Annotated in this window: 65 protein-coding genes and 2 riboswitches (2 of these 67 cut by a window edge); of the genes, 53 read left to right on the top strand and 12 right to left on the bottom strand. The window is 40.1% G+C overall.

The window, feature by feature from the left end; translation table 11 throughout:
• Positions 1-612: the 5' portion of a TrmB family transcriptional regulator gene (locus LCM09_RS01290; RefSeq protein ID WP_224878205.1), read on the bottom strand. 147 nt of this gene lie to the left of the window's left edge; the window shows 612 of its 759 coding nt (coding positions 1-612); its start codon is at positions 610-612; the stop codon falls past the left edge of the window.
• Positions 613-748: 136 nt separating this feature from the next.
• On the opposite strand from LCM09_RS01290, the gene LCM09_RS01285 reads away from it, so the two are divergent.
• From LCM09_RS01285 to LCM09_RS01275, 3 genes are all read left to right on the top strand, one after another.
• Positions 749-1,924 carry an MFS transporter gene (locus tag LCM09_RS01285; RefSeq protein WP_224878204.1) on the top strand — a complete coding sequence of 392 codons (1,176 nt, stop codon included), beginning with the start codon at positions 749-751 and terminating at the stop codon, positions 1,922-1,924.
• A gap of 59 nt (positions 1,925-1,983) precedes the next feature.
• Entirely contained in the window at positions 1,984-2,628 is a 645-nt protein-coding gene (locus LCM09_RS01280; RefSeq protein ID WP_224878202.1) for an SDR family oxidoreductase, read from the top strand.
• 165 nt (positions 2,629-2,793) lie between these two features.
• On the top strand, positions 2,794-3,723 hold the full coding sequence (locus LCM09_RS01275; RefSeq protein WP_224878200.1) for a manganese-dependent inorganic pyrophosphatase: 930 nt from the start codon (positions 2,794-2,796) through the stop codon (positions 3,721-3,723).
• A 101-nt stretch (positions 3,724-3,824) separates the two neighbouring features.
• On the opposite strand, the gene LCM09_RS01270 is transcribed toward LCM09_RS01275, so the two are convergent.
• Positions 3,825-4,379, bottom strand: coding sequence for a hypothetical protein (locus LCM09_RS01270; RefSeq protein WP_224878197.1), 555 nt, complete (start codon positions 4,377-4,379; stop codon positions 3,825-3,827).
• A gap of 57 nt (positions 4,380-4,436) precedes the next feature.
• Here LCM09_RS01270 and LCM09_RS01265 point away from each other — a divergent pair, with 57 nt between their 5' ends.
• Complete coding sequence (locus LCM09_RS01265; protein WP_224880027.1) at positions 4,437-5,351, top strand: phosphatidate cytidylyltransferase; 915 nt, start codon at positions 4,437-4,439, stop codon at positions 5,349-5,351.
• Positions 5,352-5,416: 65 nt separating this feature from the next.
• Here LCM09_RS01265 and fabL read toward each other — a convergent pair whose 3' ends face one another.
• Positions 5,417-6,172: an enoyl-[acyl-carrier-protein] reductase FabL gene (gene fabL / locus LCM09_RS01260; RefSeq protein WP_224878195.1), complete on the bottom strand. Its 756-nt coding sequence runs from the start codon at positions 6,170-6,172 to the stop codon at positions 5,417-5,419.
• Between the two features lie 346 nt (positions 6,173-6,518).
• Here fabL and LCM09_RS01255 point away from each other — a divergent pair, with 346 nt between their 5' ends.
• The 4 genes from LCM09_RS01255 to LCM09_RS01240 all read left to right on the top strand — a co-directional run bounded on the left by LCM09_RS01255 (position 6,519) and on the right by LCM09_RS01240 (position 11,899).
• Positions 6,519-7,085, top strand: coding sequence for an RNA polymerase sigma factor (locus LCM09_RS01255; protein WP_224878193.1), 567 nt, complete (start codon positions 6,519-6,521; stop codon positions 7,083-7,085).
• Positions 7,075-7,827, top strand: coding sequence for an anti-sigma factor (locus LCM09_RS01250; RefSeq protein ID WP_224878191.1), 753 nt, complete (start codon positions 7,075-7,077; stop codon positions 7,825-7,827). Before LCM09_RS01255 ends, LCM09_RS01250 begins: the two co-directional genes overlap by 11 nt.
• A 221-nt stretch (positions 7,828-8,048) precedes the next feature.
• A complete protein-coding gene (locus LCM09_RS01245; RefSeq protein ID WP_224878189.1) occupies positions 8,049-9,581 on the top strand; it encodes a glycine betaine uptake BCCT transporter in 1,533 nt (510 codons plus the stop codon).
• A 134-nt stretch (positions 9,582-9,715) separates the two neighbouring features.
• A complete protein-coding gene (locus tag LCM09_RS01240) occupies positions 9,716-11,899 on the top strand; it encodes an FUSC family protein (protein WP_224878187.1) in 2,184 nt (727 codons plus the stop codon).
• A 19-nt stretch (positions 11,900-11,918) separates the two neighbouring features.
• Here the strand turns inward: LCM09_RS01240 and LCM09_RS01235 are convergent, their stop codons facing one another.
• From LCM09_RS01235 to LCM09_RS01215, 5 genes are all read right to left on the bottom strand, one after another.
• Positions 11,919-12,197, bottom strand: coding sequence for a cytochrome C oxidase subunit IV family protein (locus LCM09_RS01235; protein ID WP_224878186.1), 279 nt, complete (start codon positions 12,195-12,197; stop codon positions 11,919-11,921).
• A 5-nt stretch (positions 12,198-12,202) separates the two neighbouring features.
• Positions 12,203-12,796 (bottom strand): cytochrome c oxidase subunit 3, encoded by a 594-nt coding sequence (locus LCM09_RS01230; RefSeq protein ID WP_224878184.1) that lies wholly within the window; start codon positions 12,794-12,796, stop codon positions 12,203-12,205.
• On the bottom strand, positions 12,796-14,745 hold the full coding sequence (gene ctaD, locus LCM09_RS01225; RefSeq protein ID WP_224878181.1) for a cytochrome c oxidase subunit I: 1,950 nt from the start codon (positions 14,743-14,745) through the stop codon (positions 12,796-12,798). The genes LCM09_RS01230 and ctaD overlap by 1 nt, the downstream gene beginning before the upstream one ends.
• Positions 14,738-15,448, bottom strand: coding sequence for a cytochrome c oxidase subunit II (gene coxB / locus LCM09_RS01220; RefSeq protein WP_224878179.1), 711 nt, complete (start codon positions 15,446-15,448; stop codon positions 14,738-14,740). Before coxB ends, ctaD begins: the two co-directional genes overlap by 8 nt.
• Before the next feature lie 182 nt (positions 15,449-15,630).
• Entirely contained in the window at positions 15,631-16,254 is a 624-nt protein-coding gene (locus tag LCM09_RS01215) for a LysE family translocator (RefSeq protein WP_224878177.1), read from the bottom strand.
• Positions 16,255-16,408: 154 nt separating this feature from the next.
• Here LCM09_RS01215 and LCM09_RS01210 point away from each other — a divergent pair, with 154 nt between their 5' ends.
• From LCM09_RS01210 to LCM09_RS01145, 14 genes are all read left to right on the top strand, one after another.
• Entirely contained in the window at positions 16,409-17,125 is a 717-nt protein-coding gene (locus tag LCM09_RS01210) for a class I SAM-dependent methyltransferase (protein ID WP_224878175.1), read from the top strand.
• Between the two features lie 58 nt (positions 17,126-17,183).
• Complete coding sequence (locus LCM09_RS01205) at positions 17,184-17,747, top strand: GNAT family N-acetyltransferase (protein ID WP_224878173.1); 564 nt, start codon at positions 17,184-17,186, stop codon at positions 17,745-17,747.
• A gap of 87 nt (positions 17,748-17,834) precedes the next feature.
• Complete coding sequence (locus LCM09_RS01200) at positions 17,835-18,266, top strand: GNAT family N-acetyltransferase (RefSeq protein WP_224878171.1); 432 nt, start codon at positions 17,835-17,837, stop codon at positions 18,264-18,266.
• Between the two features lie 246 nt (positions 18,267-18,512).
• Positions 18,513-19,859 (top strand): copper amine oxidase, encoded by a 1,347-nt coding sequence (locus LCM09_RS01195; RefSeq protein ID WP_224880025.1) that lies wholly within the window; start codon positions 18,513-18,515, stop codon positions 19,857-19,859.
• 199 nt (positions 19,860-20,058) lie between these two features.
• Entirely contained in the window at positions 20,059-21,297 is a 1,239-nt protein-coding gene (locus LCM09_RS01190; protein ID WP_224878169.1) for an ABC transporter substrate-binding protein, read from the top strand.
• Positions 21,266-22,150, top strand: coding sequence for an ABC transporter permease (locus LCM09_RS01185; protein ID WP_224878166.1), 885 nt, complete (start codon positions 21,266-21,268; stop codon positions 22,148-22,150). The genes LCM09_RS01190 and LCM09_RS01185 overlap by 32 nt, the downstream gene beginning before the upstream one ends.
• Positions 22,147-22,968: an ABC transporter permease gene (locus LCM09_RS01180; RefSeq protein WP_224878164.1), complete on the top strand. Its 822-nt coding sequence runs from the start codon at positions 22,147-22,149 to the stop codon at positions 22,966-22,968. Before LCM09_RS01185 ends, LCM09_RS01180 begins: the two co-directional genes overlap by 4 nt.
• A 16-nt stretch (positions 22,969-22,984) precedes the next feature.
• Positions 22,985-23,980, top strand: a complete 996-nt coding sequence (locus LCM09_RS01175) for an ABC transporter ATP-binding protein (RefSeq protein WP_224878162.1) — start codon at positions 22,985-22,987, stop codon at positions 23,978-23,980.
• Positions 23,977-24,630, top strand: a complete 654-nt coding sequence (locus LCM09_RS01170; protein WP_224878160.1) for a TVP38/TMEM64 family protein — start codon at positions 23,977-23,979, stop codon at positions 24,628-24,630. Before LCM09_RS01175 ends, LCM09_RS01170 begins: the two co-directional genes overlap by 4 nt.
• A gap of 17 nt (positions 24,631-24,647) precedes the next feature.
• Positions 24,648-25,229: a CDP-alcohol phosphatidyltransferase family protein gene (locus tag LCM09_RS01165; protein WP_224878158.1), complete on the top strand. Its 582-nt coding sequence runs from the start codon at positions 24,648-24,650 to the stop codon at positions 25,227-25,229.
• Between the two features lie 13 nt (positions 25,230-25,242).
• Positions 25,243-26,670 (top strand): dihydrolipoyl dehydrogenase family protein, encoded by a 1,428-nt coding sequence (locus LCM09_RS01160; protein ID WP_224878156.1) that lies wholly within the window; start codon positions 25,243-25,245, stop codon positions 26,668-26,670.
• Positions 26,671-26,688: 18 nt separating this feature from the next.
• Positions 26,689-27,771, top strand: coding sequence for an FAD-dependent oxidoreductase (locus tag LCM09_RS01155; RefSeq protein WP_224878154.1), 1,083 nt, complete (start codon positions 26,689-26,691; stop codon positions 27,769-27,771).
• Positions 27,772-28,043: 272 nt separating this feature from the next.
• Positions 28,044-28,364 (top strand): iron-sulfur cluster biosynthesis family protein, encoded by a 321-nt coding sequence (locus LCM09_RS01150; protein WP_224878153.1) that lies wholly within the window; start codon positions 28,044-28,046, stop codon positions 28,362-28,364.
• 18 nt (positions 28,365-28,382) lie between these two features.
• On the top strand, positions 28,383-28,544 hold the full coding sequence (locus tag LCM09_RS01145; protein WP_224878151.1) for a metal homeostatis BSD2 family protein: 162 nt from the start codon (positions 28,383-28,385) through the stop codon (positions 28,542-28,544).
• 51 nt (positions 28,545-28,595) lie between these two features.
• On the opposite strand, the gene LCM09_RS01140 is transcribed toward LCM09_RS01145, so the two are convergent.
• Positions 28,596-29,543, bottom strand: coding sequence for a hydroxymethylglutaryl-CoA lyase (locus LCM09_RS01140; protein ID WP_224878150.1), 948 nt, complete (start codon positions 29,541-29,543; stop codon positions 28,596-28,598).
• A 124-nt stretch (positions 29,544-29,667) separates the two neighbouring features.
• On the opposite strand from LCM09_RS01140, the gene LCM09_RS01135 reads away from it, so the two are divergent.
• From LCM09_RS01135 to LCM09_RS01125, 3 genes are read left to right on the top strand one after another with little or no spacing between them, the layout of a single operon-like run.
• Positions 29,668-30,852, top strand: a complete 1,185-nt coding sequence (locus LCM09_RS01135) for an acetyl-CoA C-acetyltransferase (RefSeq protein ID WP_224878148.1) — start codon at positions 29,668-29,670, stop codon at positions 30,850-30,852.
• Positions 30,853-30,874: 22 nt separating this feature from the next.
• The gene (locus LCM09_RS01130; RefSeq protein ID WP_224878146.1) at positions 30,875-31,561 is read left to right on the top strand and encodes a CoA transferase subunit A; all 687 of its coding nucleotides are present in this window, start codon (positions 30,875-30,877) and stop codon (positions 31,559-31,561) included.
• Between the two features lie 12 nt (positions 31,562-31,573).
• On the top strand, positions 31,574-32,242 hold the full coding sequence (locus LCM09_RS01125; protein WP_224878144.1) for a CoA transferase subunit B: 669 nt from the start codon (positions 31,574-31,576) through the stop codon (positions 32,240-32,242).
• Positions 32,243-32,280: 38 nt separating this feature from the next.
• On the opposite strand, the gene LCM09_RS01120 is transcribed toward LCM09_RS01125, so the two are convergent.
• Positions 32,281-33,192, bottom strand: coding sequence for an aldo/keto reductase (locus LCM09_RS01120; RefSeq protein ID WP_224878142.1), 912 nt, complete (start codon positions 33,190-33,192; stop codon positions 32,281-32,283).
• Positions 33,193-33,323: 131 nt separating this feature from the next.
• Between LCM09_RS01120 and LCM09_RS01115 the strand changes: the two genes are divergently transcribed.
• Positions 33,324-33,863: a cysteine hydrolase family protein gene (locus LCM09_RS01115; RefSeq protein WP_224878140.1), complete on the top strand. Its 540-nt coding sequence runs from the start codon at positions 33,324-33,326 to the stop codon at positions 33,861-33,863.
• Positions 33,864-33,965: 102 nt separating this feature from the next.
• Here LCM09_RS01115 and mciZ read toward each other — a convergent pair whose 3' ends face one another.
• Positions 33,966-34,124: a Z-ring formation inhibitor MciZ gene (gene mciZ / locus LCM09_RS01110; RefSeq protein WP_224878138.1), complete on the bottom strand. Its 159-nt coding sequence runs from the start codon at positions 34,122-34,124 to the stop codon at positions 33,966-33,968.
• Positions 34,125-34,238: 114 nt separating this feature from the next.
• On the opposite strand from mciZ, the gene LCM09_RS01105 reads away from it, so the two are divergent.
• From LCM09_RS01105 to LCM09_RS00975, 27 genes are all read left to right on the top strand, one after another.
• Positions 34,239-34,778, top strand: a complete 540-nt coding sequence (locus LCM09_RS01105) for an NUDIX hydrolase (RefSeq protein ID WP_224878136.1) — start codon at positions 34,239-34,241, stop codon at positions 34,776-34,778.
• A 4-nt stretch (positions 34,779-34,782) separates the two neighbouring features.
• Positions 34,783-35,943 (top strand): endonuclease Q family protein, encoded by a 1,161-nt coding sequence (locus LCM09_RS01100; RefSeq protein WP_224878134.1) that lies wholly within the window; start codon positions 34,783-34,785, stop codon positions 35,941-35,943.
• A 74-nt stretch (positions 35,944-36,017) separates the two neighbouring features.
• Positions 36,018-36,659: a stage II sporulation protein M gene (gene spoIIM, locus LCM09_RS01095; RefSeq protein ID WP_224878131.1), complete on the top strand. Its 642-nt coding sequence runs from the start codon at positions 36,018-36,020 to the stop codon at positions 36,657-36,659.
• A 111-nt stretch (positions 36,660-36,770) separates the two neighbouring features.
• Positions 36,771-37,253, top strand: a complete 483-nt coding sequence (fur, locus tag LCM09_RS01090; RefSeq protein WP_224878129.1) for a ferric iron uptake transcriptional regulator — start codon at positions 36,771-36,773, stop codon at positions 37,251-37,253.
• 101 nt (positions 37,254-37,354) lie between these two features.
• Positions 37,355-37,582, top strand: a complete 228-nt coding sequence (locus tag LCM09_RS01085; RefSeq protein WP_224878127.1) for a YqzK family protein — start codon at positions 37,355-37,357, stop codon at positions 37,580-37,582.
• 14 nt (positions 37,583-37,596) lie between these two features.
• Positions 37,597-38,487 carry a site-specific tyrosine recombinase XerD gene (gene xerD / locus LCM09_RS01080; RefSeq protein ID WP_224878125.1) on the top strand — a complete coding sequence of 297 codons (891 nt, stop codon included), beginning with the start codon at positions 37,597-37,599 and terminating at the stop codon, positions 38,485-38,487.
• 137 nt (positions 38,488-38,624) lie between these two features.
• A complete protein-coding gene (gene deoB, locus LCM09_RS01075; RefSeq protein ID WP_224878123.1) occupies positions 38,625-39,803 on the top strand; it encodes a phosphopentomutase in 1,179 nt (392 codons plus the stop codon).
• A 21-nt stretch (positions 39,804-39,824) separates the two neighbouring features.
• On the top strand, positions 39,825-40,652 hold the full coding sequence (locus LCM09_RS01070) for a purine-nucleoside phosphorylase (protein WP_224878121.1): 828 nt from the start codon (positions 39,825-39,827) through the stop codon (positions 40,650-40,652).
• Between the two features lie 17 nt (positions 40,653-40,669).
• Complete coding sequence (locus LCM09_RS01065; RefSeq protein ID WP_224878119.1) at positions 40,670-41,971, top strand: pyrimidine-nucleoside phosphorylase; 1,302 nt, start codon at positions 40,670-40,672, stop codon at positions 41,969-41,971.
• Between the two features lie 131 nt (positions 41,972-42,102).
• The gene (locus tag LCM09_RS01060) at positions 42,103-43,281 is read left to right on the top strand and encodes a D-alanyl-D-alanine carboxypeptidase family protein (protein WP_224878118.1); all 1,179 of its coding nucleotides are present in this window, start codon (positions 42,103-42,105) and stop codon (positions 43,279-43,281) included.
• A 101-nt stretch (positions 43,282-43,382) separates the two neighbouring features.
• On the top strand, positions 43,383-43,733 hold the full coding sequence (spoIIAA, locus tag LCM09_RS01055; RefSeq protein ID WP_224878116.1) for an anti-sigma F factor antagonist: 351 nt from the start codon (positions 43,383-43,385) through the stop codon (positions 43,731-43,733).
• Positions 43,733-44,173 (top strand): anti-sigma F factor, encoded by a 441-nt coding sequence (gene spoIIAB / locus LCM09_RS01050; RefSeq protein ID WP_224878113.1) that lies wholly within the window; start codon positions 43,733-43,735, stop codon positions 44,171-44,173. The genes spoIIAA and spoIIAB overlap by 1 nt, the downstream gene beginning before the upstream one ends.
• Before the next feature lie 12 nt (positions 44,174-44,185).
• A complete protein-coding gene (gene sigF, locus LCM09_RS01045; RefSeq protein ID WP_224878111.1) occupies positions 44,186-44,941 on the top strand; it encodes an RNA polymerase sporulation sigma factor SigF in 756 nt (251 codons plus the stop codon).
• Between the two features lie 669 nt (positions 44,942-45,610).
• On the top strand, positions 45,611-46,213 hold the full coding sequence (locus LCM09_RS01040) for a stage V sporulation protein AA (protein WP_224880023.1): 603 nt from the start codon (positions 45,611-45,613) through the stop codon (positions 46,211-46,213).
• Complete coding sequence (locus tag LCM09_RS01035; RefSeq protein WP_224878109.1) at positions 46,210-46,638, top strand: stage V sporulation protein AB; 429 nt, start codon at positions 46,210-46,212, stop codon at positions 46,636-46,638. The genes LCM09_RS01040 and LCM09_RS01035 overlap by 4 nt, the downstream gene beginning before the upstream one ends.
• Positions 46,639-47,091 carry a stage V sporulation protein AC gene (spoVAC, locus tag LCM09_RS01030; RefSeq protein WP_224878107.1) on the top strand — a complete coding sequence of 151 codons (453 nt, stop codon included), beginning with the start codon at positions 46,639-46,641 and terminating at the stop codon, positions 47,089-47,091. It abuts the gene before it with no gap.
• Between the two features lie 12 nt (positions 47,092-47,103).
• Positions 47,104-48,117, top strand: a complete 1,014-nt coding sequence (spoVAD, locus tag LCM09_RS01025) for a stage V sporulation protein AD (RefSeq protein WP_224878104.1) — start codon at positions 47,104-47,106, stop codon at positions 48,115-48,117.
• Entirely contained in the window at positions 48,117-48,467 is a 351-nt protein-coding gene (gene spoVAE, locus LCM09_RS01020) for a stage V sporulation protein AE (protein ID WP_224878103.1), read from the top strand. Before spoVAD ends, spoVAE begins: the two co-directional genes overlap by 1 nt.
• 4 nt (positions 48,468-48,471) lie before the next feature.
• Positions 48,472-49,056, top strand: a complete 585-nt coding sequence (gene spoVAEA, locus LCM09_RS01015; protein WP_224878101.1) for a stage V sporulation protein SpoVABEA — start codon at positions 48,472-48,474, stop codon at positions 49,054-49,056.
• A complete protein-coding gene (locus LCM09_RS01010) occupies positions 49,034-50,527 on the top strand; it encodes a spore germination protein (RefSeq protein ID WP_224878099.1) in 1,494 nt (497 codons plus the stop codon). The genes spoVAEA and LCM09_RS01010 overlap by 23 nt, the downstream gene beginning before the upstream one ends.
• A 46-nt stretch (positions 50,528-50,573) precedes the next feature.
• Positions 50,574-50,757: riboswitch (Lysine riboswitch) on the top strand.
• Between the two features lie 103 nt (positions 50,758-50,860).
• The gene (gene lysA, locus LCM09_RS01005) at positions 50,861-52,183 is read left to right on the top strand and encodes a diaminopimelate decarboxylase (RefSeq protein ID WP_224878097.1); all 1,323 of its coding nucleotides are present in this window, start codon (positions 50,861-50,863) and stop codon (positions 52,181-52,183) included.
• A gap of 91 nt (positions 52,184-52,274) precedes the next feature.
• A complete protein-coding gene (locus tag LCM09_RS01000) occupies positions 52,275-52,712 on the top strand; it encodes a peptidylprolyl isomerase (protein ID WP_224878095.1) in 438 nt (145 codons plus the stop codon).
• Between the two features lie 20 nt (positions 52,713-52,732).
• Positions 52,733-52,881, top strand: a riboswitch (FMN riboswitch).
• Between the two features lie 124 nt (positions 52,882-53,005).
• Complete coding sequence (gene ribD / locus LCM09_RS00995) at positions 53,006-54,118, top strand: bifunctional diaminohydroxyphosphoribosylaminopyrimidine deaminase/5-amino-6-(5-phosphoribosylamino)uracil reductase RibD (protein ID WP_224878093.1); 1,113 nt, start codon at positions 53,006-53,008, stop codon at positions 54,116-54,118.
• Entirely contained in the window at positions 54,100-54,756 is a 657-nt protein-coding gene (ribE, locus tag LCM09_RS00990) for a riboflavin synthase (protein ID WP_224878091.1), read from the top strand. Before ribD ends, ribE begins: the two co-directional genes overlap by 19 nt.
• A gap of 21 nt (positions 54,757-54,777) precedes the next feature.
• A complete protein-coding gene (locus LCM09_RS00985; protein WP_224878089.1) occupies positions 54,778-55,971 on the top strand; it encodes a bifunctional 3,4-dihydroxy-2-butanone-4-phosphate synthase/GTP cyclohydrolase II in 1,194 nt (397 codons plus the stop codon).
• Between the two features lie 30 nt (positions 55,972-56,001).
• Positions 56,002-56,472, top strand: coding sequence for a 6,7-dimethyl-8-ribityllumazine synthase (gene ribH / locus LCM09_RS00980; protein ID WP_224878087.1), 471 nt, complete (start codon positions 56,002-56,004; stop codon positions 56,470-56,472).
• A gap of 225 nt (positions 56,473-56,697) precedes the next feature.
• A complete protein-coding gene (locus tag LCM09_RS00975; RefSeq protein WP_224880020.1) occupies positions 56,698-57,069 on the top strand; it encodes a GNAT family N-acetyltransferase in 372 nt (123 codons plus the stop codon).
• A 482-nt stretch (positions 57,070-57,551) separates the two neighbouring features.
• Here the strand turns inward: LCM09_RS00975 and LCM09_RS00970 are convergent, their stop codons facing one another.
• Positions 57,552-57,671 carry the 3' end of a DUF309 domain-containing protein gene (locus LCM09_RS00970; RefSeq protein WP_224878085.1) on the bottom strand. It continues 408 nt past the right edge of the window, so 120 of the gene's 528 nt are visible here — the last part of the coding sequence; its start codon lies beyond the right edge, outside the window; it ends in the stop codon at positions 57,552-57,554.

Below are 57,671 nucleotides of genomic sequence, written 5' to 3'. Positions count from 1 at the left end.
AGCTTGCCATCCTGACTCTTCGTACCCTGCGAAAAGGAGTTCTTTATTATCGATGATTAGAATTCGGCTTCTTTGTAAGGCTTTATGCTGAACGTCTGGAATCAAAGTGGTTACATTGTCGATGGTAGCTTCTAGTTCTCCAATCGAATGAAGTTCAACGGAGATTCCATTCGCTTGTTTTTCTTCAATTGTTGAGAGGTGCTGGGATAGGTCATCTGACCAACCAGAGAAAACAATCGAACAGGTAGCGTTTTGAAGAAGGTCTGCAACAAGAGAATTGATAGATTGGTTATCTTTTAGACTCCACACACGATCATCTAATGGTTTTTTCCTGGCTTCAAATGATTTTAATTGATCTATATTTCGGTCAAAGTCACGACGTAATTTTTCGATAGCCGAGTTTAGAGGGAGTGGTCTGTACAATCTTTTTTTCTCTACTGTAGATTCCAACACCATACCTTTTTCTCCCATTTTGTATAGAACTTCGTATACTTTGGATCGAGGAACCCCTGATTGCTTAACGATCGCAGAAGCATCTAGTGCTTCATCTGTTGTAATCAAGGCTTCATAAATCTGGCTTTCGTACTGAGTGAACCCAAACTGCTGCAACATGGTATTTGCTCTCCTTGTTAACGTCTCTTTTCTTCATCTTAGCATACCAGAAAAAATTCCTTAAATTCACTGTTGCCTTTTTATTTTCAAAAAGTTACCCTTTTAGTGGTAACCTAATGAAAAGAGGCGGAATAAAATGAATAAAAGAGTGTATTTATTAACGATCGTTTCCTTTGTTGTTGGGATGGTAGAGTTAATAATTGGGGGTATTCTTGACCTTGTCGCAGAAGATTTGAATACGAGTCTTGGAAAGACGGGACTTTTGATCAGCATATTTTCAATCGTATTCGCACTCGCGGCTCCGGTCCTATTATCCTTAACATCCAAAATAGAACGAAAAAAACTGACGATTTTCTCGCTAGTCGTATTTTTACTAGGGAACTTGTTAGCTGTGATGAGTAACACGTTCACTGTCTTAATGATCGCAAGGATTATATCAGCAGCAAGTGGCTCCTTACTCGTTGTACTGTGTGTAACGATTGCATCAAATATAGTAGAAAGTAAATATAGAGCACGTGCGATCGGCGTTGTATTCATGGGCATAAGTGCTTCTTTAGTTCTTGGGGTTCCAATTGGATTAATGCTAGGAAATGCATTTGGTTGGAAGGCGCCTTTCGTTTTAATCATTATCTTAACGCTATTATCGATTGCAGGTGTTTACTTCTTCATGGAAAGTATTCAACCAAAACCTGCTATTCCTATGAGAAAGCAGTTATTAACGTTAAAGAATAGAAGAGTGTTCACTGCACAGTTAACTTCTTTCTTGTTCTTGACAGGCCACCTAACGCTTTATGGATATTTAACACCTTTCTTAAAGACGTCGCTGGGATTAACTGGAACGTGGGTCAGTATCGTATATTTAATATTCGGAATCGCTGCAGTAGCAGGAGGCGGATTAGGTGGCGTTGCGTCAGACAGGTTCGGGACAAAACCTACGATCTTAACCTCTATCGTAATATTCGGGATTTCAATGTTTCTTATTCCGTTTACAACGTTTGCGTTTCCGTTGTTTCTAGTCGTAATGGTAGTCTGGAGTATGCTTAGTTGGGGGATTACACCAGCGCAGCAAAGCTATCTAATTGAAATTGCACCAGAATCATCTGATATCCAGCAGAGTTTAAATAACTCGGCACTTCATCTAGGTATCGCTCTAGGGTCTACAGTAGGAGCGTTTGTGATTGAAAGAAGTACCGTCGATATGAATGCAACAGTTGGGGGAGTTTTCATTATTTTGGCTCTAGTAACTTCTCTTCTCTCAATGAAAGGTAAGAACAAAAGTGTCATGTCCTTTTCTAATCAAAAAGCAGGTTAATTGATGCTGATCGATCAATATGGAATAATAGCCATATTAAATGCGAAAGGAGCATCACAATGAACGTACTCGTTATTGGAGCTAATGGCCAAATCGGTCAAAAAGTTGTTAATCTCCTGCAAAATAGTGAAGAACATACTGTGAAAGCGATGGTTCGGAAAGAAGAACAAGCTAACACTTTTCTTAAGCAAGGTGTTGAATCAGTTGTAGCAAGCTTAGAGGATTCTGTTGACGAGATTGCAGAAGCAATGACTGGAAGCGATGCAGTCATTTTCACGGCTGGATCTGGTGGGAAAACTGGTCCTGATAAAACGCTTTTAGTAGATCTTGATGGAGCTGTGAAAACAGTTGAAGCTTCAGAAAGATTAGGTTTAAAAAGGTACGTTATGGTGAGTGCATTCCAAGCTAATAATAGAGAAAACTGGAACGAAGCTCTTCTTCCTTACTATGCTGCTAAACACTACGCAGATAAAGCATTAGAAGCAAGTTCCCTGTCATATACAATCGTAAGACCAGGTGGTCTTTTAAATGATGAAGGAACGGGAAATGTAGCAGTCGGTGAGAAACTTGATCGAGGATCTGTACCACGTGAAGATGTAGCTCAAGTAGTTGTTGAATCACTAACCACTCAAAATGTGTTTAATCGAGCTTTTGACTTAATTTCAGGAGAAACTCCTGTTGGAGAGGCTCTACGGAGCTTGTAAGGAATCGCCGATCTTCTCTGAAGAGGATCGGTTCTTTTTTTACCTTATGTTTAATAGGAGGGTAATCAAGGTATTCTAGTTAAGTAAATTGATGTTGAGTTTAGGAGTTTACATCTTTACAATATGTAATGAGTACATAAATTCTTTAACTAAAGGAGTCTAACAATGGAAAAAGTATTGATTTTCGGGCATAAAAACCCAGATACAGACACGATTACATCTGCCCTTGTATACGCAGATCTAAAGAGAAAGCTAGGCATGGATGTTGAACCTGTTCGTCTTGGTGCAGTAAATGCTGAAACCCAATATGCATTAGATAAATTTAATGTGGAAGCACCGCGTATGGTTCAAACTGTAGCAAATGAAACGAAGAGCGTAATCCTAGTTGATCATAATGAACGTCAACAAAGTGTTGAGGATATTGATAAAGTCCGCGTGCTTGAAGTCATTGACCATCACCGGATTGCTAATTTTGAAACAGCTGACCCAGTCTATTACAGAGCTGAGCCTGTTGGTTGTACAGCTACAATCTTAAAGAAACTCTACAAAGAGAATAACGTACAAATCGACAAAAACATCGCAGGACTTATGCTGTCTGCTATCATTTCTGATTCTCTTCTGTTTAAATCTCCAACATGCACAGAGGAAGACGTTGCAGCAGCTCAAGAGTTGGCTGAGATCGCAGGCGTACAAGCAGAAGATTATGGGCTTGAAATGCTAAAAGCTGGTGCAGACATGAGCAGTAAAACGCCTTCTGAGCTAATCGGACTAGATGCAAAAGAATTCGGTATGGGTCAAGCAAAGGTAGAGGTAGCACAGGTAAACGTGGTTGATCCTCTAGATGTTCTTTCTCGTCAGGATACGGTTGAAGAAGAAATCAATAAGACGATCGAAGAGAAAGATCTTGATTTATTCTTACTTGTTGTAACGGATATTCTAAATAACAATTCAACCGTATTAGCGCTAGGTAAGCATGCTGAGAATGTTGAAAAAGCATTCGATGTGGAACTAATCAACAGACTTGCGGTTCTTGAAGGTGTCGTGTCTAGAAAGAAACAAATCATTCCAGCTTTAACAGAAACATTTCAATCATAAATAATAGCAAGACCCGAACCGAGTTCATAAAGAAATCGCGTTCGGGTTTTTTTTGTGGCTAATATTGTAAATGTTGTACCATCTAACAAACACGAGTGATATTATTGATTTGTGTTACGCTCCTTGATTGGTGGATATTCCAAAAGTCTTCCTTCATACACGAGGTTTAATCTGTCACTATTTCTAAAGTCCTCGGGAGTAATCAGAGCAGGTAGCTTATTCCATAAGGTAATTCCTGAGCGCTCTAACACTTCAGCAACAAATTGAGAACAGAAGTAGGAGTTGCTAAATTCCACAGGTTCATTAATCGAAACCCCTAATACTCCGAGGATATTGTACAGAAACTTTTGTTTGTTCTTAATAAAAATTTCTAAAACTCGTTTCATTTTTGTAACTTCTCTTTCAGTTACAAGAAGACCGTAGATGACGCATGTTGTTTGAGGGTACTTGCTGTACGTGCCGGTCAGCACGTCTTCTTTGACAAAACCTCCATAAAGTGGATTATTAGGGTTTTTACGACCGAAGCTATACATATCTCTAAGCTCGATATCAAACGCTAGTGAAGCGTGGTTATAGGGAGCTTTCGTGTACTTTTTTATCGATTTAGTAAATAAAGTGCCAGTATCGGATAATAGGATATAGACTGTTTGATCCATAACGTCCTCCCAATCTATCAAAAATATTAATGGCGTTCAGAGAAAGGTTGATTCTACCTGCAAAGCACAATTTGGACATTATCTATTATACTAGTAATTCTTTCCATAGCCCACGGGCTGTTTCTAATTACAAAAAGAAATTATCCTCACAAAGATTTTTCTGTGTTGCAAGCTAGGATCAAAACATGGTGGGGCATGTTTGTGGTGTTTTGTTTTGCAACCTTATTTAACCCAATCGTGTCTTTACTATCGCTAATGTTCTTATGTTTTTTTGCGCTAAAAGAATATTTTTCCATGATGAGAACAAGAAAGGCAGATCGAAGGATCTTCTTGTGGGCTTACATCGTTATACCGGTACAATTCTACTGGATATTAATCGAGTGGTATGGCATGTTTATTGTATTTATTCCAGTTTATGTCTTTCTGCTTCTGCCATTACCCCGAATAATCGGTAAAGGAACAGTAGGATTCTTGAGGTCGGTTAGCTCAACACAGTGGGGGCTAATGCTGATGGTCTTTGGTTTGAGTCACCTAGCTTATTTCCAAGTTGCGAGTCCTGAATATGGAGCGAATTTAGTCCTCTTTCTCGTACTCCTTACTCAAGTGAATGATGTAGCCCAATATTTGATTTCAGTTTATGTAGGTAAAAGAAAAATTGTACCGTCTTCCAATTCATACATTACTGTTGAAGGGGTAATAGGATCACTCGTCTTAACTTCAGCAACAGCTTATTTTACGTATTCTTACTTAACTCCATTCGATTCTACGTTTGGCTTACTAGCTGGGGTATTAATCAGTATTGCAGGAGGACTAGGTAGTTTGACCATATCAGTATTAAAGAGGGATCTGCTCATTGGAGACGGAGTAAAACAATATGACCTCAAAGAGAGTTATCTTAGTCGTGTTGATAGTTTAGCCTACACCTCACCGGTATTTCTCCACGTGGTCAGATACTTTTTTGATTTTATGTAAGAAAGAAGACAGCGAAAAATCGCTGTCTTCTTTAGTGAAGGTTGATTCTATAAATTGTTAGAACTTTATTCGCCTAATAGTGAAAGTCCGCCATCGACGATAATGGTTTGACCACGGATCATTTTTGCTGCTGGTGTTGTTAAGAAGTACGCAGTATCTGCCATGTCAGTTGGTTCAACTAGTCGCCCAGCAGGATTACGTTTCTTGGCAGATTCAAGCAGTTCTTCCCGGTTTGGAAAGTGCTTAAGAGCGTCAGTGTCCACGGCACCACCAGAAACTGCGTTTACAACGATTCCTTTAGGTGATAGTTCAACAGCTAGGTATCGTGTGATCGCTTCAACTGATGCTTTTGATACTCCTACAGCTACGTAGTTCGGAAGGGCGCGAATAGAACCAAGGCTAGAGAGTGCAACGATTGAACCTCCGCCATTCTTTTCCATGATTTTTGCAGCTTCCTGCGCAGCAAACAAGTATGCTTTCGCATTGATATTTTGTGTCCAATCCCAGTGACTTTCCTCAATTTCCATTAGAGGTCGTAATACCCCAGATGCAGCGTTGTTAACGAAAACATCTAGTCGACCGAATTCGTTTTCAGCTTCTTGAAAAAGGGAAGTAATCTGCTCTACTTCTCCTACGTTTGCTTTAACAATATGTACAGAGATACCGTATTCTTGTTCGAGTTCATTTTTCGTTTCTAAAGCATCGCGCTTTTTGCGCATGAAATTAAGTACAAGGTTATATCCTTCTGATGCGAATTTTCTAGCGATTGCTTTCCCGATTCCTCGGGTACCACCAGTAATTAATGCTACCTTTTGAGTCATTGATGTCACCTCTTCTTTTCTAATCACTACTAATCATACATGAACAAAAGGTGTGTGAAAAGTTACTCGTCCATCACCTGAAATCTAAAGAGCAGTAGTGTGCTTGAATTTTAAAGATACAAGTAACGTTGTGATATACTGTAGGATAGAAATTGAACGAAACCAAAGACGAAGTAATTCTAACACTCTTGAGTGTGTGAGTCCTTACGGAAAAAGGGCTTTCTTAGTTAAAATCAAAAACTTTCATTGAAAAACACATCCAAATGGCAGAGGTAACCGTTAGCTTTATGTAGGCATTCTTACCTCTTCCGGGTGGAGATCACTTGAGAGAATAAAGGAGAATGGTATGAGAGAACTGAACGATGCTGCCCTTTATGAAAGGGTTCAAGCAAAGGACAAAGAAGCTCTTGAACTACTTTATGATCGATATGAAAAGTTACTCTATTCTTTTTCATATCGGATTGTAAAAGATAAAGGGCTATCAGAAGAAGTAATACAAGAAGTGTTCATCAAGCTCTGGAAAGGCCGGGCGAAATACACTGAAGAAAAGGGGAAATTCTCTTCCTGGATCTTAACAATGACTCGTCATACCGCTATTGACATACTTCGAAAACAATCAAGAGAACCAGATTTTGAATTAGATGAGCGAGACGCTCTTCATAGTGATGAGGCATCTGTAGAAGACCAAGTGGAGTGGAAAGAAAGAGGCATCGTACTAAGAGCGGCAGTATCCAAGTTGAAAGAGGAGCAAAAAAGGATCATAGAGATGTTTTATTTTAAAGGAATGACGCACAAAAAGATTTCTCAAGAAATAGACCTCCCGCTCGGTACTGTAAAGGGCCGAATCCGACTTGCACTCAAGCATCTAAAATCCAATCTGGCTGAGAAAGGAGGGGTCTCAGATGAAAAATAATTGTGATCAGCTACTTGACTATTTCAATGGAACATTATCAGATGAAGAGAAAAAATTGTTCGAGGCTCACCTCGAATCTTGTTCAGACTGTAGAGAGGAGTTACAAGAGCTGGAAGACTTAACAAGTGACCTTCCTTATCTCTCGACACCAGAAGAGCCGCCTTCAGGTATGAAAGAACGAGTGCTTCAAAACATATTTGAAAGTGAGTCTGAAGGAGAGTCGGAAAGCGAAACCGTGGCTCATCATGATGATTCCAAAATAACGGAGATGAATCGATTTAGAACAAAGCGATCTCCTAAATGGATCGCACCAGCACTCGCTGCAGCACTATTTCTATCTCTTGCTGGGAATGCATATACGTATATTTCGAATGAAGGGGCAACGACTGAAACTGAAGAAGTTTCTTCATTGCTGAAAGCTGTTCAACTAGCACCTTCTGAAGGTACAACTTCCAAGGGAGCTGCAGCTCTAGTTTCTGACAACGGTAAAACGAATCTTGTTGTTCAAGCAGACGATCTTGAAGGGGTACAGGATGATCAAGTTTATCAGGTATGGCTGTTAGAAGGTGAGAAGCCGTATAGAGCGGGATCCTTTGTTCCAGGTGAGAACGGAAAAGGCGCGGTATCTTACGAAATTAATTACGAAGGGGACCATGATTGGACCGCTGTAGCAATCACCCTCGAACCTAACGCAGAAAGCAAGACACCTAAAGGAAAGGTCGTAATGAGCTCTGGATTGTAATGAATGATAGTGAAGCAGGGATTTAAGGAAATCCCTGCTTTTTTTGTTATTACATCAATAAAAAAAGAGACTGGTTTCTGGGATATGAGAACGGGGTATATAGTACTAAACACTCAGTTCGATTTGAATAATTGCTGAAAATTTATTATGATTAGTAACTATGTGGTTAGTATTTACTAGATAGATAGATTAGCTACATAATAAAATGAGGAGTGGATGGAATGGATAAGGTAACAAAAGTATTTTGGATAGGCATCGCAATTGCGATGGTCTTCGTCGGATGGGGCGTGATCATGCCTGGAAATCTCGACCAGGTAATGACCACAGCACAAGGGTTCTTCTTAAATCAATTTGGATGGTTTTATCAGTTAGCAGCAACATTTTTCCTGATTTTCGCAATTTATTTGATTTTTAGTAGGTTCGGTAATATTAAATTAGGTAAAGACTCAGACAAACCAGAGTATAACAGGTTAACATGGTTCGCAATGTTATTTAGCGCTGGAATGGGAATTGGACTATTATTCTTTGGAGTATCAGAACCAATGTCTCATTTTTCTACCCCACCACTAGGAGGAGAAGGTGGAACTGTTGATGCAGCGCACCAATCTTTAAGATATACATATCTACACTGGGGATTTCATGCGTGGGCAATCTACGCTACTATTGCTCTTGCTCTTGCTTACTATAAATTTAGAAAAGGGGCACCTGGTCTCATAAGTGCAACATTGTATCCGTTGCTTGGAGATCGTGTGAAAGGACCAATTGGAACCACCATCGATATCATTGCAGTATTTGCAACGGTCTTCGGTGTTGCAGCATCCCTTGGTCTTGGTGCTCAGCAAATCAATGGTGGCTTAGCTTACCTCACGGATATTCCTAATAACTTCACCGTACAGTTGATCATCATTGCAATCATTACAGTTCTCTTCACGGTGTCTGCAGGAACAGGCATTAAGAAAGGAATTAAATATCTAAGTAACACGAACCTGGTTCTTGCTGTTCTTTTACTTGGACTATTTATTTTCCTTGGTCCAACTAAATTTATCTTAGATCTATTCGTTACTACTTTCGGTGAATATGTGCAAAACATTTTTGGAATGGGTATGCGTCTTGCTCCAATGAATGCTGAGAATGAATCATGGGTTCAAGGCTGGACAATTTTCTATTGGGCTTGGTGGATTGCGTGGTCTCCATTCGTCGGAACATTTATCGCTCGAGTTTCGAAAGGTAGAACGATCAGAGAATTTATGATTGCTGTTACAGTCGTTCCAACAGTCGTTTGTGCGTTCTGGTTCGGAGTGTTTGGCGGCTCTGCTATCTTCTTTGACTTTAATCAAGGTACAGATATTGCAGGACAGGGACTTGAAACAGCATTGTTCTATCTATACGAGCAGGTTCCTCTTGGAGGTGTCCTAACGGTTGTAACACTATTGTTGATCTCAACATTCTTTATTACATCAGCTGACTCTGCTACATTTGTTCTAGGCATGCAAACAACAAACGGTAGCCTGAATCCGCCTAACTTTGTTAAGTTTAGCTGGGGCTTTGTATTAGCAGCTTCAGCGGTCGTACTAATGATTACGGGTGGTCTACAAAGTATGCAGACAGCCATCATCGTTAGTGCCTTCCCGCTGACCATCATTCTTTTATTCACATGTTGGGGAATGATAAGGTCCTTCAGTGAGGAAGTTCCAAGAAAACAACGCGGTGTTGAACGTAAATCAAAAGCACCGAAAGATCCGAAAACTGTTTAATAGCTATTCAGCCTTTGAAGATACTACTCTTCAAAGGCTTTTTATTGCAAAAGACGATATGGAAAATGCAATTTTATAGAAGGGAAGCGTATAGAAATGTGGAACAAACAAATGAACTTAGCTAAGATAGAAGTATGAAAAAAACGATAACGAACCATTCGCTTCTCCACTCTATTATTCGTCTAACTCCAGCAGATCCAGGAAAAACAAGGTATAACCAAGCTTTACGAATAACGATAAGCGTACTTTCTTCATCACTCACGATGCTCGTTGTTGCAGGCACGTTAAGCGGTTCATATCCTGCTTCTATTTTAGCTGGAGTGGTCAGCTTAGTTACGTTATTTTTAGTAAATGATGAAACGGAAAATCAGCAGAAAATGTCCACACTGACTCTTGTGGTTTCAAGTGCTACAGCATTAACAATAAGTTCATATTTAAGTGCGTTACCATTTGCAATAGATAGTTTGTTTTTGATTGTCATTTTTCTGGCATATTATTTGCAACAATTTCGGTTTCGCTATTTTGCTATGTTTACAGTCGCCTTCTTGTCAATTTACTTTTCTACGTTATTACAATTACAAGTAGTTGATCTTCCTTGGTATCTCCTTGGGATTGTGGTAGGTGGAGGGTACTCGTATTTGTATAGATTTTACATTATAAAAAACAGACCGAAAAGTGAACTGATTAAAAGTGTCCGCTCATTTCATACCCAAACAAACATGACTCTGGATCTTATATTAGAGGCGATCGGGAGTCCAGACACAAGTCATTCTGTTACTTCGCTCCTTCGTAAAGATATCAAAAAAATCAATGCGTATTCTCAAGAGATTTCAAGCACGCTTAACAACACAGAGCCTGAGGATATATGGCCAGGTATTGACGAGGAGCAATTAAGGTTCTATATTTTTGACGCAGAAATGCTGATACAGTCTCTTTATTATGTGATCGAGAGGGTGAAAGATCTACATGTTTTAGAGCACTCCACGATAAGAATACTGTTATACAAAGTGGTAGAATCGATTCGCGATGCAGAAGTATTACGTACGCACGATGTGGTTGGTAATTTGAAGAAAACCGAATCCGTTATTAATGAGCTCAGTTCGATGATAAACACGATGCAACGAAACAAAGAGGTCGATAAAGACTGGCTTTGGCTAATTAGAAGGATCGAAGCGATATCAAACCATTTAGTTGAGAGTTCGAGACAGCTCGGGGTAAGAAGAGATATTAATCTCGACCTGAATGATGAAACTCAAACAGAAAATGATCCTCCTCAACCACTGGAAAAGGATACAATCGCAACAAGAAAGGCGTTTCAAGCAATTGCAGCTGGATTTGTCTCAATTGTTGTCGGTTACTTCTTGTCTCCTACCCATCAATATTGGGTCCTTCTATCAACGTTTATCGTGTTGTTGGGCACGGATACGGTTGGAATGACGTTCCAAAAAGCAACTGAAAGATCGATCGGAACGATATTCGGCGCAATAGCAGGGTTTGGAGTTGCTCTTGCTTTATCAGGACATCCTATTCTTGAATTGATCACATTGTTTTGCTGTGTGTTCCTAGCGTTTTATTTGATGCCTATTTCGTATGGCATCATGATGTTTTGGATGACTACGCTTATTGCAATCATGTACGATTTCATCATGGGCGGAATAACGAGTGAGCTTATATTGTCGCGCGTCGTCGATACGTTAGTTGGTGCAGCGATTGGCTCTCTTGCGGCAGCGTTAATTTACCCTAGAAAAACAAAAGAAAAAGTCGCAGGAACCGCAAATGAATTCCTTGAACAACTAAGAAAATATGTATCTGACTACATCCAATCATACACTGATCCGAACTCACATTTTCAATTTGTAAATAAAGCATTTGAGTTAGATGAGAAATTTCAAAGTGTGCTAGTGGATGCGAAGCCTTTGAGAAATAGAGTGTCCATCGCTCAGAAATCAAATATCGAGCAGTGGATTACAGTGATTACAGCGATCAATTACTATGCTAAGCATCTTCTCGCTTCTTCCAATCGGAATAGAACCGTTCATTCTATACCAGAATTAGAGAAAGAGCTCTACAAAACCTATCACATCATCAATTACAACATCGAAGCATTAGCTAAAGGTTTAAAAGGAAATACAAAAACCATTATGTATAGTCTGGATCCAATTCGAGAGAAAATAGAAAAAATGGATGCCGGAAAACTTGAAGAAAAGAGAGAGCTCAAAAGTAGGATAAACGATTTGTATTATGTTTGGAAGATCAATGAATCCTTGCTATTACTAAGTAAGAGTTTCGGAATAGAAGAAGCAAATGAAAAAATGTAACCAGGGATTTTTTCCCTGGTTACATTTTTAATAGTGCTAAAAAAAAGATCGTTAGAAGTGCGATGAAGCCACCACCTACGACTGATGTGATTCGGTAGCGACCTTCTTTTTCCTTAATGTCCATGAACAAAACAAGCTGGATAACAACTTGAATCACCGCAAAGAAAAGAAGCACGTATGGTAGAACGTTGGTTGATATCCAATCACTGCTTACAAGATAGAAAGCAATGAGAGTCAATATGATCATAGTCACAAACATAATCGAAAGCTTAGTAAGGTGATCGTTCTCCTTCTTCATCTGCTTCACACCTTTCCAAGTAGATAGACTACTGTAAAGATAAAGACCCAAATGACATCGATGAAGTGCCAGTAGAGACTTGCGATAAATAGCTTCGGAGCAGTATCTTTAGTGATGCCGAACAGCACTAATTGTATGAGCAACATTGAAATCCAAACCACCCCAAAAATTACATGGGCCCCATGAGTTCCAAGCAGCATGTAAAATGCTCCGAGAAATGCACTGGTACTAATCGTTGCACCTTCTCCGACATACGCCACGAATTCGATTACTTCGAGGAATACAAATCCAATTCCTAAACTGATTGTCAGAAGGAACCAAATGAAAGTCATGCGTTTTTTTCCAAGCTTTAATGTATACACACCTAGTGCGCATGTAAAGCTACTAGATAGCAATACGATCGTACTTATAATAATCTCAGAAAGGTTAAATAGTTCTTTAGGGCCTGGACCGTTAGCTGTTAACTCTTGTACAGATACATAAATGCCGAACAAACAACCAAACACCACGACCTCTGCACCAATCAAGAACCAGAACGCAAGAATATTCATTTGGGCTTGTTTGTCGCTAAATAGTTTTTCTTCTGCAGGAGCTTGCATTAATAACCCACTCCCTTATCGTGATAGATGACATTTTTTTTCGGTATAGAATAACCATTTTTATTTTGGAAAGACCTAATTGCCATAGTCATGAAAACACCTAACATGCCGAGAGTAGCAAGCCACCAGATTTGGAAAACAAAACCAAAGGAAGCGATTAGAAATGCCATTCCCATAAAGAAGGGCAGCGAGCTAGATGAGGGCATATGGATGTCTTCATATTCACCTTCGAATTCAATGTTTTCTTTTCTATTCTCATAAGCGTTCCATAATGGCTCACCGGATGTAACGATTGGAGTACGGGCAAAATTATATGGCGGTGGTGGACTTGGTATTGTCCATTCTAACGTTCGTCCTCTCTTCATCCATGGATCGTTCAGTTGAACTGATTTTCCATAGCGAGTAGTGATGTAGATATTCAGCATGAAAATAAAAACGCCTATACCCATCAAAAACGCGCCACATGTACTAACGAAATTCAGCCACCCAAGCCCTTCTCCTTCTGGATATGTAAAGACTCTCCTCGGCATCCCCATAAGTCCCATTATGTGCATGGGGAAGAAAGTGAAATGAAATCCGATCACGAACGTCCAGAAGTTCCATTTTCCAAGCTTTTCGTTCAACATTTTACCGAACATCTTGGGCCACCAATAATAAACGCCTGAAAGGACGCCGAAGATCGTAGCACCAATAATGACATAGTGAAGGTGAGCAACAACAAAGTAACTATCATGGTATTGATAATCTGCTGGTACTGAACCAAGCATTACTCCTGTAACCCCGCCCATGACGAACGTTACGATGAAACCAAGGGCGTAAAGCATAGGGGTATCAAATCGAATACTTCCTCCACGCATCGTAAATAACCAATTGAAGATTTTGATTCCTGTAGGAATTGCGATCAGCATGGTGGTCAACGCGAAGAAAACATTAATATTTGCATTTAGTCCAACAGTAAACATATGGTGCACCCATACCATGAATCCTAAGAAGCCAATCAAAATAATCGCAAATACCATCGACGTATAGCCAAATAACTTCTTTTTTGAAAATGTACTAATAACATCCGAGAATATGCCAAAAGCAGGTAGCGCAATGATGTACACTTCAGGGTGGCCAAATATCCAGAACAGATGCTGCCAGATCAATGGATTTCCAGCCGAACTAGATAAGATAACAGTTCCGAAGAGACGCTCGAACGTTAGAAGCAACAACGCTACCGCAAGAGCGGAAAATGCATAAACAATAAGCACCGATGTAATGAGCATCGACCACGTTGATAAAGGCATCCTCATGAATTTCATACCCGGAGCTCTCATTTTAATAATCGTAACGATAAAGTTGATCGCTCCCATAATGGTCCCGAGGCCAGCGACTTGCAGGCCGATCGGGTAGTAGGTGTTTGAAGGACCGGGAGTAAATTCCTTCAGGGAAAGTGGTGCATATGTAGTCCAACCGGCGTTAGGAGAACCTCCAGCTATGAAGCTTACGTTAATTAAAATTCCGCCTGAAATAAAAAGCCAAAGACTTAATGAGTTCATAAACGGAAAAGCGACGTCTCTTGCTCCAATCTGCAGTGGAACGATTACATTCATCAGGCCGATAAGAAGAGGTGTAGCAACAAGAAAAATCATGACTGTACCATGTGTACTTGTCAGTTGGTTGAATCGTTCGCCCTGAAAGACCCAGAATTCATTTTCAGGAAATGCAAGTTGCATTCTGATCAATAGAGCTTCTAACCCTGCTCTGAGGAAGAATAAGAACGATACGAATAAGTACATGATTCCAATCTTTTTATGATCAGTTGAAGTAATCCAACTCCAGAGCCAATTCCACTTTTTATACTTTGTAAGTAAGAAAGTAGAAGCAATCGTAATGATCACAAGCGATATGTCAGCTAAAATAATATCAGAAGGTAATGTACGAAAATACTGTAAGATGCTATCCATCTTTTTCACCGTCCTTCATGTTCTCTATCCACTTCGAGAAGTTAGTTTTGTTTTCGACAATCGTGTCAAATGTCATCAATGCGTGTTCCGCACCACAAAGTTCAGCACACTTCCCATCATATGTGCCTGTCTCAAGGGCTTTGAGACGTAATGTGTTTTCTTTCCCAGGCAGAGCATCCCTTTTCCCACCAAGCTGAGGAATCCAAAATGAATGGATAACATCGTTTGATGTGAGTTTAAACGAGATGGGGCGATTTACAGGAAGTCGTAATTCATCTGTAGAAGTAATGCCGTATTCAGGATAATAAAATGACCATTGAAATTGTTCCCCTGTCACTTCAATGATCAATGGTTTTTTATCATTGGTATACGGCTCATCAAGCTCATATGTAGTTGCGAAAGTAGGGATAGCCAGAACGATGATAATAATAAACGGAACGACGATCCAGCTAATTTCAAGTTTTTTATTGCCAGCAGTTTGAATTGGAAATTCATTCTCTTCACCTGGCTTTTCACGGTATTTTATTAGAAACCTTACAAAAAGCGTGAAAACCACGGCAAGTACGATCCCCATCAACAATAGACTTAACAAGAGAAGGTCCAATTGTTTTTCGCCAGCAGTCCCCTTTGGATTCAAAACAGCGATTGAAGAACACCCTGACAGAATGCAAGCGGTAACAATAAAGGTCAGTACCCGTTTCATGTAAACTAAGCTCTCCTCTCTATATAGAAGATTAACAATTTCCATTACCCAATACCCATTTACTTGAAACAGCGTACACAGAAAAAGCCACACGAACTCATTGCTTCGTGTGGCTTTACATCTAAATGCACAGTGTTTAGCGCTTTTTCATTTCACTCTTGTTACCTTTTTAATACAGATTATTACTTGCTGCTAAATGCAATTTGGATACCGATAATTCCTAGTAAAACACCTTTGATCATGTTTATCCTCCCAACAACGGCTGAATTCTTGAGGAGAAGACCTTTGATGCTACCTGCGAACAAGCTAATCGCTGTGAAAATCAAAAAGGCTTGAATAATAAATAAGACTCCTAATGTGACCATCTGCAGGGCAGCGTATCCAGCATGTTGATTTACAAATTGAGGAAGTAGAGCTAGAAAAAATAAGGAAACCTTAGGATTGAGTATATTCATGATAATGCCTTTACGATAGAGTGCACGATAGGTCTTTTTATGCTGGTTTTTTACTAAAGTAGATTGCTTTCTTTCACGAAAAGCTTGAACAGCGAGATAAAGTAAATACGCGGCACCTAAATATTTTACGATAGAAAAAGCAAGTGATGATTGATAAAGGATTGCTGAGATGCCAACAGCTGCTGCAGTAATATGTACAACGAGTCCTGAACATAACCCAAGGGAAGTGGCTATTCCAGCTCGCTTATCCTGAGATATACTTTGAGCAAGAACAAACAGGTTGTCTGGTCCTGGCATGATTGTTAATACAACGGCTGCAAACAAGAATGATAGTATTACTGATATGTCCATTATATTCTTTCCTTTCTGGGATGGTATTGTTTAAGTATATAAGAGAAATGGTCTTTCAAAAAGAGAGTTTCAGGGGGAGATTTCAATTTATAAAGATCTTTTCAAAGGTGCAGCGCCATTTTATTCTAAGTATAGGCTGCGTTATCCAGCTGAAGTGATTCGTAACCTAGTCAACGAGTTCGATCTGAGAGGGCAAGAAAAGATGATTGACGTTGGTTGTGGACCTGGTCAACTGGCTATAAGACTTGCAGATTGGACAGGGCATATTACCGGAGTAGATGTAGAAGAAGAGATGTTGCGTGAAGCGAGAGGGATGGCAGACGCGCTGAAAATAAGGAACATAGACTGGAAACTAGCTGACATTGAAGAATTCATACGTACAGAAGAACAGGAATCGATTAAACTAGTCACAATGGGGAAGTCATTTCATTGGCTGAACCGGTCTCGATTTTTAGAACAACTATACCCTACTATCCAAAGGTCGGGTGGGATAGCTGTTATTGATGATTATCAACCTAATAAGGTGTTGGCAGATTGGCAGATCACATTTCAGGAGATAACGAAGAAGTGGTACGGTGAAGATCGTAGAGCCGGTAAAGGGATATACGATCATCCGATTCAAAGTCATGAAGAGGTTATAGAGGAATCCCATTTCTCTTTAAAGACAATCGATTGCAATCCTTATGATCATCACTGGACACTTGAAACGTTATTAGGCCATCATTACTCTACATCCTATGGATTGAAGAGTTACCTAGGAAAGAATGTTGATGGTTTCGAAGATGAGGTAAAGCGTGCGTTATTAAGTGTTCATTCAGACGGTTTGTTTAAAGAGGAAATTAGAGTGAAGGTATTGCTTGGTTATAAATGACAAACCATTTTGTTTAGTGGTATAATTCTGACATTTATAACGATGTGGAGGCTGCCAGATGAAACCGATCTTATTTAATTTTCCTCACGAGATCTATACTGAACGTTTGTACATACGCTGTCCTCTCCCTGGAGATGGTTTGGTTGTACATGAATCTATTCAAGCTTCAAGACCTGAATTAAAACAATGGATGCCCTTTGCAAAGAACGAACAATCTAAAGATGAAGTAGAAGAAAACATCAGGGAAGCTCATACTTCTTTTCTCAAAAGAGAGGACTTAAGGCTGCATATTTTCCATAGAGAAACAGGGGTTTTCATAGGGTCCTCAGGCTTACATAAAATTGACTGGGACGTTAGAAAGTTTGAAATAGGGTATTGGATAGACTCACGGTATTCAGGTTTTGGGTATATTACAGAAGCCGTTAAAGCCATTACTCAATTTGCGTTTAAGGAATTACATGCGAAGAGAGTAGAAATCAGGTGTGATTCTAAAAATGACAAAAGTATGAGAGTCATAGAGCGTTTGGATTTTCCTCTTGAAGGAGTCTTGCGAAATGAAGATGTTTCGATAGATGGTACGGAGTTAAGAGATACATGTGTATATGCAAAGGTGAGTAGGTGAGGTAAAGTTACCCAGTTCATCAAAATAGCAGGAACAAAGCTTCATAATCAAGAAATACCATTAAAGAACTGCAAGGAGGGGACATTGTTGATTGAACGTGCAAGTGCTGAAGAGAAAGAATATATTTTATCGAATTCCATTCAATCGGTAAATGAGGGCACAACAAACCCTGGTATCATAAAAGAAGACAAAGCGATTGAAATTGTTTCTTCAATCCTTGATCGGGGCGGATACCACCTCGTTTATCGCGATGGCGATCAAATAGCTGGGTGGGTACTTATTGGTGAGAATACGGATTATTTCACAGGAATCAAACATGGATTTATATACGATGTATTTGTTTTTCCAGAGTTTCGAGGGAAAGGGTACTCAAAGAAACTAGTTCAAGCAAGTATACATGACCTTAAAGAGCAAGGCTTTGAAGAGATACGTTTAAATGTATACTCATCAAACTTTGCGAAATATATCTATAAGGATATTGGATTCAAAGAGATGCAGACGATAATGGTATACAAATAACGTTAGTGAGAAAAGCCCTATGCAAAGGTAGCGTAGGGCTTTTGAGTGAAGAAAATCAAAGATTATTTATTTTTTATTGTTTCAAAACCCTTTCGCACCAAGGGTTATAGAATGATTTGAACATCTTTTTAAAAAACTTTGCAAAAAAATGATCCAATCGTTAATCCACTCCGTTAGCTAAATGTAAAACAAATTAAGGGGAGTGGATGAAACATGAAAACGGAACATAATTTGAAGAAAAGAGTAATCGACTGGAAAAAAGGACTTTTAATCGTACCACTAAGTTTTTCTTTATTGATGCCGACTGGCGCATTTGCAGATGATCACGGTAATCATGAAGACAAGCCTACAGTCGAAACGCCTGCAGCAGATCTTAGAGCTACACTAGGCCACTTACTTAGTGAGCACGCATACCTTGCAGTTGAAACGATGAGAAAAGGAGCGGAAGGTGCTGAAGATTTTGAAGCATCTGCTGGAGCACTTAGCGAAAATACAGAAGCATTAACAGGTGCTATTTCTTCTGTGTATGGTGAAGAAGCTGGAGCACAATTCAACCAAATCTGGAGTGACCACATCGGATTCTTCGTAGATTATGTGAAAGCAACAGGAAGTGAAGATGAAGAAGCAAAGCAAGAAGCTCTTAATAACCTTGAAGGATATAAAGAAGAGTTTTCAAAATTCCTTGAAACAGCAACTGGTGAACGTCTAGAAGCAGAATCTCTAACAAAAGGTCTTCAGATGCACATCAATCAGCTAATCGGTTCATTCGATAGCTATGTTGCAGGAGATTACGAGAAAGCTTATGCACAAGAACGTGAAGCAATCGCTCACATGCATGGAGTAGCAAAAGGATTCTCAAGTGCAATAACTGATCAATTTCCTGAGAAGTTCAATGATACCAAAGCAGTAACACCTGCTTCAGACCTTCGTGCAACTCTAGGTCACTTGCTTTCAGAGCATGCTGGTTTAGCGATGATGACGATGCAGAATGGTATCGATGGTTCAGACGACTTTGAAGCGTCAGCACAAGCTCTAAACAAAAATACAGAAGCGCTTACTGCAGCAATTTCATCAGTATACGGTGAAGAAGCTGGCATGAAATTTAATGAAATGTGGTCTGGCCATATTGGTAACTTCGTAGAATATGTACAAGCAACAGGAGCGGAAGACGAAGCAGCGAAGGAAAAAGCATTAGAGGCACTAGATAACTATCGTGCTGATTTCTCAAGCTTCTTAGAAACAGCTACTGAGGGACGTCTTAAGTCAGATGCATTAGCTGAAGGTCTACAAATGCACGTAAACCAGCTAGTAGGAGCATTCGATAGCTACACAAACGAAGATTACGATGCAGCTTATGATGCTGTAAGAGAAGCTTATGCTCATATGTACAAGCCTGCTAAAGGACTTTCAGGCGCATTCACTGACCAGTTCCCAGACAAATTTGCAATGAGTATGCCAACGGATATGCCTAAAACAGGTATGGGTGGTACTGCAGAACAGCAGATGCCGATCGAATGGATCTTAGCAGCAGTTCTTGCAACGATGGCAGCTACAGGAGTCGTTGTTAGAAGGAAATTGCAAAAAGATAGCTAATGCCAATTAGCGCAAAACGTTCATTAAACAGCAATAGCCGAAGCGCTATTGCTGTTTTTTTTATAGAAAAACATACTATGTAAGTTGTATTACAACAAAAATTAGTTGAACAAGATATAATTAACATAGGAATGGTATTTAATAAACATAAAGTTATTATGGTAAACTATTTCACGCATCTTTAAATGGAGGTTTTGGAATGAACTGGAAGTTACTAATCATCATTACCGTTTTAGGTATACTTACAGCTTGTGGTAATCGTGGAGAAAGCGAAGCTGGATCTGAAGAAGTTCTTTCAAAAGACTGGACGGAAATAGAAAGTGATGCAGAAGGAACAGAAGTGACTATATTTATGTGGGGTGGAGATGAAGGGATCAATCGCTACATCGATGAGTGGGCTGCCCCTAAGCTTGAAGCAACGCATAACATTACACTGAACAGGCAACCGATGAATACAGAAGAGTTTATGCAAAAGCTATTAACAGAGAAAAAAGCAGGAAAGAATAAAGGAACGATCGACATTATTTGGATCAACGGCGCGAACTTTAAGAATGCAAAGAACGCGAATTTGCTTCTAGGGTCATTTACAGATAAGTTACCAAACTTCAAGAAATATATCGGAAGTGAAAATCCTGCCGCTGCGTTTGATCAGGGAACGGAAATTGACGGCATGGAAGCGCCGTGGGGTAGCGTTCAATTTGTGTTTAATTATGACTCAACGAAAATTGATTCTCCACCCAAAACGGTTGATGAATTAAAAGTCTGGATTTCTGAGAACCCAGGAAAATTCACTTATCCGAACGTTTCAGACTTCACTGGAAATACGTTCGTCAAGCATCTCCTTGTAGCGAGTGCGACAAATTCTGTGGATACTATGGCAAAAGAGTTTGATCAAGATTTAGTGGAGAAGAACGGAGAGTATGTGTGGTCATACCTAAATGAAATAAAACCAAATCTCTGGCGAAATGGCGAAACGTATCCCGAGTCATTAACAAAGTTAGATACGCTGTACAGCCAGGGAGAAGTATGGATGACGATAGGCTTCAATGAAGCGAGAGCTGAAAGCTTAATTAAGGATGGTACTTTCCCTGAAAGTACAAAATCGTTTGTTCTTGAATCACCTGGCTCTATTTCTAACAACCATTATTTAAGCATTCCATTTAATAGTCCTAATCCATCCGGAGCTATGACGGTCATTAACTTCTTAGAATCTCCTGAAGCTCAGATTGCTAAGATGGACCCTGATATGTGGGGAGAAGGTATGGTCCTCGACTATGATAAGCTCAAGGAAGAGGATAAGAAAGAAATTGAAGCACTAAATCGTGGAGAAAGCGTTATACCTTCTGAGAAATTAAATAAGTACAAGCTTCCAGATTTAGATACAGGGTATACGGAGTGGATTTCAAATGATTGGGCAAACAAGGTTTTTGAAGAATAAGCATAAAGCATGGTTTTATTTAGCACCGGCAGTTGCTGTCATCTTATTTCTTGTAGGTTATGGGATGTGGTCTGCTGTCGTGCAAAGTATACAAACGGTAGACGGGAATTGGACGCTTGGTTTTTATAAAGAGCTTATTAGGAGCGACTCTTTCGTAACGTCCATACAGTTCACTTTATGGGTTACGCTCATCTCAACCGTCCTTTCTCTTCTAATCGGACTTTTATTGACGAGAATACTTTATCGCTTATTTCAACAATCTTCCGTAAAGATTTTGGTGTGGATTCCTATACTCATTCCTCACTTTGTAGCAGGGTATCTTGTCTATTTGTTTCTATCTCAGAGTGGGTTACTATCATCCTTTTTATTTCAGGCTGGATTAATAAGCGACCGCTCCATGTTTCCTGTACTTGTTCAGGATACAAGAGGGATAGGGATTATTTTAACGTATGTATGGAAGGAAGTTCCGTTCGTAATTCTGATGCTTCTTCCTGTTTACTATGAGATTGATCATCGCTATTCAGAGGTAGTAAGAACGTTAGGGGGGAGCAAATGGGATGAATTTAAAACGGTGGAATGGCCGTGGCTCCTCCCAATTTTGGTAGAGATTGCGATCATACTGTTCGCCTTTGTTGCTACCGCATTTGAAGTTCCGTATTTACTTGGAGTTACAAGACCGGAAATGCTTCCTGTACATGCCTTCGATTGGTTTTATGACGGAGATTGGAGCAAACGCCCTTTAGCCTTTGCTGCTATGATCATTCCTGGAATCATTTCACTTCTTTTGGCGGGTATCTCCTTCAAGCTTATTCAAAAACATAGGTTACGCCTTATTAAAGGGAGAGTTCGATGAGGTTAAAAGAAATTATTTCAGGGAAGAAAAGAAAGGTGATCGTTCTTATCACCTTGTTCATATTTATGTTATTGTTTATCCTCCCTCTCTTTACAATCGTTGTAAAGAGTTTTGCAGCTGATTGGAAGTGGCCAATCCTATTTCCGAATGAATTAGGTTTAGATGGGTGGGTTGTTATCTTTACAGACCCAGCGCTAGTGAAATCAGTCATTACAACCTTGAAACTGGGAATAATGGTAGTACTGCTAAATTTGATCTTAGCTATGCCAGCAGCAAAGGCATTATCTTTATATACGTTTAAAGTGAAGTTTCTAATCGAGGCATTTTTACTATCGCCCATTTTGATCCCTGGCATCTTACTGGCGATGGGTTTACAGTATACGTTGATTCAGTTTGGGTTAGCAGACCGTCTAAGTGGTGTGCTATTGGTTCATTTAATTCCTACTTTGCCTTATTCAATACGCATAATGAGAGCAGGGTACGAACGCCTTGGTAAAGGGCTGAGTGAACAAGCTGCAGTACTAGGATCAGGACCGCTCATACGTTTTTTTACGGTATCTCTACCGCTCCTGATTCCGAGTATTAGAAGTTTAATGTTATTAACATTTGTGATTTCACTTGGACAATATGCATTAACAGCAATTATAGGTGGAGGAGTTGTAACAACGCTGCCATTATTATACTATCCTTATTTTTCGAGCTCCAATGAAGCAGTTATCGCTGGGTTTTCATTATTATTTGCTTTACTCCCACTTCTATTTGTGGGAGTTGCAGAAATAGCACTAAGAGCGGTCATTCGGGTAGTTAATCGAAGTTGAAAGGAAGATTACAGGTATGGATGACCTAATACAATGTAACAAATTAACAAAAAGCTATTCGGAACAACCTATTTTAAACGAAGTTTCTTTTTCTCTCAGAAAGGGAGAACACTTAACGATCGTTGGGCCTTCCGGTTGTGGGAAATCCACATTGCTTCGTTGCCTTGCCGGTCTTGAGTCTATCGACAATGGTGACATAAAGCTTAATGGAAAATCAATCACGTCGACTAGACCTGAAAATCGGTCTATCGTTTTAATGTTTCAAGATTCCTTATTATTTCCGCATCTCTCAGTCATCGAAAATATAACGTACGGATTGAAAAGGAAGAAAACACCAAGGAAAGATCGAATCAACGAAGGCTTACAAATGTTAGAAAAAGTGAAGCTTACCAGATGGAAAGACGCATATCCACATGAACTTTCTGGGGGTCAGAAGCAGCGTGTCTCTCTTGCAAGGGCACTAGTGTTAAAACCAGACCTTCTTTTACTTGATGAACCATTCAGCTCGTTAGACGCTTCCCTTCGAGAATCCCTTAGGGGCGAAGTGAAGGAGATATTGCGGGATGAAAATATAACGTCTTTGTTTATTACTCACGATCGGGATGAAGCCATTGAGTTGGCAGATCGGTTAGCCGTTATGAATGATGGGCGATTGATTCAGCAAGGAACACCGTATGATGTTGTTACATATCCCTCTTCTTCAGAAAGTGCCAGAATTATAGGAGAGGGTCTTTCTTTAGAAGAAGGCTTTGTGCCTCTTCATCATGTTACAGCAGTACCTAAAGATGACCGCGTTTCAAACAACAAAGATTTGGTCACGATACCTGGAAAAGTAACCGCGCTTACAGTTAAAAATAATTCAGTTTGTTATCGTGTTTCTTGGGAGGATGGAACGGTACTCGTTTCTTCCGAAGCAAGTTTAGAGCCAGGGCAGGATGTCTTTTTGAGAGCAACTAGAATGCACGTTCACCCGTATGGACCAAACTTACGTACATGGAGTAATACTCCATGACGATCAAAGCAGTAGTAAAAGGTATCGTCATGATTTGTCTGGTGATTGTCGTATTCTTGCTCAATGAACATGTGTTTAACCTGCGTCCATCTCAACTTCGTTTGTGGATTTCATCTTTCGGCTTTTATGCTCCTTTAATTTTCCTAATAGCTACGATAGGCAGGCCGTTTGTTCTGTTTCCAACATCGGTCCTTTCTATAGCTGGTGGATTGGTTTTTGGTCCATATGTTGGGACGGTCTTAGTAGTAGTAGGAGGGTCAACTGGAGCATTATTGTTTTTCCTAGCGGCTCGAAAACTTGGTTATAATGCACTGCCACAAGCTTTACGGAGACGAGGGGAGAAGTTAGAGAAAGGTCTTTCAGAGCAAGGGTTCTCCTATGTGTTGCTATTAAGGTTGGTCCCATTCTTACACTTTGACCTTGTAAGCTATGTATGCGGTGTTTCAAACGTCGATAAAAAGAAATATTACCTTGCAACGTTAGTAGGCATGCTTCCTGGGGCATTAGCACTGAATTTTCTAGGTGCAAGTTTCTTAACAAACAATATTAAGTCCGTTGTAATTGCAGCGATCGTCTTATTCGTTCTCCTATTAATCACGTTGTATATACGCAAAAAAGCGTTCGGATCAGAATTAGATAAAGAAATTTAATCGAAGGATGGTGCGCTGTGCTCGATACTCATGGAAGGAAATATGTACAGCCTATCATGGACAAAACTGCAGGCTGGTTACTTAAAATAGGTCTTAGCGCGAACCAGGTAACGACCATATCGTTTATCATCGGTGTTTCTTCAGGGTTGTTCATTTATTTTGATCAGCCAATTTTAGCCGTCATCGTATTATGGATTTCTGGGTACCTCGATGCGGTGGATGGAACGATGGCAAGGAAAACAAAGCCGTCCGCATTTGGAACAGTTTTAGATGTGAGCTTTGATCGAGTGGTTGAAATAAGTGTTATTGTGGGTCTTGCTTTTGCATTTCCAGAATCAATGTGGGCACTATTGTTATTAAGTACATCGATCATATTTGCGATGACAATCTTCCTTACTGTAGGAGCTGTTTCTGAGAAGCAAGGGATTAAATCATTTTATTATCAAGCAGGTGCGGCTGAGCGGACTGAAGGATTTCTCTTGTTTACCGCGATGATTCTCTTTCCTAGCTATTTAACGATACTTACATTACTATTTCTAGCAATTGAACTATTTACAAGCTTACAAAGACTTACTGAAGCAAAAAGAATACTGGGTTAGAGAGGTGTTTCATTTGAAAAAATATGACTTGATCGTAATAGGCGGAGGTTCTGGAGGACTAACTGCCGCAGCTGGAGCTGCTAATATGGGAGCAAGCGTGGCGTTAATCGATGATCAACCAGGGCTCGGAGGAGACTGCTTGCACTTTGGTTGTGTTCCATCTAAAGCATTTATATCAGCTGCTAAGGAAGTTCATGCTGTTTATAAAGGTGCCAAAGAATTCGGCTTAACGGTTAGCGGAGAGGTTCGATTTCAGCGCGCCATCGAACGAGTTCATGAAGCAATAGAGGAAATACAAGCCATAGATAGTGATAAACGATTTGAAGATCTAGGCGTAATGATCTATCGTGGTAAAGGCTCTTTCGTGGACGAGCATACAGTATCAGTCGATGGGCAGAACTCAATAGAAGGAAAAAGGATCATCATTTCAACTGGATCCAGCCCGAATGTCCCTCCTCTTCAAGGCGTTGACAAAATCCCGTTTCTTACGAATGAATCGATATTTAACTTAAATCGATTACCTGAAAGTATTGTCTTCATCGGTGGAGGAGTTGTTGGACTTGAGCTTGCTCAATCTTTAGCAAGGTTCGGCTCTAAAGTGACTGTGCTTGAAACGTCTGAAACGATCCTGAAAAAAGAAGACAAAGACATCATACCAGTAGCTAGACAGCTTTTAGAAAAGGAACTTTCCTTCATTTATAACGCTGAAGTAACTGGTATTTCTACTCGAGATGGAAACAAGGCTGTAACGTATAACGTTAATGGGAAAGAAGAAGAGCTCGTAGTTGATGAAATCATGATGTCGACGGGACGAAAACCGAACACAGATAAGTTAAACCTAGAAGCAATAGGTGTCGAAACGAACAACGGATTTGTAACCGTTAATGATCAGCTACAATCGTCTAAATCTCATATTTATGCAATTGGTGATGTGAACGGAGCGTTTCCATTTACGCATGGAGCTGGTATGGAAGGAAAATTGATCATTCAAAATGCTGTTTTTGGTTTAAGAAGAAAAGTAAACTATGATAATGTACCATGGGTAACGTATACAGATCCCGAAATCTTTCATCTTGGCTTAACAGAAGACGAAGCAAGAGAAAAACATGGTGACGATATTCGTATATTCAAGGTTGATGTAAGTGATGTGGATCGCTTTATTGCTGAGCGGAAAAAGGATGGCCTTGTGAAAGTGATTACTGATGCAAAAGGGAAAATACTAGGAGCTCATGCAGTGGGTGAAGATGCTTCAAGCTGGATGCAGGAAATTGTTTTTGCAAAAGAACACGGCCATAAACTAGGCGATCTCTCTACTGTTATCCACCCGTACCCTACTAAAGGGGCAATCCTCAATCAAGCATCAGATCTATACTGGCGTGAAAAACTCTTTGATGGTGTCTTTCCAAAGGTTGCTGAAAAATACATTAAATGGGTGAGGTAATAGAAAAGGATGATATGATTGAAAAAGAAGTTACTGTTAATCGGTGGGGGACATGCTCATCTCTACTTGATGAAGAAGCTGCAAGAGGAAGAGTTAGATGTAGAGGTATCAGTCATATCACCGTCTGAATACCAATTTTATTCAGGCATGTTCTCGGGCTATATAGAAGGGTTATATAATTTTGAAAATATCCGAATTCATATTCCAACATTGGCGGAAAAAGCTAATATTTCCTTTATAAAAGGAGCCGCATTATCGATCGATGCAAAAGCGAAGGTAGTGTTGACTGAGAAAGGTGACATCGTATCATACGATATTCTTTCGATCGATATTGGATCTTATTCTGGTGGAGTCGATGTCCCAGGTGTAAGACAGCATGCGCTTCGAATTAAGCCAACGTATCGGATTGAAGAAGTAGCAAGTACGATGTGGGAAGCAGAAGATCCTGTAGTCATAGGGGGAGGTGCCGCTGGGATAGAGATGGCACTTTCCTTGCATGCAAAGAGGAAAGCAGAAGGCAAAACACCAGTAACTCTAGTTACGCAGTCTACACTTCTTGCGGAAGAAGATGAGAAAACACAAGCAAAAATCGAACAAATAGCTAGAGAAAAAGGGTTGAACGTTCACCAGAACGAAAAAGTCTCAAACGTTACTTCTTTAAGTATTGTAACTTCTAATGGAAATCAGATTAAGTATGATCAACTTCTCTGGTTGACTGGCCCGAAAGCACCAGGTATATTTCAAACATCTAAATTACCTGTGGATGATAAAGGCTATCTGTTAGTTGAAGATACACTGCAAGTTAAGGAATATCCTGCTATTTTTGCAGCTGGAGATTGTGCATCTCTTAGGGCTTATCCCAATCTTCCTAAATCAGGTGTAATTGCAGTAAGGCAGTCAGAAGTATTGTGGAATAATATTAAAGGCTATATTAAAGGTGAAGACGGAATTCGGTTTCAACCAAAAGGAAAATATTTATCAATTCTCTCAACTGGAAATAAAGAAGGACTTTTACTTTATGGAAAAGTAAGTCTTCATCATCACTTTTCATGGAAGTTAAAAAATAAAATCGATCGAAGGTTTATGGATAATTACCAATAAACCAAAGGCAGGCTGTCGCTCACGGCCTGTCTTTCATTATGCAATTCGTTTCTTGCATACTTAAATGATCATATATGAAATAATCATATATGATTAAGCAGAAGATCTTCGTCCGGTGTGCAATTTCTTGCTATTCGCGTTTATAATGGAATAGAGGCAAGTTGCTGAAAAGAGAATGATGATCGATTTAAATGACTCTTAGAAAACCTTTTTTGATGAATGAACACGATAGTATATATACCTTTCGAATATGAAAGGGAAGAGGAGTGAAAATGATGAAGTTACAGTTTACCGATAGAGCGATTGAGAGGCTAGAAGAAGAGCAAGAAGGGTATTTAAAGCTAGATTATGATATTGAGGATTGTGGATGTGTGGTTAACGGAGTAACACAGCTCGTATTGGATGCAGAGCCTTTAGACTTCGACATAGAAATAGAAACTAATTTCCGCCCCGTTAGAGTCCAGAAACAATACGCAGTGTTTTTTGATGAGAATATGAAGGTAGACTATCTCCCAAAATATCATTGCTTTATGCTGAAAAGTGATAATGAGATTCTGAATCCAAGGATGCGTTATATCAATCGTATTTCGTAAAGTAGGAGGGGTTTAACCTTGTCGTTTATAGCTTATTTTCTGATGTTTTTTGTTGTTTACCTTATTGTGAAAGGGATCTCGAATTTTATAAAAGAAAAGAAAATGGATCGAATTTCATTTATAGGAGGCATCATATTAGCTTTAATCTATAGCACGATCTTAACGATATTCAAAGGATAGGAGGAGCACAGTGTGCTTCTCCTATATTTAGTTAACCATAATTGAAATATGTTAGTTAGACTTTGCTGAAATCTCTTTTTTATAAAGGGTACGATATGGCGTATCGATGGACCGTGAGAGGTGAGGCTCTATGTCATCGACTGCAGTCATGAGCTTATCTAAGTCTATTCCAGTTTCCACACCCATTCGTTCTAACATGTAAACAACGCTTTCTGTTGCAACGTTGCCTGTTGCTCCTTTGGCGAAAGGACAACCGCCTAGCCCACCAGCGGACGTGTCGAACCTTGAAATGCCTGCTGTGAGACAAGCATAAATATTCGCAAGAGCCATTCCTCTCGTATCATGAAAGTGCGCCGTTAGAAGCGTGTTAGGAAATTCTTTTTTTAATGTATCAAAGACAAAGTAGGCTTCCCGAGGGGTAGCCATACCGATTGTATCAGCAACACTAAGCTCATCAACGCCTGCATCAACAAACTTTCTACAAATGGCTAAAGTATCGTTCAGAGCCATTTTCCCTTCATAAGGACAATAGAAAGCTGTTGATATACAAGCTCGGACAAAATAACCGTCTTGCTTCAATTCATCTACCAACACGGTTAACTCTTCTAGTAATTGATCCGTTTCTTTGTTGCTGTTCTTTTTGTTAAAAGAGTTACTTACTCCAGCGAATAGAGCAACAGCTGAGACTGATGTTTCTTTCACGCGTTCGATCCCTTTTCTGTTTGGTGCAAGTACAAAGTTCCTCGATTCATCTAGACATGAGGCGACAATTTCTTTTGCGTCTTTCATTTGTGGAACCCACTTAGGTGAAACGAAAGATGTAAGCTCCATCTCGCGAACTCCTGCCTCTTTGAGCCCTTTTATGAATGAGACCTTATTGTCAGTAGGTACGTAATTGAATTCATTTTGAAGACCATCTCTAGGTCCTACTTCGATTATTGTAGCGTGATCTGGTATCATGATAATCAACCCCTCATTTGTAAGCGTTATCTTTTCCATTAAAACAGAGCTTGTGGGTTGTTGCAAGAAAATCGTTAGAATAATTGGAATTCTTTTTGTTTGAAGGAGTTTTCTTATCAAAGTAAGAATTATGTAGAAGAGAGTCACTTTAAGGAGGAAAACTATGAATCAAGATGTAGTTATTGTAAGCGCTGTCAGAACGCCAATCGGATCTTTTAGTGGTGCGCTGAAAAATGTTTCAGCACCTGAACTTGGGGCACTAGCTATTAAGGAATCGATACGAAGAGCCGGCATAACGCCTGATCAAATAGAAGAAGTCATTATGGGAAATGTTCTTCAAGCAGGTTTAGGTCAAAATCCAGCGAGACAAGCAGCCATAAAAGCAGAGATTCCAGTATCGACTCCTGCGATGACCATCAACAAAGTGTGTGGATCAGGGTTGAAAACAGTCCATCTCGGTGCACAGTCGATCATACTTGGTGACCAGGATATTGTGGTTGCTGGTGGAATGGAAAACATGAGCCAGGCGCCTTACCTCTTACAAGGAGCAAGAGATGGCTTAAGAATGGGCGATCAAAAGATGATCGATAGCATGGTCCATGACGGGCTATGGTGTGCGTTTAATGATTATCATATGGGAGTGACCGCAGAAAATCTTTGCGATCATTATAATTTATCTCGAGAAGAAATGGATGATTTTGCTGCATCAAGTCAGCAAAAAGCACAGGCCGCAATTGAAGAAGGGCGTTTTAACGAGGAAATTATCCCTGTGTCAATTCCACAACGTAAGGGAGATCCAGTGGTCTTTGATACAGATGAATATGTGAAGCCAGGTACAACAGCTGAAAAACTTGGGAAGTTGAGACCAGCGTTTAAGAAAGACGGTAAAGTAACCGCAGGAAATGCTTCAGGAATCAATGATGGAGCAGCCGCTGTAGTCTTGATGAGTCGTAAAAAAGCAGAGGAGCTTGGTGTTGAATACCTTGCAGTGATTAAAGCAAACGCAAGCGGTGGAGTAGATCCAAGTGTGATGGGTCTCGGTCCGGTCCCTGCAACGAAGAAGGTACTTGAACGAGCAAATCTATCGATGAGTGATATGGACCTTGTTGAAGCAAATGAAGCTTTTGCAGCACAGTCACTCGCTGTAGGTAGAGATTTAGAGTTTAATAGAGACATTCTTAATGTCAATGGTGGCGCGATTGCACTTGGCCATCCGATCGGAGCTAGTGGAACAAGAGTACTAGTGACACTTTTACACGAAATGAAACGTCGAAATAATCGCTATGGACTTGCGACGCTATGTATCGGCGGTGGACAAGGGGTAGCGACAATTATAGAAAGACCTTAACTATGAAGGAGGCGTAAATGATATGAAACCGATACTAAACTCATTCGACGAAGCAGTACAAGATATTCAGGATGGAGCAACCCTATTAGTAGGTGGATTTGGGCTTGTAGGGATTCCAGAAAATTTAATCAAGGCGATTCGTGATAAAGGCGTGAAAGACCTAACGGTTATTTCTAACAACTGTGGAGTTGACGACTGGGGACTTGGTCTTCTTTTGAAAAACAAGCAGATTAAGAAAATGGTAGGTTCATATGTTGGTGAAAACAAAGAATTTGAGCGTCAAGTACTTTCAGGAGAGTTAGAAGTAGAGTTAATTCCTCAAGGAACGCTAGCTGAGCGAATTCGTGCAGGGGGAGCAGGAATCCCAGCATTTTATACACCTGCTGGAGTAGGAACTCCAATCGCTGAAGGCAAAGAAGTTAGAAGTTTCGATGGAAAAGAATATTTGCTTGAGCCAGCAATCAAAGCAGACTTCTCGCTTGTTCGAGCTGCCAAAGCTGACCTGATGGGGAACCTTGTATACAATAAGACAGCTAGGAACTTCAACCCTATGATTGCAGCAGCAGGTGAAGTGACGATTGCTGAAGTTGAAGAGCTTGTAGAGAATGGAGCACTTGAGCCAGACCAAATTCATACTCCAAGTATCTATGTACAAAAAGTGATCGTTGGTGAACAAGAAAAGAGAATCGAAAGACTAACGACTAGGTAAGGAGGCTAAACCATGACAAAAGTTGATAAAGCTGCAGTGAGAGAAAAGATTGCTAGAAGAGCTGAAAAAGAAATTAACGACGGTTTTTACGTAAACCTTGGTATCGGGATGCCTACTATGGTTGCAAACTATATACCTGATGGGAAGAAAATCGTTCTTCAATCTGAGAATGGTCTTCTTGGTATAGGACCTTATCCATCAGAGGGTGAAGTGGATCCTGATCTAATCAATGCTGGGAAAGAAACGGTTACTGCGATGCAAGGTGCAGCTTATTTCGATAGTGCAGAGTCGTTTGCCATGATTAGAGGTGGACATATCGATGTGGCTATTCTCGGAGGTATGGAAGTTTCAAAGAATGGTGACCTTGCGAACTGGATGATCCCAGGTAAGATGATTAAAGGAATGGGTGGTGCGATGGATTTAGTCCATGGAGCTAAGCGAATCGTTGTCATCATGGACCACGTTAACAAAAGCGGCAACCCGAAAATATTAAATGATTGCTCATTACCTTTAACGGGAAAAGGTGTTGTAAATCGAATCATTACTGACCGTGCTGTTTTCGATGTGGCAGACGAAGGATTGGTACTAAGGGAAGTTGCTAAAGGATATACTGTTGATGAAATTAAGGCATCAACAGAACCTGATATTATTGTGAAAGACGTCATTATGGACGCATTTTAATAAGAAAAACGCAGTCTCATTTGAGACTGCGTTTTCATTTACCGATGCTTATCATACGTAATTGTTTTTGAAATTGATTGAATTTCGTTGATCTCATTTTGAGTTAATTCTGGGGCATTTTGCGCTGTGAGGTTTGCAAGCAGCTGTTCGCTCTTACTTGCTCCTGGTATAGCCGTTGCTACTGCTGGATGAGCGAGAGTATAACGTAGTGCAGTTTGAGTCATATTACGCTCGCTCCCCTGCATATCCGATAGTTTTCTAGCTATTTCAAGTACTTCCTCTTTTGAGTGGGTTAGAAAGCCCTCGTCTTTTACTTTATGTTCGAATCGATCTGTTAGCATTCCTTTTGCAAGTGGACCTCTCGCAATGACACTAATGTTATTTTTGTGGAGCATATCAAGCATCTCTTCTTCAGGCCGTCGGTCAAGAATACTATATTGCATCATGACAGATGTAATAGAAGATCGCTTTACATATTCTCTGATAACGTTTGGACGGATACTCGATATCCCGTATTCGCGTATGAGACCTTCTTGTTTCAGTTCCTCAAAAGCTTGAATCGTTTCATCGATAGGGTCTTCAATCGTACCACCGTGTAATTGGTATAAATCGATATGATCAGTCTTCAATCGCTTCAAACTTTGCTTACATGCCTCTTTGATATGTTTTTTGGATGGGTCCCAGAACCACCCTTCCTTTCCATCCTCCCAGTGATTCCCACCTTTTGTTGAGAGAATGACGGAATCTCGTCTGTCTTGAAGAGCTTTTCCAACGATTTCTTCATTAAAACCAAATTCATAAAGATCTGCAGTATCAATGAAATTGACACCATTATCAATTGCTTCGTGGATAAGTGAGATCCCTTTTTCCCGATCGGTGCCGATCGACATCGTACCAAATCCGATTTCACTAACGTGAAGATTAGAATGACCTAGTTGGTTTTTCTTCATAGATTATCATTGCCTCCCCTATAATAACTACTTTTAGTGTATCGTGAAATGAACACCTAACGCTAACAAAAAGGGTGTCTTGTCACATGTAACATCACCTGATATAGTTAATGACTAGAGGAGGCGTTTTGATGGGGAAGGAAGCACTATTAATCATAGATATGAGTAATGATTTTGTTCATGATCGCGGAAGTTTAACAGTCGGAGTGAAAGGGCAGTCGATTGTTCCTGAAATAAAAGCTCTTGCAGATTCTTTTATCGAAGAAGGTAATGAAGTAATTATTTGTATGGATGCGCATCAAGAGCAAGATTCTCACTTTGAACTATGGCCTGTACATAATGTGGTTGGCTCATGGGGCCAAGAACTGTATGGAGAGTTAAACGTATGGTATGAAGAACATCGCATGCACCAAAATGTGGAGTATGTACCTAAACCAGAATATGATGCTTTTTTTCAAACTAATCTCGAAGACATTCTCCGTTCAAAAGGTGTTGAAACCGTTCACCTAGCAGGGGTATGTACGGATATTTGTGATTTCCTGACTGCGTACGGAGCTTATGCAAGAGGTTTCAAAACCGTTGCACACAAACGTGCTATGGCCACGTTCTCAAAACATCATGACGTTTTTCTTAATCAGATGAAAATTATTTTCCAAACTGAGATCCGTTAATAAACTTCTAAAATAGAGTGAAGTAAGATCGTTTATCCAATATAATAGTTGGTTCTTGTAACTCAATACTGAAAAAGCTGCCCATATTAGGGGCAGCTTTACTTATTGAATCAGTCTTAAGTGCGACTTAGATTTAGCTTTTGGTGCTTGAATCCATTCTTCGATCGTCTCGTAATGGTTCATATAGTGCTTGATCATTAATTGAATCTGCTTTGGTTTTCCGACCATTGTAACGCCATTAGATTGTATATAAATCTTCACTAGTTTACCCTCCTACTCAGTCGATACATAATCATCTGATGTTCCCCTATTATCTGTCTGTTGTGATAGAATTTATGTATCGAAATCAAATTTTAGAACCAGGAGTGAGCGGACATGGATCATTTATATGAAAAGACCCTTCGTTCAGAAACACTATATGAGGGTCGAATAATTAATTTAAGAGTGGAAGATGTAGAACTACCAAATGGGAAGCAAAGTAAGCGTGAGCTGATCGATCACCCAGGAGCTGTCGCGGTAATCGCAATGACTAGAGATAATAAAATTCTTGCTGTAAGACAATACCGAAAAGCGCTTGGGAAATCGATCGTCGAGATCCCAGCAGGCAAGTTGGAGGTTGGAGAGGAACCCGAAATCACTGCAGTTAGAGAGCTTGAAGAAGAGACAGGGTATACGTGTCAGTCGTTAACAGAAGTGATTTCCTTCTACACTTCTCCTGGATTTGCAAATGAATTAGTGCACCTTTACGTTGCGGAAGGACTTGTTAAAAAAGGTGAGCAATCTGCTGATGAAGATGAGTTTCTAGATGTTCTATATTTATCATTAGATGAATTAGAAGAAATGGTTCATACAAAAGAAGTGCATGATGCAAAAACAGCTTATGCCTTGCTCTATCTCAAAATGATTCAGAGGTGACGATATGTTTGACTGTTACGCTGATTTTCATATACATATAGGGAGAACGTCATCACAGAAACCGGTCAAAATTACTGCATCTGACTCCTTAACTCTTACTAGAATTCTAGAAGAAGCTTCTAGTCGGAAAGGGTTAGACATGATTGGCATCATCGATTGTCATGTTCCTGAAGTGATTGATGAAATTGAAAACGAAATAAAGAATGGCAAGGCCTTTAAACTTGACGAAGGTGGAATAAGGTTCGAAGATATGACCCTAATTCCGGGGTGTGAAATTGAAGTCTATGACTATAAGTGTAAGGGTCCTATTCACGTATTAGTGTATTTGCCTGATTTAACGCTTATGAAACATTTTTCGGACTGGTTATTAGGCCGAATGACGAATGTTAATTTGAGTTCGCAACGTATTTATGAAGATGCTTACACGTTGCAATGCAAAGTGAAAGAACTCGGTGGTCTCTTCATACCGGCTCATATCTTCACGCCATATAAAAGCTTGTATGGAAGAGGAGTTTCACATTCTCTTACAGAAGTATTCGATATCAACTTAATTGATGCGGTTGAACTAGGCTTGTCTTCAAACACTACGATGGCAGATGAAATCGAAGAACTTCATTCTCTACCATTTCTGACAAATTCAGATGCCCATTCCATTCCGAAGATTGCAAGAGAGTATCAGCATCTAAAGATGAAAGCTTCGACCTTTAAGGAATGGGAGCTAGCACTCAGAAACGAAGGATCTAGACGAATTGTTAGAAACTATGGTTTAGACCCTGAGCTTGGAAAATATTACGAAACAGTTTGCAGCAAATGTGAAGCCAAAGCGAGTGGCATTGAATGTCGAAGTTGTGGGAGTAAACAACTGATCAAGGGCGTCTCAAACCGAATTCAAGAATTAAGTACAGCTACGAGTAAGCCGAATAGACCTGAGTACATTCATCATGTCCCACTTGAATATATACCTGGTATTGGACCTAAAACGCTTGAAAAACTGTTGGATTTCTTTGGCACTGAAATGAATATCTTACACCGAGCGAAGGAAGACGAGTTGTCAGCTGTTATTGCCCCTTCTACAGCAAAATTAATTTGCCTTGCAAGGGAAGGAAAGCTCTCCTTTGAAAAAGGCGGGGGAGGGAAATACGGCAAAATACGGACGAAAAACTGATAATCTAGCAACTGTCATATGCCTACTATTCGATTCATAGACTTTACCAAGAGCAGTATGGAGGGGGAGTTCTTATGAATCGGAGTCGTCAGTTGAAGCAAGTCATTTCGTCACATATAGCAGATCATCTATCACTTTATACATTCATTGCTGTGTTATTTCTAATGGGAATTGTATTCGGTGCAGTTATTGTTAATAGTCTTAGTCTAACTCAGAAAGAAGATCTCGCCTTATATTTAAGCCGATTCTTTGGACAAGTTTCAGATGGCCAATTCGCAACATCCTCTGAAATGTTTCAACAAAGTTTTACACATTACGTGAAATATATTGGATTGATGTGGTTATTAGGCCTAACTGTAATCGGACTACCAATCATTTTGGTTATGTTGTTCTTAAAGGGGATAGTCGTCGGATTTACTGTAGGATTTCTTGTAAATCAAATGAGCTGGAAAGGCTTATTGTTAGCTTTTGTATCGGTTTTTCCACAGAATATATTAGCTGTTCCTGTTTTCATTGTAATCGGTACAGCTTCGTTAACGTTCTCACTTAAACTAATAAGACAATTGTTTATGAAGCGAAAAACAGAAATGATTTTTCCTCCATTTATTCGGTTTTCATTATTAGTACTTTGTTCGCTATGTGTTCTATTTATAGCCTCGTGGTTTGAGGCATACTTGTCACCTTCATTGATAAAAGCGGTAGTTGATATTCAGTGATTCTAATATAATAATTATTATAAAGTACTATTGATAATTATTTTAGTTTGACACCCTTTTTTCTACTGCTTATAATGAAATTGGCATCGATCGAGGGAGGGAAATAGGGATATGGAAAGCAGAATCGATCGAATTAAGAAACAACTTCATTCTCAAAGCTATAAGTTAACTCCACAGCGTGAAGCGACCGTAAGAGTTCTCCTTGAGAATGAAGAAGATCATTTGAGTGCTGAAGATGTTTACCTTCTCGTTAAAGAAAAATCACCAGAAATTGGTCTGGCTACTGTATACAGAACGCTAGAATTACTAGCGGAACTTAAGATTGTGGATAAGATTAACTTTGGAGACGGCGTCTCAAGGTTTGATCTTAGACAAGAAGGTGCTGCACACTTTCACCACCATCTTGTTTGCATTGAATGCGGAGCAGTAGATGAAATTCAAGAAGATTTACTTGGAGACGTAGAAGAAGTCGTTGAAACGAATTGGAACTTCAAAATCAAAGATCATCGCTTAACATTCCACGGGATTTGCTACCGCTGTCAGAAGCAAGACCAAGCGGAGCAGCCTGAGATAGAAACAGCAAATCGTTCCTAACCAAACTTATTAATTTATGCAAAAGAGCCCCTTATCAAACATGCTATGTATAAAAATCTCCTTATCTGGCATATCTTTTACTAGAGATGGAGGTGCATAATATGGTTAGGGGTCTATTGCTTGTTTTAGATACAATGAAGGTGTTCTTGCTTTTTACAGGCTGTACACTGCTGTTTTACTTTGGAATTCTCTGGGTAAATCAAGAGTATCAAAATTACCACCGGTATGATGAGCCACAGGGAAAGGCAGTCAAAGTGGTGCAGATGGAGTCAGTGCCTCAGCAAATTTTCCTAGAGAGGCTCGGTTTGTTTTACCAAACTGGTGAATAAGGGAGTTTTTGCTTATGGATGACCAGGTACAGGATTTTTTACACTATTTAATAGTTGAGCGCAGCCTATCAAAAAATACTCTCGATGCTTATAGGCGAGATTTAGCTCAATATACGCACCATTTAACTGAGAAAGAATCTCTTACTTCATTAAAGGATGTTCGACGCGTTCATATCGTTAACTACCTCTATGAATTGAAAGATAACGGAAGAGCCTCAACAACCATTGCGCGAAATATTGCTTCTATACGTTCCTTTCATCAATTTCTATTAAGAGAAAAAGAAACGGATCAAGACCCTTCTGTACATATAGAAACACCAAAAGCTGAACGGAAATTACCTAAGATTCTTTCCACATCGGAAGTTGAACAGCTGCTTGAAGCACCTGACTACTCAACACCATTTGGTAAGCGTGATCGAGCGATGCTTGAAGTATTGTATGCTACAGGACTTCGAGTTTCAGAGCTTGTGGACCTGAATATGGAGGATATCCACTTAACGATGGGATTCATCAGAACGATTGGTAAGGGCAATAAAGAACGAATTGTCCCTTTAGGTAGAATGGCACGAGATGCCTTGCAGCTCTATCTAGATGAAGGAAGAAGTGCATTGTTGAAACGGAAAAAGTCAGAAGCTCTTTTTCTAAACCATCACGGTGAGAGGCTTTCTAGACAAGGATTCTGGAAAATCCTCAAAAAACTGGCTCTGCATTCGAATATTGTAAAGCCTCTGACTCCCCATACATTGAGGCATTCATTTGCGACACATTTGCTTGAAAACGGAGCGGATTTACGAGCTGTACAAGAGCTATTAGGTCATGCAGATATATCGACAACACAGATTTACACACACGTAACGAAGGCAAGGTTGAAAGATATTTACTCAACTTATCACCCAAGAGCTTAAATTAGCTCTCCAGAAAACAATCTGGTCGTCGACCAGGTTTCTTTTTTGTTTAAAGAGATGGTTATACATAAGTGTGTTTTTATATTTACAAAGGGAATAGTAAAATATGAGTATTATTTATATAAGGAGGACTAGGAATGGCTAATAAGTTTAAACGAGTATTTTTAGTAGTAATGGACTCTGTAGGTATCGGTGAAGCACCTGATGCTGAGCAATTTAATGATAAAGGTGCAGATACATTAGGGCATATCGCTGATCATATGGGTGGTCTTGAGATGCCAAATATGCAAAAGCTAGGACTTGGAAATATTCGAGAAGTGAAAGGTGTTTCGAAGGTCGACAAGCCAATGGCGCACTTTACGAAAATGCAGGAAGCTTCAAATGGGAAAGATACGATGACTGGTCACTGGGAGATCATGGGACTTCATATCGAACAACCTTTCCGTACATTCCCTGATGGCTTCCCAGATAAGTTATTAAATGAATTAGAGCAAAGAACGGGACGAAAGAGCATCGGTAACAAGCCAGCTTCTGGAACTGAAATTATTGAGGAACTGGGGAAAGAACACGTTGAAACCGGTGCGTTGATCGTATACACATCTGCAGATTCTGTGTTACAAATCGCGGCTCATGAAGACGTTGTACCTCTAGATGAGCTTTATCACATCTGTGAAATTGCAAGAGAGATGACGAAAGCAGAAGAATACATGGTGGGAAGAGTAATCGCTCGTCCGTTTACTGGAGAAGTTGGAGAATTCAAGCGTACATCTAACCGTCATGACTACGCGCTAAAGCCGTTTGGACATACGGTGATGAACGAGCTAAAAGATAATGGAAAAGACGTTATTGCAATCGGTAAAATATCTGATATTTACGATGAAGAAGGCGTTACAGAATCGCTTAGAACGAAATCAAATATGGATGGTATGGACAAGCTTGTTCAGACACAGAATATGCAATTTGAAGGCTTGAGTTTTTTAAATCTTGTTGATTTCGATGCGTTATTTGGACATAGAAGAGACCCACAAGGGTATGGTGAAGCTCTTGAGGAATATGATGCTCGTCTAAGTGAATTCTTAGAGAATATGAAAGAGGATGATCTTCTTCTAATAACTGCTGACCATGGTAATGATCCTGTTCATCATGGAACAGATCATACTCGTGAATATGTACCTTTGCTTGCTTACCATAAAGGAATCGACGTTGGTCAAGATCTTGGGATTCGCAAAACATTTGCAGATATTGGAGCTACAGTTGCAGATAATTTTGAGGTAAACTTGCCTGAGCACGGAACAAGCTTTCTAGAGAAGCTTTAAAGATAAGAGGAGGAACTGATAATGACAGTAATCAAACAAGAGATTCAAGATGCAGCATCTTACATTACAGAAAACGCTGGAGAGGTTAAACCTGAAATAGGACTTATCCTCGGATCTGGCCTTGGTGTACTTGCAGAAGAAATCGAAAACCCAGTAAAAATTGCTTATAGTGATATCCCTAACTTTCCTGTTTCAACTGTTGCAGGGCATGCTGGACAATTCGTCTTTGGAAAGCTTAACGGTAAGAACGTAGCTGCGATGCAAGGACGCTTTCATTACTATGAAGGCTATGAGATGGATAAAGTAACTTTCCCTGTAAGAGTAATGAGAGAACTGGGTATTGAGAAAATAATCGTAACCAATGCTGCTGGAGGAGTTAACGAAGAATTTGAACCAGGAGATTTAATGGTGCTTTCTGATCACATCAATAATTTTGGAGCAAATCCTTTAATCGGACCGAATAGCGAAGAATTTGGTCCTCGTTTCCCAGATATGTCTACAGCTTATAGCAAGGATCTTCAAAAGCTTGCTCACGAAACAGCAACAGAACTAGGCATGAAGCTTCAGTCTGGTGTTTATGTAGGTAACACTGGCCCAACATATGAGACGCCTGCAGAAGTTCGTATGCTAAGAACACTTGGTGGAGATGCAGTTGGAATGTCTACGGTTCCTGAAGTAATCGTTGCAAGGCATGCTGGGATGGAAGTACTAGGAATTTCTTGTATTTCAAATATGGCTGCAGGGATCCTAGATCAGCCACTTCATCATGGTGAGGTAATTGAAACAACTGAGAAAGTAAAAGCGAACTTCTTATTATTAGTTAAAAATATTGTAGAGAAGATGGCGTAGGAAGGGAGATTCATCACATGAGAATGGTCGATGTTATTCAAAAGAAAAGAAACGGTAAGACACTAACAAAAGAAGAAATAGAATTCTTCATCAATGGTTACACAGCAGGTGATATCCCAGACTACCAAGCTTCTGCACTTATGATGGCTATTTATTTCAATGGCATGGAATCCAACGAAACAGCGATGTTAACGCAATCGATGGTCGATTCAGGAGAAACGATTGACCTTTCTGCGATCGAAGGACATAAAGTGGACAAGCATTCTACAGGTGGAGTTGGCGATAAAACGACGTTCATCGTAGGACCGCTTGTTGCTTCTGTAGGAGTACCTGTTGCAAAGATGTCTGGTCGAGGACTTGGACATACTGGTGGTACGTTAGACAAGCTTGAATCCATCGAAGGATTTAACATTGAAATGACAAAAGATAAGTTCATTAACAATGTGAACACGCACAAGCTTGCAGTTGCGGGTCAAACTGGAAACCTTGCTCCAGCTGACAAGAAGCTATATGCACTTCGAGACGTTACGGCTACAGTTGATTCGATTCCATTGATTGCTGGTTCAATCATGAGTAAGAAGCTAGCTTCTGGTGCTGACAGCATCGTTCTAGATGTGAAAACAGGCTCTGGCGCATTTATGAAGGAGTTAGAAGATTCTAAGGCATTAGCTCGAGAAATGGTTAACATCGGGAATAATCTAGGCAGAAATACTGTTGCTGTTATTAGTGATATGAATCAGCCTCTCGGTTTTGAAGTTGGGAATGCAAATGAAGTTCGAGAAGCTTGTGAAGTTCTTCAAGGTAAGAAAGTTGAAGACCTACGCCTTTTATCTCTTGAATTAGCTTCACATATGACTGTCCTTGCAGGCGTGTTTAGTGACTTTGATTCAGCATATAAAACGCTAGAACAAAATCTAGAAAATGGGAAAGCATTTGAAGCATTCCGTTCACTTGTTTCTGCTCAAGGTGGAGACGTAAGTGTGATCGATGATCTTTCGAAACTTCCTCAATCAAAGTATCATGTTGAAGTGGCTGCAGAAAAAGATGGGTATGTAACTGCAATTGATGCTGAATCAGTTGGTGTTGCTGCTATGTACCTTGGAGCAGGTAGAGCAACAAAAGACGATCAGATTAATCATGGAGTCGGCATTACACTTAATAAAAAAGTAGGCGACCCAGTCAAGAAAGGCGAAGCGTTGGTTACACTTCATAGTGATGATGAGAACCCTCAAGATTCAGTAAAGAAAATAAATGAAGCGTACACGCTATCTGAAGAGTCCCCTGGTAAGCATAAGCTTATTTATGATGTGATCAACTAAATAGTGATTAGATAAAGTCCCCTTTTCGGGGGCTTTTTTATTGACTTATTTTGTAATCGTTTCTATCTATGAAAGGTATAACTTACCAATAAGCTGGGCATCCTTCTATTATTAAGAATGGAGGGATCCAGATGAAAGTTTCGGCAGCATTACTTGCCATGCTACTCGCTGTAGCGACATTCGTTCCATCATTTGCAAGCGCTAGTGAAATTAAATCAGATATTGTAGAAGAATCATCATCTGCAATATTAATTGAGCGGGATACAGGAGCGGTTTTATACGAGAAGGATAGTAATAAGAAGCTTCCTCCAGCAAGTATGACCAAAATCATGACAATGGTATTAATAATGGAGGCCATTGAAAGTGGAAAAATAAGTCTTGATGACAAAATAAGAACAAGTGAATATGCTGCTTCAATGGGTGGATCGCAGATCTTCCTAGAAGCAGGAGAAGAAATGACGGCCGATGATATGTTGAAGGGAATAGCGATTGCATCAGGAAATGATGCTTCTGTTGCGATGGCAGAAGCGATTGCTGGATCAGAAACAGCCTTCGTGAAAATGATGAATGATAAAGCGAAAGCGATGGGTTTGAAAGATACAAATTTCGTGAACCCTACAGGACTTCCAGCTAAAGATCACTACTCGACTTCACATGATATGGCCCTGATGGCAAGAGAATTATTGAAATATGATTTAATCACGAAGTATACAGGAAAGTATGAAGATTATTTAAGGGAAGACACAGACAATAAATTCTGGTTAGTTAATACAAATAAATTAGTTAAATTTTATCAAGGAGTCGATGGGCTAAAAACCGGCTTCACAAATGAAGCGAAATATTGTCTTACCGCTACAGCAAAACGAGATGATATGAGGGTTGTAGCAGTAGTAATGGGGGCTCCATCACCTAAGAAACGTAATTCAGAAGTAACGAAGCTATTTGATTATGCATTTTCTCAATATACGACAAATAAGTTATTTGACCGAAATCATGTTGTGAAGAACGTAGAAGTGAATAAAGGTGATCGTTCAACGATGAAAGTCGTAACTTCTCAGCGGGTTTCAGTTTTGATGAAAAAAGGACAGGAAGATGAAAAGATAACGACTTCAATCAAAATGAACGATCAGATAGAAACACCGATAAAAAAAGGTGATCCTGTTGGTGTTCTTACTGTAAAAGTTGATGGAAAGGTTACTGCAACTTCGCCTGTTTTGTCTTCTCAAAATATTGATCAAGCATCATGGTGGCAGTTGATGAAACGAACTGTTGCGCAATTCGCCAAAGCATCTGATGAAGATGTCAAGTAAACGTTTGTTTACTCGAACAACCACTAGTTTTGTCATGAAGAAGGAATTGAGCATATAAAAAGAGAAAAAACTCACAAGCAAACCATGAGGAGGAGTGCGTTGTGAGTCTTACGATTAGTCTAGAAGTTAAACATCCAGTTTTATTAATACGGTTAGAGGGCGAACTGGATCATCATACTGCTGAAGAGTTACGAGAGAGAGTCGATCAGCTTCTTGAAGAGAGAAAAATCGAACATATCGTTCTAAGTTTGGAAGGTCTGTCTTTTATGGATAGTTCTGGGCTTGGCGTAATCCTCGGGCGTTATAACAAAGTGAAAAGTTTTGGCGGTGAAATGGTGGTATGCTCGATATCTCCTGCTGTGAAGCGTCTTTTTGAAATGTCTGGTCTATTTAAGATCGTACGTCTTGAAGATGATGAACAACATGCTCTTGCGACTCTGGGGGTGGCTTAATGAGAAATCGTATGGATATCGAGTTTTCAGCTCTGAGTCAAAATGAATCGTTCGCTCGAGTAACCGTAGCTGCGTTTATTGCTCAATTAGATCCTACTGTAGATGAGCTGACAGAGATCAAGACCGTTGTTTCAGAAGCAGTAACAAATGCGATCATACATGGTTATGAACAGAATGCTGATGGAAAAGTATACATTTCGGTTGAACTAAACGATGATACTGTGCATTTAAGTATTCGTGATAACGGGATTGGAATCGATGATTTAGATGAAGCTAGACAACCGTTGTTCACTACGAAGCCAGAGCTTGAGAGATCAGGTATGGGATTCACAATCATGGAGAATTTCATGGATGAAGTGAAAATAGAATCTGCGAAGAACCAGGGTACTTCAATTCAAGTTGTTAAGTACCTATCAAAAAATAAAGCGTTATGTAATTAAGGGGACCTGCGTATGGACGTGGAGGTAAAAAAAGGTAAACATACCCAGCTTAAGCATGAAGAAGTCAAGGAGCTAATAAAACAGAGCCAGAAAGGTGATCAACAGGCAAGAGATCAAATTGTACAGAAAAACATGAGACTTGTTTGGTCTGTCGTACAACGCTTCCTAAACAGAGGTTATGAAGCAGATGATCTTTTTCAAATAGGATGCATCGGTCTGTTAAAATCCGTTGACAAGTTCGATTTAAGTTATGATGTGAAATTCTCCACCTATGCAGTCCCTATGATTATTGGAGAAATCCAACGCTTTATTCGAGACGATGGTACAGTTAAGGTAAGCAGATCTCTAAAAGAAACAGGTAATAAGGTTCGTAAAGCAAGGGATGAATTGTCGAAGACGCTAGGACGTACGCCAACGATTAATGAAATTGCTGAGCTTATTGAGGTAACTCCTGAAGAAGTGGTGATGGCTCAAGAAGCAGTTCGCGCACCGAGTTCTATTCATGAGACTGTTTATGAGAATGATGGAGATCCAATCACTCTGTTAGATCAGATCGCTGACCATTCTGATACGTCTTGGTTCGATAAGATCGCATTACAGGATGCACTTCAACAGTTAGATTCAAGAGAGAGGTTGATCGTGTATTTGAGGTATTATAAAGATCAGACTCAGTCTGAAGTAGCTGAGCGGCTAGGGATTTCTCAAGTACAAGTATCGCGTCTTGAAAAGAAAATATTAAAAGAAATAAAAGAACAGCTGAACAAATAGTTCAGCTGTTCTTGGTTTGTAGAAAAACCTGATTATTGTGTTCCCTATGCCGTAGGAGTTTGAATACCACAAGATTCCTGTGGACGAACGCCCGAGCCTCGTCGCGGACAAAAAGCCGTCCACTCCGAGTCTCGAACGCCCGTTTTCCACGGGAGTCAAGTGGTATTCACTCCTACTAGGTTGCAATAAATCGAAGCAAACGTTCCGACCGATTATTATGAAGTAGCTCTTCACTTTATTTCTCTGAAGTTATTTACTTTGCTTTTGTCTTGTTTTCAGAACCAGGACCACATATTAATGTTGATTGGAGCGGAAGGATGCTCGACTCCTGCGGGACATGCGGGACAGGTGAGACCCCACAGGAGCGTTTTGAAAGCGACGAGGAGACTCACCGCCCGCCCCGCGGAAAGCGAGCATCCTGAAGCGGAAATCACTACCCTATCGTTGGCGAATGGTCCTTAATACTTTTTTGACAATTTGAGAACAGCTGAAAAAATAGTTCAGCTGTTCTTTTATTTTTGGTTAATTTCTATATACCAACCATGTTTTTCTTATGAGGGAATTAATGGAACATGATTGCAGTTAGAATGATAGCGATATGGCAGAAACATACTATTACCTATATAAGGTGCCTCTCGAATAAGGAGGTGGAGAGCTGTGCCAGCAGATATGATTTACCTTCGTCTGAAACAAAAAATCAGAGTAAGACCTGGTGCCGAGCTTACAATCGGTGATTTAGCTCAACTGATTGGAGAAGATGAGCTGTGTAAGAAGATAGAAAAAATCATCATTCATCGCATTAACAAGAAAGATAAAAATCTCGTTGTGATCGATGTGATGAAAGTGATCAAAGCTATTCAGAATACGTCCTACGTAGAAGTGCAAATCATTGGGCCAACTCAAACCATCATTGAAGTGCAAATCTCTAAGAAGAATTTAGCTCCTGTTTATTTTGTGTTTATATGGCTTCTCTTATTTATTGGGGCTGCACTTGCAATTATGAATTTCCATGAGGATGTAAGTATGAGGGAGGTACATCAACAAATATACAAAATCGTTACAGGTATTGATAACCCTAAACCACTTCTTCTGCAAATTCCTTATTCATTTGGACTTGGCTTCGGAATGATTCTGTTCTTTAACCATCTGTTTAAGAAACGTTTTAATGAAGAACCTAGTCCTCTTGAGGTAGAAATGTTTAATTATCAGCAAGATCTCGATCAGTATGTCATCGTACACGAGAAACAAGAAGATGGAACGAAAGATTCATGAATGCACAAATCATTTTAGTCATGATTATAGGGTTTGCTGAAGGGATCGCTGTAGGGGCGGGTTTTGTAGCGTTTTTATCGGTTCTAGGAATTATCCCACGCCTAACACAGATAACGAAAACTAGACATCTGATTAGATATTATGAATGGGCGATTATTGTAGGAGCTGTAATAGCGAGCTGGCTTTCCTTACGAAATCCTGTATTGGGATTACCGAGAGCAATCATGGTACCAATAGGTCTTGGGGCAGGTGTTTTTATTGGAATGCTTGCTGCCGCTTTAACAGAAGTTCTAAATGTTCTTCCCATTCTGACCAAGCGTATTGGCTTCATCGATAAAATCCTACTCTTGTTGATGGCAATCGTATTAGGAAAGGTATTCGGTTCACTATTCCACTGGACAATCTTTGTAGATGGAGGTTTTTAAATGTCTTTACACGATCAAGAAAAATATTCAAAAAACATCAAAAACTATCACCCTAAGACACCTTTCGTGTGGAATTCCACAAAAGCATTTTTAATAGGCGGCGCAATCTGCGCATTTGGACAAGGAATACAGAATTTCTATATGAATGTCTTTGATTTTTCAGAAAAGACAGCTGGAAATCCTACTGTTGCAACTCTTATCCTTATTGCTGCCTTACTTACAGGCTTTGGAGTGTACGATAAGCTAGGTCAGTTTGCCGGTGCTGGATCAGCTGTACCTGTAACTGGATTTGCGAATTCAATCACTAGTGCTGCCCTCGAACATAAAAGTGAGGGAATTGTTCTTGGAGTTGCAACAAATATGTTTAAGCTCGCTGGCTCCGTCATTGTGTTTGGGGTTGTTGCAGCTTACTTAGTAGGAATTGTCCGCTTGCTGTTTAGAACGTTCTTGTAAGGAGAGAGTTTAATGAAAACTGGAAAACAAACGTGGACATTCTCGAATGTCTATCTACAATCGGTTGGGACAGCAGTTGGACCAAAAGAAGCTGAAGGCCCATTAGGAGATTGTTTCGATGTAACGTATGATAATCTTCATTGTGATGAGGATAATTGGGAGCTAGCCGAAAGAAAACTTTTAGAGGATTCAATTTCAAACTGTTTGAGTAAAAAAGGCATCGCTAAGGAAGACGTGGATATTTATGTGTCAGGAGATTTATTAAATCAAATCGTAAGTGCAACATATTCTGCTAGAACGCTCCAAATCCCCTTTCTAGGTGTGTTCGGAGCATGTTCAACCTCCATGGAATCACTGGCTGTAGCTTCTTCATTAGTAGAAGGTGGCTTTGCGAAAAGGGCTGTAGCAGGTGTTAGTAGCCATAATGCAACTGCTGAAAGGCAATTTCGATATCCTACAGAATATGGAGGTCAAAAACCAGGTACGGCTACTTCAACAGTAACTGGGGCGGGTGCAGCACTTATTGGAACGGACGTGACCGATATTAGAATTACCTCAGCTACGGTAGGAAGAGTTGTTGACTGGGGTGTGAAAGATCCTTTCGATATGGGTTCCGCAATGGCTCCTGCTGCTGCTGATACAATCGCAACACACTTTAAGGATCTTAATATTCAGCCTGAAGAGTACGACTTGATCGTCACTGGAGACTTATCTGCAGTGGGATCACCGATCGTGAGAGACTTGTTAATTGAAGAGGGATTCGACATAACAAATAACCACAACGACTGTGGGTTGATGGTCTATCGTCCGAATCAAGAAGAAGTATTTGCAGGGGGCAGTGGATGTGCATGTTCTGCTGTTGTGACATACGGACACCTTGTGGATTTATTGAAGAAGGGACGTTACAACAAAATCCTAGTCGTCGCAACAGGGTGCCTTCATAGTCCAGTGATGGTGCAACAAAAAGAAAGCATGCCAGCCATTGCACATGCAGTGGTTTTGGAGAGAACAGGAAGTGATTACTAATGGAGTATGTTATTGCTTTTGCTGTGGGGGGCGCAATTTGCGTTATAGGTCAGCTATTGTTAGACATATTCAAGCTAACGCCTGCACACGTCATGTCTTCCTTTGTCGTAAGCGGTGCAATATTAGACGGATTTGGAATCTATGACAAACTGATTGAGTTTGCTGGTGCTGGAGCTACCGTTCCAATCACAAGTTTTGGTCATTCCTTGCTTCATGGAGCGATGCAAAAAGGTGAAGAACATGGGTTCATTGGGATTGGAATGGGGATATTTCAGCTAACATCAGCTGGTATCTCTTCTGCGATTGTGTTCGGGTTTATTGTTGCCATACTGTTTAAACCAAAGGGGTGATGAGATGAATAGAAAGCGGCGGGTTATTTTTGTTACAGATGGTGATTTATATGCACAACAGGCGATTGAAGCAGTTGCTTCAGAGCTCGGCGGAAGATGTATCAGTCAATCAGCTGGTAACCCTACCCCGCTTGCAGGCTATGAAATTGTTTCACTCATCTCAAAGACACCTCACGACCCTGTATTCGTTATGTTTGATGATAGTGGATACCATGGAGAAGGATATGGTGAGCTAGCGATGCAATACGTAGCAGCGGATAGGAATGTTGAAGTGCTAGGAGCTATTGCAGTCGCATCGAGAACTCATTTTTCTGAATGGACGAAAGTAGATGTATCGATCGATCGATTTGGAGAGCTCACACATTATGGTGTAGATAAAAACGGGCTCCCTGATATGGAGATGGGGAGAATTGATGGTGATACCGTTTCAATCCTAGATAAATTGAATCTTCCTATCGTAGTTGGTGTTGGGGATATCGGCAAGATGTCAGGGTATGATGATCCATCAAAAGGATCTCCAATCACAAGAAAAGCCGTTCAAATTCTTCTAGAAAGGAGTGGAGTCGATGACCTCGAATTCAAAGGATAAACAAAAGATCTTTAAAAAGTTAAAAGAAAATGAAAAGTTTATGGAAAAGTCCATCGGTATTGGTGAAAGCTTTGATGTCGGTGTTCGAAAAATAAAAATTCTAAACAAGGAAGTTAACTTTTACTATTGTACAGGACTATGTGATACATCGATCATCGTAGAAATTATGCGTGAATTAATGTATACAGATGAACATCATAGGTTAACCGCTCATTTTGAAAAAGTAATTCATAACCACTTACCACATCAGCAGGTTAGCACAGTTGAGAATTTTGATGAAGTCGTAGATCAGGTTCTGTCTGGGTTAATAGCTGTTTTCATGGAAGGTGAAGAACAGGCTTATATTATTGATGTTCGTAAGTATCCTGGTAGAACGCCACAAGAGCCAGATACAGAGAAGGTTATACGAGGCTCGAGAGATGGATACACCGAAAACATCATAGAAAATACAGCACTAACTCGGAGAAGGATTCGGGATGGGAAACTGCGTAATGTGATCCTTCAAGTTGGAGAGCGATCAAAAACGGATGTTTGCCTTACATATATAGAAGATGTAGCAAACCCTAATCTTGTTGAAATCGTAACGAAGAAGTTAAAGGAAATTAATATTGATGGATTACCTATGGCTGATAAAGCAGTAGAGGAATTCTTAGTACACCAAGCAGGAAATCCATTCCCTCTAGTCAGGTATACAGAAAGGCCTGACGTAGCAGCTGCACATTTGTTAGAAGGTCACGTGTTGATTATTGTAGATACTTCTCCAAGTGTCATCATTACACCAACCACATTTTTTCACCATGTTCAGCATGCGGAGGAATATCGGGAAGCCCCAATAGCAGGAGCCTTTCTTCGATGGGTAAGGTTTGGGGGAATGCTTGCTGCATTATTACTATTGCCTCTATGGCTACTGTTTGTTTACGAACCAGAGCTTCTACCACAAACAATTGACTTCATAGGACCAAATGAGAAAACCAATGTTCCGATCTTTGTTCAAATTGTACTAGCTGAGCTAGGGATAGAAACTTTGAGGATGGCCGCCATCCATACCCCCACGCCACTCTCAACAGCAATGGGCCTCATTGCAGCAGTTCTGATCGGACAAATTGCGATCGACGTAGGTTTATTTGTGCCAGAAGTTATCCTTTATGTTTCAATAGCGGCCATCGGCTCATATGCAACGCCAAGTTATGAGCTTGCTATCGCGAATAAATTGATAAGGCTGCTCTTACTTTTTCTTGTGTTCTTCTTCCGAGTTCCGGGTTATATGTTAGGGGTAACGTTAACAATGTTATTTTTAATTAGCTTACGACCACTAAATACACCTTATTTGTGGCCGTTTATCCCATTCAATGCCAAAGCGTTCGTACAGATTTTAATAAGAGTATCGGTGCCGTTAACAAAACTAAGGCCAAGTATAACTCAACCTCAAAATAAGAAGAAGCAAGAGGACGAACCACTTGCTGAATCTTAAAAAATGTGATAATTTATTTTTTAATAGAATAGACCTCATTGAACGTAATGGGGATAGAGGCGCAATGCGAATGAGTACGATATCTTAGCATATAATGGTTTGCGATGAGGGTATCTGAAAGGTCAAATTGCCGAAGTGGAAGAAGAGCCATTCTTTTTCTGCTGGGCTGTAGTTGAATAAGCTGCAGACTGTCACTGTTAATTATTTTGCAGTGGTGAGCTAATCCAACTCGTGGGGATACGGAGCAAAACAGCCAATGTATCTATAAGTTGGCTGTTTGTTTTTTTGTAGTGGGAGCTCGCTTACTGAATAAAGCGAGAAGGGGAGAATATCGTGCACTTATTTGGTACAGCAGGAATTTCAGAAAGTGGTCATTATACAATCGGGGGAGTCGATACGTTTCAACTAGCTAGAACGTATGGCACAGCGTTATATGTGTATGATGTCGCACTGATTCGTGAGAAGGCGAGAGCATTTAAAGAGGCTTTCGAGAAAAAGCAATTGCAGTATCAAGTGGCATACGCAAGTAAGGCATTCTCATGCATTGCGATGGTGCAGCTTGCTGAAGAAGAAGGATTGAGTCTTGATGTCGTTTCTGGTGGGGAACTTTATACTGCATTACAGGCAGGTTTTCCAGTCGAGCGCATTCATTTTCATGGCAACAACAAAAGTGACTCAGAAATAAGAATGGCTTTAAAAGCGGGCATTGGATGTTTTGTAGTCGATAACTTTTATGAACTCTCCTTACTCGAGCAGTTAGCACTTGAAGAAGGTGTGTCAACGAATGTTTTGCTCAGAATTACACCAGGCATCGAAGCACACACGCATGACTATATATTAACTGGTCAGGAAGATTCGAAGTTTGGTTTCGATTTACAAAGTGGTCAAGTAGAACAGGCAATCGATACTACATTGAAAATGGGAAATATCCATCTTCTTGGCCTTCATTGTCATATAGGTTCGCAAATCTTTGAAACCACTGGATTTGTGATGGCGATTGAAAAGATTTATAGCTACCTTCATAAATGGTACGACGATTTTGGATATGAGCCTCGTGTTCTTAATTTAGGGGGTGGGTTTGGAATTCGATATAATAGCGAAGATCAACCAATTCCTCCTTCAGAATATATCGATGCCATGACGAGTGCTGTCAGTAAGCAGCTTGAACATAGTAACATGGTGATGCCGGAAATTTGGATTGAACCAGGGCGATCTCTAGTAGGTGAAGCTGGGTCGACGTTATATACAGTGGGTTCTCATAAGAATGTACCTGAATTACGAAATTATCTTGCAGTTGATGGAGGGATGAATGATAACCTCCGTCCTGCATTATATAAAGCTAAGTACGAAGCTTCGATTGTTAATCGGATGAATGAGCCAAAAAATACTCTTTACTCAATAGCTGGGAAATGCTGTGAATCGGGTGATATGCTGATTTGGGATTGTGAGCTTCAACGTGCGATCGCTGGTGATGTGATGGTTGTATTTTCTACAGGCGCATACGGGTATTCCATGTCTAATAACTATAATCGTCTTCCAAAACCAGCAGTCGTTTTTGTTGAAGAGGGTGAAGCAAGTCTTGTAGTTGAAAGAGAATCCTATGAAGATTTGATTAAGCATGATCGCCCCTTAAAGAAAATGGCTATTTCGAAATAGTTTCTAAGTGTTAATAATACGGTAATTTCGATACTATATGCTATAATGAAAGTGCTCTTTAGCAAATTGTTTACGCAGGAGGATATTTTTTATGAAAAAAGGTTCAATCGCATTTGAAAACGGCGAAGTGATTCAAATTAATTTTTTTGATGAGGATGCGCCTAATACTGTAGCTAACTTTGAAAAGCTAGCTAATGAAGGTTTCTATAACGGTGTTAATTTCCACCGTGTAATTCCAGGTTTTGTTGCGCAAGGTGGAGATCCTACAGGAACTGGTATGGGTGGCCCTGGCTACACGATTGACTGTGAGACAGAAGGTAATCCAAACAAGCACGTAGCAGGATCACTATCTATGGCTCATGCAGGTAAAGATACTGGTGGAAGTCAGTTCTTCCTTGTACATGAACCACAACCTCACCTTGACGGTGTTCATACCGTTTTCGGTCAAGTAACGGAAGGTATGGATACAGTTCTCCGCATTAAACAAGGAGATGTCATGAAAGAAGTTAAGGTGTGGGACGAAGAATAATTTCAACTTAACTAAATAAAACTTTCCTTCGGGGTAGGGTGAAATTCCCAACCGGCGGTAATGCTTGATTATTTAATCAACTAAGTCCGTGACCCGGGTGCTTATCGCACACGGTGGATCTGGTGAAAGACCAGAACCGACAGTATAGTCTGGATGGGAGAAGGAGTAAAAGTTTACCGATCCTTTTGAAGAATAACATTCAAAAGGTTTATTTGGTATACTCTTTTCGAAAGCCTCCCTCATGAAAAAGGGAGGCTTTTTTTATCTCTTAACCCCAATTGATTTGTTAGGAGATGATTCGTGTGAATGATAAGGATTATATGAAGATGGCAATTGATCTTGCCAGGAATACAATAGGACAAACTGCGCCAAATCCATCTGTTGGAGCCGTAATCGTGAATGAAGGTAGAATCGTTGGCATGGGGGCTCATTTACAAGCAGGTGATGCGCACGCTGAGGTTAATGCACTTCGAATGGCTGGTGAAAAAGCAAAGGGAGCAACTGCTTACGTGACACTTGAGCCTTGTAGCCATCATGGAAAAACACCACCATGTAGTACCGCTTTAATAGATGCGGGTGTTACAGAGGTCTTCGTAGCGATGAAAGATACGAATCCCCTTGTAGGTGGGAGGGGAATAGAAAGGCTGAAAGAAGCCAACATAACAGTTCATTTAGGATTGTTAGAAGAAGAAGCATATTCGATTAATGAAGTGTTTTTCCACTACATAAATACGAATAAACCCTTTGTCACATTGAAATCTGCCATTTCAATGGACGGAAAAGTGGCAACAAAAACAGGTGACAGTAAATGGATTACTGGACCTGAGGCAAGGCAGGATGTACATGCTCTTCGTCATCAACATGATGCAATACTAGTAGGTGTTGGAACAGTAGAAAAGGATGACCCTACACTTACAACGAGATACGGAGAGGGATTGAGTCCAGTTAGAGTTGTTCTTGATCGCAATTTAAGGATTTCTTCACATGCAAAGCTTTTGCATGACGATTCAGTTGAAACATGGATCATCACAACAGAAAAAGCGAAGTCTGAAAAGGATAAAACATTCGCACCACATGTGAAAGTGATAGGGCTTCAAAGTGAGACTCTTGAAATTGAAGAGCTTCTCCGAACTCTTGGCGATCGTGGGATAACCTCGGTTTTAGTAGAAGGAGGTCCTACTGTGAACGGGAGCTTTCTTGAAGCAGGAACTTTCCAAAAAGTAATTTCTTACATTGCGCCAAAGTTAATTGGAGGAAAAGAGGCTCCTACTTCTTTTGAGGGTCTCGGGGTTTCGTATATGAAAGAGTCGATTGAATTGCAAATCGAGAATATAGAACGCGTTGGAGATGATATTAAAATCATCTCTAGACGAAAAGAGGTGCACGAATGTTTACAGGAATCGTAGAAGAAATCGGAAAGATCCAAAGTGTACATCAATCAGGGGAATCAATCGTACTGGATATTGGGGCTGCAAAAGTTCTTGAAGATGTCCATTTAGGTGATAGTATTTCGATCAATGGGGTATGTCTAACAGTTACCACTTACACGAGTTCTGCTTTTTCTGTGGATGTTATGCCAGAAACATTCCGGGCAACGGGGCTCAGAGAATTGAGACCAAATGATCATGTGAACTTAGAAAGAGCAATGGCTGCGAACGGAAGGTTTGGAGGTCATTTTGTTTCGGGTCACGTTGATGGCATCGGTGAAATCGCTAGGATTGAGCAAGTTGATAATGCACAATACGTTGAGATTAAGCTGTCGCCGACCCTGATGGATTATTTTGTTGAAAAGGGATCTGTATCAGTTGATGGTACAAGTTTAACAGTGTTTAAACTTACAGAAGATACATTAACGATCTCGCTCATCCCTCATACGGTAGGCGCTACCGTGCTCGGAAGTAAACGAGTAGGTGATATTGTTAACATTGAATGCGATATGTTGGGAAAATATATCCTTAAATACCTTAAAAAAGATGAGGTACACAGTTCAACCGAACATTCCACATTAAATCGTAACTTTTTCGAAGATCACGGCTTTAAATAGAGAAGAGAAGGAGGGAGTAGTATGTTTCACACGATAGAAGAAGCGATCTATGATCTTATGCAGGGGAAAATGGTAATTGTTTGTGATGATGAAGATCGTGAAAATGAAGGAGACTTTATTGCGTTAGCAGACAAGGTAACTCCAGAAACGATTAATTTTATGATAACGGTGGGACGAGGATTGGTCTGTACACCGATAACAGAAGAACGTGCGAAGAAATTGCAGCTTAATCCGATGGTAGACCATAACACAGATTCTCATGGAACAGCTTTTACTGTTAGCGTTGATCATATTAGTACGACTACTGGTATCTCAGCTTCTGAGAGAGCAGCAACAATAAGAGCTCTTATCGACGACAAATCGAATCCGGCAGACTTTAATCGTCCGGGACACATCTTTCCTTTGGTCGCAAAAGACGGTGGCGTACTTAGGCGGGCTGGGCACACTGAAGCTGCCATCGACCTTGCAAAGTTAGCAGGGTCAGAGCCTGCAGGCGTAATTTGCGAGATCATCAAAGAGAATGGCGAAATGGCACGGGTTCCCGACTTGGCTAAACTCTCTGAAGAACACGATCTGAAGATGATTACGATTAAAGATTTGATTCATTATCGGAACCGTAAAGATAATTTAATACAGCGAGAAGTTGAAATCGAGATGCCTACTGAATATGGATCATTTCGAGCAATCGGCTATTCAAATATATTAGATCAAAAGGAACATGTTGCTTTAGTAAAAGGAGAGGTTCTTCCAGATGAACCTACTTTAGTTAGAGTGCACTCTGAATGCTTAACTGGAGATGTGTTCGGATCATTCCGGTGCGATTGCGGACCTCAACTTCATGCTGCTCTAGCTCAGATAGAAGAAGCAGGACATGGCGTGTTGCTCTATATGCGTCAAGAAGGAAGAGGGATTGGCCTGCTAAATAAGATGAAGGCGTACAAGTTGCAAGAACAGGGCTATGACACTGTTGAAGCAAACGAGAAACTCGGGTTTAAACCAGATTTAAGGGACTATGGAATCGGTGCACAAATTCTTCGTGATTTAGGGATCTCTAAGATGGACCTGCTTACGAATAATCCAAGAAAAATCGCAGGACTAAAAGGCTATGGACTTGAGGTTGATAAGCGAGTGCCATTACAAATGGCTTCAAGGATGGAGAATGAAAGGTATCTAAAAACGAAGCATAGTAAGCTTGGTCATATGCTTCATTTCTAATCTGAAAACAATTGTAGGGAGGAATAAATAATGAGTAATATATATGAAGGAAATCTAGTCGGATCAGGGTTAAAGGTAGGAATAGTAGTAGGACGGTTTAATGAGTTCATTACTAGTAAGCTCTTAGGTGGAGCTGAAGATGCGCTAAGAAGACATGGAATGAGTGAAAATGATATCGATATCGCTTGGGTTCCTGGTGCTTTTGAAATTCCGTTCGCTGCTAAAAAAATGGTTGATTCTCGTCGTTATGATGCAGTAATTACGCTCGGTACGGTAATTAGAGGAGCGACTCCACACTTTGATTATGTATGTAATGAAGTAGCAAAAGGGGTTTCAAATCTATCCTTACAAAGCGGGGTACCAGTCATTTTTGGCGTATTGACTACGAATACGATCGAACAAGCTGTTGAGCGTGCTGGCACGAAGGCTGGTAACAAAGGTTGGGAAGCTGCTGCTGCTGCAATTGAAATGGCGAATTTATCAAAATCATTTGAAGGTTGATTAATAGGAGATTTTTGGCTATGATTGTGATGATGTTTAACACTGTGGCAAGGGAGTCATTCAAGTGAAGGGTGAAAATCAAGAAAAATGGTTGATACGAATGTGTATCGTGATCGCCGTAATTATGCTCGTTGCACTTGTGAGAAGACTTGTGTGAACACTTCAACATATGTTTGAATAAGGTAATGAACAGAAAGCCAAGAATTTCTTTAATGAGGGATAATGATGCTAATTCGATATAAAAAAGCTCACGAAAAAATCGCAATGGGATTATTGAGCTTTATGCCAAATGAAAAAGAAATAAAGAAGCTTCAACAGTCTATTAAAGATTATGAAGATATGGAATCAAGACAACTCTATCTTTGGAAAGAAGAAGATATCATCGGGTTGTTAGGTATTGAATGGATAAGTGAGACAGAAGTCGAACTTAAAGATATAAGCGTTAACCCTTCCCATCGTCACCAGGGAATCGGTAAACAAATGGTGGAAGCTCTATGTGAAATCCTCAATGATGAAGTGAATATCAAAGGAAATGAGTTTACAGGTACTTTCTTTGAAAGATGTCATCTAGAAGGAAATATTAATATTTCTAATTAGAAAAAAGGAACGGTTTAGCCGTTCCTTTTAGTTTGTAGAGAAGCTTGATTAATGTGTTCCCTATGCCGTAGGGAACACCACTTGCTTTCCTGCCTCCTTGCAGACAAAAAGGCTTCCACTACAAGTCTCAACCGCACGTTTTCCAAGGGAGTCAAGTGGTATTCAATCCTACTAGATTGCAATCAATCTGAGGAAACTTTCCTGCTAATCATTATTAAGTAGTCCGCTGCTTCATTTCGTTAGAAGTAATTTAATTTGCTATTGTCTTGTTCTTTAAAACCACATATCCATGTTGATTGGAGCGGAAGGATGCTCGACTCCTGCGGGACGTGCGGGACAGGTGAGACCCCACAGGAGCGTTTTGAAAGCGACGAGGAGACTCACCGCCCGCCCCGCGGAAAGCGAGCATCCTGGAGCGGAAATCACTACCATATCCGTGGCGGTGGTCCATAATACTTTCTAGACAATCTGAAAGGAACGGTTTAGCCGTTCCTTTTCTCTTTTCTTATCCGGTATTGTTGATCTCGTTCTTCGATAACTTCTGTGCGATCTCGTTTTGTGTGTTTATGGACAATAAATTCGTTCGTTAAATCACTTGGAGA

Source organism: Guptibacillus algicola, from assembly GCF_020171805.1.
Taxonomy (GTDB): domain Bacteria; phylum Bacillota; class Bacilli; order Bacillales; family Guptibacillaceae; genus Guptibacillus; species Guptibacillus algicola.
Note: the sequence above shows the minus strand (reverse complement) of the source record. Positions and strands in the feature narration are given on the sequence as shown.

Coding starts and splice junctions, on each gene's coding strand:
- LCM09_RS01285 (WP_224878204.1), top strand. CDS start 749: ATGAATAAAAGAGTGTATTTATTAACGATCGTTTCCTTTGTTGTTGGG.
- LCM09_RS01280 (WP_224878202.1), top strand. CDS start 1,984: ATGAACGTACTCGTTATTGGAGCTAATGGCCAAATCGGTCAAAAAGTT.
- LCM09_RS01275 (WP_224878200.1), top strand. CDS start 2,794: ATGGAAAAAGTATTGATTTTCGGGCATAAAAACCCAGATACAGACACG.
- LCM09_RS01270 (WP_224878197.1), bottom strand. CDS start 4,379: ATGGATCAAACAGTCTATATCCTATTATCCGATACTGGCACTTTATTT.
- fabL (WP_224878195.1), bottom strand. CDS start 6,172: ATGACTCAAAAGGTAGCATTAATTACTGGTGGTACCCGAGGAATCGGG.
- LCM09_RS01255 (WP_224878193.1), top strand. CDS start 6,519: ATGAGAGAACTGAACGATGCTGCCCTTTATGAAAGGGTTCAAGCAAAG.
- LCM09_RS01250 (WP_224878191.1), top strand. CDS start 7,075: ATGAAAAATAATTGTGATCAGCTACTTGACTATTTCAATGGAACATTA.
- LCM09_RS01245 (WP_224878189.1), top strand. CDS start 8,049: ATGGATAAGGTAACAAAAGTATTTTGGATAGGCATCGCAATTGCGATG.
- LCM09_RS01240 (WP_224878187.1), top strand. CDS start 9,716: ATGAAAAAAACGATAACGAACCATTCGCTTCTCCACTCTATTATTCGT.
- LCM09_RS01235 (WP_224878186.1), bottom strand. CDS start 12,197: ATGAAGAAGGAGAACGATCACCTTACTAAGCTTTCGATTATGTTTGTG.
- LCM09_RS01230 (WP_224878184.1), bottom strand. CDS start 12,796: ATGCAAGCTCCTGCAGAAGAAAAACTATTTAGCGACAAACAAGCCCAA.
- ctaD (WP_224878181.1), bottom strand. CDS start 14,745: ATGGATAGCATCTTACAGTATTTTCGTACATTACCTTCTGATATTATT.
- coxB (WP_224878179.1), bottom strand. CDS start 15,448: ATGAAACGGGTACTGACCTTTATTGTTACCGCTTGCATTCTGTCAGGG.
- LCM09_RS01215 (WP_224878177.1), bottom strand. CDS start 16,254: ATGGACATATCAGTAATACTATCATTCTTGTTTGCAGCCGTTGTATTA.
- LCM09_RS01205 (WP_224878173.1), top strand. CDS start 17,184: ATGAAACCGATCTTATTTAATTTTCCTCACGAGATCTATACTGAACGT.
- LCM09_RS01190 (WP_224878169.1), top strand. CDS start 20,059: ATGAACTGGAAGTTACTAATCATCATTACCGTTTTAGGTATACTTACA.
- LCM09_RS01185 (WP_224878166.1), top strand. CDS start 21,266: ATGATTGGGCAAACAAGGTTTTTGAAGAATAAGCATAAAGCATGGTTT.
- LCM09_RS01180 (WP_224878164.1), top strand. CDS start 22,147: ATGAGGTTAAAAGAAATTATTTCAGGGAAGAAAAGAAAGGTGATCGTT.
- LCM09_RS01175 (WP_224878162.1), top strand. CDS start 22,985: ATGGATGACCTAATACAATGTAACAAATTAACAAAAAGCTATTCGGAA.
- LCM09_RS01170 (WP_224878160.1), top strand. CDS start 23,977: ATGACGATCAAAGCAGTAGTAAAAGGTATCGTCATGATTTGTCTGGTG.
- LCM09_RS01150 (WP_224878153.1), top strand. CDS start 28,044: ATGATGAAGTTACAGTTTACCGATAGAGCGATTGAGAGGCTAGAAGAA.
- LCM09_RS01140 (WP_224878150.1), bottom strand. CDS start 29,543: ATGGAAAAGATAACGCTTACAAATGAGGGGTTGATTATCATGATACCA.
- LCM09_RS01135 (WP_224878148.1), top strand. CDS start 29,668: ATGAATCAAGATGTAGTTATTGTAAGCGCTGTCAGAACGCCAATCGGA.
- LCM09_RS01130 (WP_224878146.1), top strand. CDS start 30,875: ATGAAACCGATACTAAACTCATTCGACGAAGCAGTACAAGATATTCAG.
- LCM09_RS01125 (WP_224878144.1), top strand. CDS start 31,574: ATGACAAAAGTTGATAAAGCTGCAGTGAGAGAAAAGATTGCTAGAAGA.
- LCM09_RS01120 (WP_224878142.1), bottom strand. CDS start 33,192: ATGAAGAAAAACCAACTAGGTCATTCTAATCTTCACGTTAGTGAAATC.
- LCM09_RS01115 (WP_224878140.1), top strand. CDS start 33,324: ATGGGGAAGGAAGCACTATTAATCATAGATATGAGTAATGATTTTGTT.
- LCM09_RS01105 (WP_224878136.1), top strand. CDS start 34,239: ATGGATCATTTATATGAAAAGACCCTTCGTTCAGAAACACTATATGAG.
- LCM09_RS01100 (WP_224878134.1), top strand. CDS start 34,783: ATGTTTGACTGTTACGCTGATTTTCATATACATATAGGGAGAACGTCA.
- spoIIM (WP_224878131.1), top strand. CDS start 36,018: ATGAATCGGAGTCGTCAGTTGAAGCAAGTCATTTCGTCACATATAGCA.
- fur (WP_224878129.1), top strand. CDS start 36,771: ATGGAAAGCAGAATCGATCGAATTAAGAAACAACTTCATTCTCAAAGC.
- LCM09_RS01085 (WP_224878127.1), top strand. CDS start 37,355: ATGGTTAGGGGTCTATTGCTTGTTTTAGATACAATGAAGGTGTTCTTG.
- xerD (WP_224878125.1), top strand. CDS start 37,597: ATGGATGACCAGGTACAGGATTTTTTACACTATTTAATAGTTGAGCGC.
- deoB (WP_224878123.1), top strand. CDS start 38,625: ATGGCTAATAAGTTTAAACGAGTATTTTTAGTAGTAATGGACTCTGTA.
- LCM09_RS01070 (WP_224878121.1), top strand. CDS start 39,825: ATGACAGTAATCAAACAAGAGATTCAAGATGCAGCATCTTACATTACA.
- LCM09_RS01065 (WP_224878119.1), top strand. CDS start 40,670: ATGAGAATGGTCGATGTTATTCAAAAGAAAAGAAACGGTAAGACACTA.
- LCM09_RS01060 (WP_224878118.1), top strand. CDS start 42,103: ATGAAAGTTTCGGCAGCATTACTTGCCATGCTACTCGCTGTAGCGACA.
- spoIIAB (WP_224878113.1), top strand. CDS start 43,733: ATGAGAAATCGTATGGATATCGAGTTTTCAGCTCTGAGTCAAAATGAA.
- sigF (WP_224878111.1), top strand. CDS start 44,186: ATGGACGTGGAGGTAAAAAAAGGTAAACATACCCAGCTTAAGCATGAA.
- LCM09_RS01040 (WP_224880023.1), top strand. CDS start 45,611: ATGATTTACCTTCGTCTGAAACAAAAAATCAGAGTAAGACCTGGTGCC.
- LCM09_RS01035 (WP_224878109.1), top strand. CDS start 46,210: ATGAATGCACAAATCATTTTAGTCATGATTATAGGGTTTGCTGAAGGG.
- spoVAC (WP_224878107.1), top strand. CDS start 46,639: ATGTCTTTACACGATCAAGAAAAATATTCAAAAAACATCAAAAACTAT.
- spoVAD (WP_224878104.1), top strand. CDS start 47,104: ATGAAAACTGGAAAACAAACGTGGACATTCTCGAATGTCTATCTACAA.
- spoVAE (WP_224878103.1), top strand. CDS start 48,117: ATGGAGTATGTTATTGCTTTTGCTGTGGGGGGCGCAATTTGCGTTATA.
- spoVAEA (WP_224878101.1), top strand. CDS start 48,472: ATGAATAGAAAGCGGCGGGTTATTTTTGTTACAGATGGTGATTTATAT.
- LCM09_RS01010 (WP_224878099.1), top strand. CDS start 49,034: ATGACCTCGAATTCAAAGGATAAACAAAAGATCTTTAAAAAGTTAAAA.
- LCM09_RS01000 (WP_224878095.1), top strand. CDS start 52,275: ATGAAAAAAGGTTCAATCGCATTTGAAAACGGCGAAGTGATTCAAATT.
- ribD (WP_224878093.1), top strand. CDS start 53,006: ATGATTCGTGTGAATGATAAGGATTATATGAAGATGGCAATTGATCTT.
- ribE (WP_224878091.1), top strand. CDS start 54,100: ATGTTTACAGGAATCGTAGAAGAAATCGGAAAGATCCAAAGTGTACAT.
- LCM09_RS00985 (WP_224878089.1), top strand. CDS start 54,778: ATGTTTCACACGATAGAAGAAGCGATCTATGATCTTATGCAGGGGAAA.
- ribH (WP_224878087.1), top strand. CDS start 56,002: ATGAGTAATATATATGAAGGAAATCTAGTCGGATCAGGGTTAAAGGTA.
- LCM09_RS00975 (WP_224880020.1), top strand. CDS start 56,698: ATGCTAATTCGATATAAAAAAGCTCACGAAAAAATCGCAATGGGATTA.